Origin of the sequence: Chryseobacterium taichungense (assembly GCF_900109935.1) — a bacterium.
In the GTDB taxonomy this organism is placed as follows: domain Bacteria; phylum Bacteroidota; class Bacteroidia; order Flavobacteriales; family Weeksellaceae; genus Chryseobacterium; species Chryseobacterium taichungense.
The window spans coordinates 1-57,671 of record NZ_FOBV01000008.1 but is presented as its reverse complement, the minus strand read 5'-3'; the positions used below and the strand labels follow the sequence as shown (position 1 = coordinate 57,671).

At 37.9% G+C, this 57,671-nt stretch carries 47 protein-coding genes and 3 tRNA genes (1 of these 50 running past the window's edge); 34 read left to right on the top strand and 16 right to left on the bottom strand.

Going from position 1 to position 57,671, the window contains the following annotated elements; genetic code table 11:
• A protein-coding gene (locus tag BMW64_RS16250) for a glycoside hydrolase family 10-like protein (RefSeq protein WP_090001016.1) crosses the window boundary here: on the top strand, positions 1-348 show its end. 1,248 nt of this gene lie to the left of the window's left edge; the window shows 348 of its 1,596 coding nt (coding positions 1,249-1,596); the start codon falls outside the window, past its left edge; it ends in the stop codon at positions 346-348.
• Between the two features lie 451 nt (positions 349-799).
• Here BMW64_RS16250 and BMW64_RS16245 read toward each other — a convergent pair whose 3' ends face one another.
• On the bottom strand, positions 800-1,126 hold the full coding sequence (locus tag BMW64_RS16245; protein ID WP_090001014.1) for a winged helix-turn-helix transcriptional regulator: 327 nt from the start codon (positions 1,124-1,126) through the stop codon (positions 800-802).
• Positions 1,127-1,239: 113 nt separating this feature from the next.
• Between BMW64_RS16245 and BMW64_RS16240 the strand changes: the two genes are divergently transcribed.
• From BMW64_RS16240 to BMW64_RS16215, 6 genes are all read left to right on the top strand, one after another.
• Complete coding sequence (locus BMW64_RS16240) at positions 1,240-2,013, top strand: SDR family oxidoreductase (RefSeq protein ID WP_090001012.1); 774 nt, start codon at positions 1,240-1,242, stop codon at positions 2,011-2,013.
• Between the two features lie 498 nt (positions 2,014-2,511).
• A complete protein-coding gene (locus tag BMW64_RS16235; RefSeq protein WP_090001010.1) occupies positions 2,512-3,063 on the top strand; it encodes a ferritin in 552 nt (183 codons plus the stop codon).
• 211 nt (positions 3,064-3,274) lie between these two features.
• Positions 3,275-4,366: a redox-regulated ATPase YchF gene (gene ychF, locus BMW64_RS16230; RefSeq protein WP_090001008.1), complete on the top strand. Its 1,092-nt coding sequence runs from the start codon at positions 3,275-3,277 to the stop codon at positions 4,364-4,366.
• A gap of 86 nt (positions 4,367-4,452) precedes the next feature.
• Positions 4,453-5,538 carry a hypothetical protein gene (locus tag BMW64_RS16225; protein ID WP_090001006.1) on the top strand — a complete coding sequence of 362 codons (1,086 nt, stop codon included), beginning with the start codon at positions 4,453-4,455 and terminating at the stop codon, positions 5,536-5,538.
• 47 nt (positions 5,539-5,585) lie between these two features.
• Positions 5,586-6,533 carry a helix-turn-helix domain-containing protein gene (locus tag BMW64_RS16220; RefSeq protein WP_090001004.1) on the top strand — a complete coding sequence of 316 codons (948 nt, stop codon included), beginning with the start codon at positions 5,586-5,588 and terminating at the stop codon, positions 6,531-6,533.
• Positions 6,534-6,620: 87 nt separating this feature from the next.
• Positions 6,621-7,385, top strand: a complete 765-nt coding sequence (locus BMW64_RS16215; protein ID WP_090001002.1) for an SDR family NAD(P)-dependent oxidoreductase — start codon at positions 6,621-6,623, stop codon at positions 7,383-7,385.
• A gap of 87 nt (positions 7,386-7,472) precedes the next feature.
• Here BMW64_RS16215 and BMW64_RS16210 read toward each other — a convergent pair whose 3' ends face one another.
• A complete protein-coding gene (locus tag BMW64_RS16210; protein WP_090001000.1) occupies positions 7,473-8,621 on the bottom strand; it encodes a methionine aminotransferase in 1,149 nt (382 codons plus the stop codon).
• 751 nt (positions 8,622-9,372) lie between these two features.
• On the opposite strand from BMW64_RS16210, the gene BMW64_RS16205 reads away from it, so the two are divergent.
• Genes BMW64_RS16205 through BMW64_RS16190 form a run of 4 tightly spaced genes read left to right on the top strand, consistent with a single transcriptional unit; the run spans position 9,373 to position 15,033 of the window.
• Positions 9,373-11,244, top strand: a complete 1,872-nt coding sequence (locus BMW64_RS16205) for a DNA topoisomerase IV subunit B (RefSeq protein WP_090000999.1) — start codon at positions 9,373-9,375, stop codon at positions 11,242-11,244.
• 54 nt (positions 11,245-11,298) lie between these two features.
• The gene (locus BMW64_RS16200) at positions 11,299-11,781 is read left to right on the top strand and encodes a hypothetical protein (protein ID WP_090000998.1); all 483 of its coding nucleotides are present in this window, start codon (positions 11,299-11,301) and stop codon (positions 11,779-11,781) included.
• A 3-nt stretch (positions 11,782-11,784) separates the two neighbouring features.
• The gene (locus tag BMW64_RS16195; RefSeq protein ID WP_090000997.1) at positions 11,785-14,367 is read left to right on the top strand and encodes a DNA gyrase/topoisomerase IV subunit A; all 2,583 of its coding nucleotides are present in this window, start codon (positions 11,785-11,787) and stop codon (positions 14,365-14,367) included.
• A gap of 12 nt (positions 14,368-14,379) precedes the next feature.
• The gene (locus tag BMW64_RS16190; protein WP_090000996.1) at positions 14,380-15,033 is read left to right on the top strand and encodes a rhomboid family intramembrane serine protease; all 654 of its coding nucleotides are present in this window, start codon (positions 14,380-14,382) and stop codon (positions 15,031-15,033) included.
• 79 nt (positions 15,034-15,112) lie between these two features.
• Here the strand turns inward: BMW64_RS16190 and BMW64_RS16185 are convergent, their stop codons facing one another.
• From BMW64_RS16185 to BMW64_RS16170, 4 genes are all read right to left on the bottom strand, one after another.
• Positions 15,113-15,472 (bottom strand): DUF4180 domain-containing protein, encoded by a 360-nt coding sequence (locus BMW64_RS16185; protein WP_090001244.1) that lies wholly within the window; start codon positions 15,470-15,472, stop codon positions 15,113-15,115.
• A 7-nt stretch (positions 15,473-15,479) separates the two neighbouring features.
• Positions 15,480-16,412, bottom strand: a complete 933-nt coding sequence (locus tag BMW64_RS16180) for a N5-glutamine methyltransferase family protein (protein WP_090000995.1) — start codon at positions 16,410-16,412, stop codon at positions 15,480-15,482.
• Complete coding sequence (yaaA, locus tag BMW64_RS16175; protein WP_090000994.1) at positions 16,413-17,171, bottom strand: peroxide stress protein YaaA; 759 nt, start codon at positions 17,169-17,171, stop codon at positions 16,413-16,415. It abuts the gene before it with no gap.
• 69 nt (positions 17,172-17,240) lie between these two features.
• Entirely contained in the window at positions 17,241-17,852 is a 612-nt protein-coding gene (locus tag BMW64_RS16170; RefSeq protein ID WP_090000993.1) for an L-threonylcarbamoyladenylate synthase, read from the bottom strand.
• 100 nt (positions 17,853-17,952) lie between these two features.
• Here BMW64_RS16170 and BMW64_RS16165 point away from each other — a divergent pair.
• The 4 genes from BMW64_RS16165 to BMW64_RS16150 all read left to right on the top strand — a co-directional run bounded on the left by BMW64_RS16165 (position 17,953) and on the right by BMW64_RS16150 (position 19,127).
• Positions 17,953-18,025: transfer RNA gene (locus BMW64_RS16165), tRNA-Met, on the top strand.
• A 39-nt stretch (positions 18,026-18,064) separates the two neighbouring features.
• Positions 18,065-18,137, top strand: a tRNA-Met gene (locus BMW64_RS16160).
• Between the two features lie 35 nt (positions 18,138-18,172).
• Positions 18,173-18,245: transfer RNA gene (locus BMW64_RS16155), tRNA-Met, on the top strand.
• 471 nt (positions 18,246-18,716) lie between these two features.
• Positions 18,717-19,127, top strand: coding sequence for a hypothetical protein (locus BMW64_RS16150; RefSeq protein ID WP_090000992.1), 411 nt, complete (start codon positions 18,717-18,719; stop codon positions 19,125-19,127).
• 33 nt (positions 19,128-19,160) lie between these two features.
• On the opposite strand, the gene BMW64_RS16145 is transcribed toward BMW64_RS16150, so the two are convergent.
• The 3 genes from BMW64_RS16145 to rpiA form a co-directional block, all read right to left on the bottom strand.
• Positions 19,161-19,367 (bottom strand): hypervirulence associated TUDOR domain-containing protein, encoded by a 207-nt coding sequence (locus tag BMW64_RS16145; RefSeq protein WP_090000991.1) that lies wholly within the window; start codon positions 19,365-19,367, stop codon positions 19,161-19,163.
• 111 nt (positions 19,368-19,478) lie between these two features.
• Entirely contained in the window at positions 19,479-20,060 is a 582-nt protein-coding gene (locus tag BMW64_RS16140; RefSeq protein ID WP_090000990.1) for a hypothetical protein, read from the bottom strand.
• 163 nt (positions 20,061-20,223) lie between these two features.
• Positions 20,224-20,904: a ribose-5-phosphate isomerase RpiA gene (rpiA, locus tag BMW64_RS16135; RefSeq protein WP_090000989.1), complete on the bottom strand. Its 681-nt coding sequence runs from the start codon at positions 20,902-20,904 to the stop codon at positions 20,224-20,226.
• Positions 20,905-21,180: 276 nt separating this feature from the next.
• Here rpiA and BMW64_RS16130 point away from each other — a divergent pair, with 276 nt between their 5' ends.
• The 4 genes from BMW64_RS16130 (at position 21,181) to BMW64_RS16115 (ending at position 24,961) form a co-directional block, all read left to right on the top strand.
• A complete protein-coding gene (locus tag BMW64_RS16130; protein WP_090000988.1) occupies positions 21,181-21,546 on the top strand; it encodes a BlaI/MecI/CopY family transcriptional regulator in 366 nt (121 codons plus the stop codon).
• 4 nt (positions 21,547-21,550) lie between these two features.
• A complete protein-coding gene (locus tag BMW64_RS16125; RefSeq protein WP_090000987.1) occupies positions 21,551-23,344 on the top strand; it encodes a M56 family metallopeptidase in 1,794 nt (597 codons plus the stop codon).
• 62 nt (positions 23,345-23,406) lie between these two features.
• Positions 23,407-24,306 carry a GLPGLI family protein gene (locus BMW64_RS16120; RefSeq protein WP_090000986.1) on the top strand — a complete coding sequence of 300 codons (900 nt, stop codon included), beginning with the start codon at positions 23,407-23,409 and terminating at the stop codon, positions 24,304-24,306.
• Positions 24,307-24,400: 94 nt separating this feature from the next.
• On the top strand, positions 24,401-24,961 hold the full coding sequence (locus BMW64_RS16115; protein ID WP_090000985.1) for a sugar O-acetyltransferase: 561 nt from the start codon (positions 24,401-24,403) through the stop codon (positions 24,959-24,961).
• A 65-nt stretch (positions 24,962-25,026) separates the two neighbouring features.
• Here BMW64_RS16115 and fsa read toward each other — a convergent pair whose 3' ends face one another.
• On the bottom strand, positions 25,027-25,680 hold the full coding sequence (fsa, locus tag BMW64_RS16110; protein WP_090000984.1) for a fructose-6-phosphate aldolase: 654 nt from the start codon (positions 25,678-25,680) through the stop codon (positions 25,027-25,029).
• Positions 25,681-26,104: 424 nt separating this feature from the next.
• Between fsa and BMW64_RS20740 the strand changes: the two genes are divergently transcribed.
• Positions 26,105-26,287 carry a hypothetical protein gene (locus BMW64_RS20740; protein ID WP_090000983.1) on the top strand — a complete coding sequence of 61 codons (183 nt, stop codon included), beginning with the start codon at positions 26,105-26,107 and terminating at the stop codon, positions 26,285-26,287.
• A gap of 11 nt (positions 26,288-26,298) precedes the next feature.
• Here BMW64_RS20740 and BMW64_RS16100 read toward each other — a convergent pair whose 3' ends face one another.
• Positions 26,299-26,868 (bottom strand): tetratricopeptide repeat protein, encoded by a 570-nt coding sequence (locus tag BMW64_RS16100; RefSeq protein ID WP_090000982.1) that lies wholly within the window; start codon positions 26,866-26,868, stop codon positions 26,299-26,301.
• A gap of 184 nt (positions 26,869-27,052) precedes the next feature.
• Between BMW64_RS16100 and pepE the strand changes: the two genes are divergently transcribed.
• The 3 genes from pepE to BMW64_RS16085 all read left to right on the top strand — a co-directional run bounded on the left by pepE (position 27,053) and on the right by BMW64_RS16085 (position 30,387).
• Entirely contained in the window at positions 27,053-27,745 is a 693-nt protein-coding gene (gene pepE / locus BMW64_RS16095) for a dipeptidase PepE (protein WP_090000981.1), read from the top strand.
• Positions 27,746-27,855: 110 nt separating this feature from the next.
• Positions 27,856-29,226 (top strand): D-alanyl-D-alanine carboxypeptidase/D-alanyl-D-alanine endopeptidase, encoded by a 1,371-nt coding sequence (dacB, locus tag BMW64_RS16090; RefSeq protein ID WP_090000980.1) that lies wholly within the window; start codon positions 27,856-27,858, stop codon positions 29,224-29,226.
• Between the two features lie 6 nt (positions 29,227-29,232).
• The gene (locus BMW64_RS16085; RefSeq protein ID WP_394332264.1) at positions 29,233-30,387 is read left to right on the top strand and encodes a sensor histidine kinase; all 1,155 of its coding nucleotides are present in this window, start codon (positions 29,233-29,235) and stop codon (positions 30,385-30,387) included.
• A gap of 594 nt (positions 30,388-30,981) precedes the next feature.
• On the opposite strand, the gene BMW64_RS16080 is transcribed toward BMW64_RS16085, so the two are convergent.
• From BMW64_RS16080 to BMW64_RS16060, 4 genes are all read right to left on the bottom strand, one after another.
• Positions 30,982-32,826, bottom strand: coding sequence for a M61 family metallopeptidase (locus BMW64_RS16080; RefSeq protein ID WP_090000978.1), 1,845 nt, complete (start codon positions 32,824-32,826; stop codon positions 30,982-30,984).
• 126 nt (positions 32,827-32,952) lie between these two features.
• Positions 32,953-34,584 carry a M1 family metallopeptidase gene (locus BMW64_RS16075; protein ID WP_090000977.1) on the bottom strand — a complete coding sequence of 544 codons (1,632 nt, stop codon included), beginning with the start codon at positions 34,582-34,584 and terminating at the stop codon, positions 32,953-32,955.
• Between the two features lie 1,410 nt (positions 34,585-35,994).
• A complete protein-coding gene (gene tatC / locus BMW64_RS16065; RefSeq protein ID WP_177175312.1) occupies positions 35,995-36,822 on the bottom strand; it encodes a twin-arginine translocase subunit TatC in 828 nt (275 codons plus the stop codon).
• 172 nt (positions 36,823-36,994) lie between these two features.
• Positions 36,995-37,954, bottom strand: a complete 960-nt coding sequence (locus BMW64_RS16060) for a KpsF/GutQ family sugar-phosphate isomerase (RefSeq protein ID WP_090000975.1) — start codon at positions 37,952-37,954, stop codon at positions 36,995-36,997.
• Between the two features lie 156 nt (positions 37,955-38,110).
• Here BMW64_RS16060 and recQ point away from each other — a divergent pair, with 156 nt between their 5' ends.
• The 6 genes from recQ (at position 38,111) to BMW64_RS16030 (ending at position 45,709) form a co-directional block, all read left to right on the top strand.
• Complete coding sequence (recQ, locus tag BMW64_RS16055; RefSeq protein WP_090000974.1) at positions 38,111-40,315, top strand: DNA helicase RecQ; 2,205 nt, start codon at positions 38,111-38,113, stop codon at positions 40,313-40,315.
• Positions 40,316-40,565: 250 nt separating this feature from the next.
• A complete protein-coding gene (locus tag BMW64_RS16050; RefSeq protein WP_090000973.1) occupies positions 40,566-41,645 on the top strand; it encodes a glycosyltransferase in 1,080 nt (359 codons plus the stop codon).
• 61 nt (positions 41,646-41,706) lie between these two features.
• A complete protein-coding gene (locus BMW64_RS16045; protein ID WP_090000972.1) occupies positions 41,707-42,054 on the top strand; it encodes a hypothetical protein in 348 nt (115 codons plus the stop codon).
• 211 nt (positions 42,055-42,265) lie between these two features.
• Positions 42,266-43,669, top strand: a complete 1,404-nt coding sequence (gene lpdA, locus BMW64_RS16040; RefSeq protein ID WP_090000971.1) for a dihydrolipoyl dehydrogenase — start codon at positions 42,266-42,268, stop codon at positions 43,667-43,669.
• 265 nt (positions 43,670-43,934) lie between these two features.
• Entirely contained in the window at positions 43,935-44,786 is an 852-nt protein-coding gene (locus tag BMW64_RS16035; protein WP_090000970.1) for a DUF4476 domain-containing protein, read from the top strand.
• 98 nt (positions 44,787-44,884) lie between these two features.
• Positions 44,885-45,709: a CvfB family protein gene (locus BMW64_RS16030; protein WP_090000969.1), complete on the top strand. Its 825-nt coding sequence runs from the start codon at positions 44,885-44,887 to the stop codon at positions 45,707-45,709.
• Positions 45,710-45,740: 31 nt separating this feature from the next.
• Here BMW64_RS16030 and BMW64_RS16025 read toward each other — a convergent pair whose 3' ends face one another.
• Positions 45,741-49,652, bottom strand: coding sequence for a DUF7948 domain-containing protein (locus tag BMW64_RS16025; RefSeq protein WP_090000968.1), 3,912 nt, complete (start codon positions 49,650-49,652; stop codon positions 45,741-45,743).
• Positions 49,653-49,834: 182 nt separating this feature from the next.
• Between BMW64_RS16025 and BMW64_RS16020 the strand changes: the two genes are divergently transcribed.
• The 5 genes from BMW64_RS16020 (at position 49,835) to BMW64_RS16000 (ending at position 57,113) form a co-directional block, all read left to right on the top strand.
• Entirely contained in the window at positions 49,835-50,428 is a 594-nt protein-coding gene (locus BMW64_RS16020) for a TetR/AcrR family transcriptional regulator (protein WP_090000967.1), read from the top strand.
• A gap of 96 nt (positions 50,429-50,524) precedes the next feature.
• Entirely contained in the window at positions 50,525-51,892 is a 1,368-nt protein-coding gene (locus BMW64_RS16015) for a TolC family protein (protein ID WP_090000966.1), read from the top strand.
• A 9-nt stretch (positions 51,893-51,901) separates the two neighbouring features.
• Positions 51,902-52,963: an efflux RND transporter periplasmic adaptor subunit gene (locus BMW64_RS16010; protein WP_090000965.1), complete on the top strand. Its 1,062-nt coding sequence runs from the start codon at positions 51,902-51,904 to the stop codon at positions 52,961-52,963.
• A gap of 7 nt (positions 52,964-52,970) precedes the next feature.
• Entirely contained in the window at positions 52,971-56,156 is a 3,186-nt protein-coding gene (locus BMW64_RS16005) for an efflux RND transporter permease subunit (protein WP_090000964.1), read from the top strand.
• A 405-nt stretch (positions 56,157-56,561) separates the two neighbouring features.
• On the top strand, positions 56,562-57,113 hold the full coding sequence (locus tag BMW64_RS16000; protein ID WP_143052715.1) for a hypothetical protein: 552 nt from the start codon (positions 56,562-56,564) through the stop codon (positions 57,111-57,113).
• Positions 57,114-57,671: the final 558 nt, after the last annotated feature.

The window sequence follows — 57,671 nt, the reverse complement described above, 5'->3', positions numbered from 1 at the left end:
AATGCGGGCATGCTTCCGGGGTTAAAGAACGGTCCTTATAAAGAAAAAGCTTTAGTTCCAAAATCACCTTGGTTAAAGGCTGTTCCTCTCCAGACTCCGACTTTGTTCATCAATGATAACGGAAGTTTTGCACAGGTAAGCTGGAGTACAAGAAACATAAAGGAAGTTTTCCAGTGGGTACTTTTTACACAGTACAACGGTACCTGGGAAACAGAAATCCTGACACTGGATCAGCTTTCAAAGGAAATTCCGAAATCTAAAAACGGAAGGGTTCTCAATGCGGTTGCCATTAAAGCCATCGACCGGCTCGGAAATGAAAGCGATTATATGGCAAAAAAGGTAAAGTAATTAAGGCGGGCAGACTCATCAATCAAAATATTTGATTTTGTTATTGACTGCATCTACCTTTAATTTCTAAGGAACGAAGAGTCTCTTGAAATCAATTTTAAGAGATTCTGCATTCCGTTCAAAATGACAGAGCTACAACACAATCATCCGCAGTATTTAAGAAATTTGTGGGAGAAAGAGATTCTTCATTTCACTTCATTCCATTCAGAATGACAGAGCTCAAGATAATCATCTGCTGCCATCTGATAAATCTGCGTGAGAAAAAAAAATTCTTCATTTCGCTGCATTTCATTCGGAATAACAGAGCTACAAAATAATCATCTGCGGCCATATGAGAAATTTGTGGAAGAAAGAGATTCTTCATTTCATTGCATTTCATTCAGAATGACAGCATTGTAACGCCATCATCAGATAAATTTGTGCGAGAAAAAAAGGATTATTTTCTGAATGATCAGATCACGTATTCAACGCCCCATTTATGCAGTTCGTTAATAATAGGTTCTAGTTTTTCACCCTTTACCGTCAGTGTATACTCAACAGTTGGCGGAACGGTTGCAAAAACTTCTCTCACTACAATACCATTGGCTTCCATATTCTTCAGCTCTTTCACCAGCATTCGCGTGCTGATATTTGGGATAAGGCGTTCTAATTCACTGAAACGCTTCTTCCCCGTAAACAAAGCATAGATGATGGACATTGACCATTTTCCTCCGATAACCCCTAAAATTTCCTGCAGTGCACATTTTTCTGCAACAGGCTGTACATTTTTTTTGTTCATAACGTATTGATTTACTTCAATCCTTTACTTCGTGTTATTACTATACATTGGTGTAACTACTTGCAAAAGTAAAGTATTGTAGTTTTCTTTGCAACAGATTTAAAAGAAAAATTATGAACAATTCATTAAAAGGACAGGTTGCCCTGGTAACAGGCGGAACAAAAGGCATCGGTAAAGCGATCGCCGATACATTAAGCAATGCAGGAGCACAGGTAATCATTACGGCCCGAACTGCTCCGGCTGAAAATACAAATGGACAGCATTTCATTTCGTCAGATTTTTTCCAGCCTGAGAGTGCGGAAGTGATTGCCAAAGAAATTTTGGAGAAATATGGAAGAATCGATATTATCATTAACAATGCAGGCGCTAATTTAAGTCCGGGCGGTGGCTTCAGTACTCTTTCGGATGAAGACTGGAATAATGACTGGCAGCTCAATTTCATGTCGGTTGTTCGTATTAACAAGGCCTTATTGCCAACAATGATCGAACAAAAAAGCGGGGTGGTGATCAATATTTCTACAGGGGCTGCAAAACTGCCAATCTGGGAGATGACGATGTCGTATTCTTCTGCAAAAGCAGCATTGAACGCTTACAGCAAAGCATTGGCCAATGAAGTCGCTAAGCATGGAATACGCGTGAATGTAGTTTCACCCGGCTTGGTGGAAACCCCTCTTATGTTGGAATTCATTGAAAATATGGCGAAGTCATCCTCTGTTACAGCAGAAGAAGCTTATAAATCCGTTATGGAAAAACTGAACGTTCCGCTGGGAAGAATGGCAGAACCTGAAGAAGTTGCAAATCTTGTCGGATTCCTCGCATCTCCTGAAGCCAAATACATCACAGGGGTTAATTACTCAGTTGACGGCGGTGCTTTACCTACGATCTAAATAGGAAATTTTTCACTCCCAGTAGCTTAACGGTAAGAAATTCCCCTCCTTTGGAGGGGTGGATCCGACCATCGGGAGGAGACGGGGTGGTTTATAAAAGTAATTTTTGCTTCGCAAATCAATAGTCAATTGTAAATGATAAGAGCCAAAGATTATAATTTTGTTGATTGGGTGAATGAAAGACTGTCAGCCTAGCCCCGATTGAAGCATTTGTTTGAGCTCATTTTATTAGTTTGGGCTTCGGCGGCGAAGCCGCCGCAGCCCAAACTAATAAAATAGCGAGTGCGGAAAGCGGGAACAGCTTCTAAAAAATTGAAAAGCATTTCTGATGAAAACTGCCGTTTAAAAGGATAGAAGTTTAGAATAACTATAAATTATATTTATAAAACTAAGTATTTCAGACTGTTATAAATACCACATGTTGAATAATAGCTGATCAAATCTTCTCGGAACCATTTTTGCATCCTGTTCATACATAATCACTAAAAAATATGAATTATGAATACTAACAGACTTTCCGAGGCTATGGAAAAAGCGCTTAGTGATCAGATGAACAAAGAGATCCACGCTGCACATGTTTTCTTATCTTATGGAATTTGGGCGGATGATAAAGGATATCAGGGAATCGCCAACTTTTTGTACAGACATGCCCAGGAAGAAAGAAATCATTCAATCAAATTTATGGAATACGTTCTGAACAGAGGCGGTAAACCAAAAGTGGAAGCCATACAGGCGCCACCGGCTGATCCGGAATCTTTAACTGCTTGTTTCGAAGGTGTTTTCAAACATGAAGTTGACAATACGACCTCGATTTACAGGCTGGTAGACCTGGCATTGCAGGAAAAAGACTGGGCAACCTGGAATTTCATGCAGTGGTTCGTTCAGGAACAGATCGAAGAAGAAACCCTTGCGATGAACCTGATGGACAAACTGAAGATTGCCGGTGGTGACAGAGCAACAGACGAGTCGTTATTTACTTTAGATAAAACATTGGAAAAGGCACCGAATGATGTTCCTCTCGCACAGGAAGCAACGGGTGACAATCCATAAAAAAGCCTTTTGGTGAACTAAATTATTAAAAAATCTGTCAGACTACTGGCAGATTTTTTTATTATGAAACTCTGTGTAAAATCACTATCTTTGCACACTCATAATTCAAACATGGTGGTTTCGGGTTTAAGTTAATTATTCAGTATAATATAATCTTACACGCTAAACGCCAAACCTTGAATTTTAAACATTAAACTTTGAATCTTACGTTATGAAATGTGGAATCGTAGGCTTACCGAATGTAGGTAAATCAACTCTTTTTAACTGCCTGAGCAACGCAAAAGCACAGTCGGCCAACTATCCTTTCTGTACCATCGAACCCAATCTGGGAACAGTTTCAGTACCGGACCACAGATTGTTTGAACTGGAAAAAATAGTAAAACCGGAAAGAGTTTTGCCGGCGGTTGTAGAGATTGTAGATATTGCAGGTCTTGTAAAAGGCGCAAGCAAAGGAGAAGGTCTTGGAAACCAGTTCCTGGCCAACATCCGCGAGTGTGAGGCGATCATCCATGTTTTGAGATGTTTTGATAACGGAAACATCGTACACGTAGAAGGTTCTGTAGATCCATTGAGAGATAAAGAAATTATCGATATCGAGCTTCAGCTGAAAGACCTTGAAACAGTAGGAAAGGCTGTTGAAAAAGCGAAAAAATTCATCAAATCCGGGAAAAAGGAAGATATCCTGACGTATGAAACGCTTCAGAGTCTTCAGAAATTCCTGGAAGACGGGAAAAATGCCAGAGAGTTTGCAACGGATGATTTTACAAAATCTATTATAGGAGAAGTTCAGCTCTTGACGAATAAGCCGGTTCTTTATGTTTGTAATGTGGATGAAAACTCCATTAAAAACGGGAACGAGTGGATCGGTAAGATCGAGGAAATGGCAAAAAATGAAGGTGCTGAAGTTGTAGTATTGGCCGCTCAGATCGAAGCAGATATCAATGAACTGGAAACCTATGAGGAAAGAGAAATTTTCCTTGAGGAATTGGGACTTACTGAACCGGGTGTAAACCGTCTGATCAGAAAAGCATATGATTTGTTGAAGCTTCAAACGTATTTTACAGCAGGGGTGAAGGAAGTAAGAGCCTGGACGATCGGACAGGGTTGGACTGCCCCGCAGGCTGCCGGAGTTATTCACACCGACTTTGAGAAAGGTTTCATCCGTGCAGAAGTGATCAAGTACGATGATTATGTTAATTACGGTTCCGAAGCGAAAGTAAAAGAAGCCGGAAAGCTTTCCGTAGAAGGCAAGGAATATGTTGTAAAAGATGGCGACATCATGCACTTCAGATTCAACGTATAAGAAAATATTAAAGTTAGTTATAATAGAAAAACGCTTCCGATTGATTTTGGGAGCGTTTTTTGCATTCTTGTCGGAAACTTTTAATTATGAAATTCATTTATTCTCTTGTATTGGTATTACTTTTCTCCTGTTCGGAAACTGCCGAAGACAGATGTTTTTCTGGCTTGAAAGATAAATTGACTTATTATCAGGAGAAAAAGCCTTTTACTGCAGGTCAGATCCTGGAAAATAAGCCGGATTATCTTGAAATTATAAATCTTGAGAAATACCGGTCTTTTAAACAGGACAGTCTGGAGTCGAGGCAGCGTTATGATTCCGATGAAATCCTGGAGAAAAGATGGAAAACACATCAGGAGGAATATAAGATTTTTAAAGAGAAATTTTCAGATCAATTTTCCTGCTCTCATAAACAGCAGGTTGGAAACAGTCTGTATGCGTTGGGAACTAACGACCTTGGTTTCTGGTTGCTTAAAATTGAGAATAACAAACCTTCTGCTTATTTCTTAGGCCTGTGTTTTAGTCATTATTATGTTAACGGTATTCAGCAAAAGCCAATCATCAATGGCAATTTTCTTGAATTGGAGGGTAGTTTCGTGAAGATCATAAAAGTTCCCGGATTACCCGGCTATGACGATTATTCAGCGATAAGTGATGGTAAATTGTTTAAGATTAATCTGAAAGATCTGACGAAAGATTCTGATCATGATGGCTACAATGATATCTTTGAAAAGAGTTTCGGACTTAATCCTGAAAATAAGGATACCGATGGTGACGGGATCACCGATTTTGATGATCTTAATCCCATGTTCAGATCATCGAAGAATAAATTTACCGAGCTTTATGAATTATTAATGCCTCAATATGCAAAGGGAGAAAGTGATCTAAAGAAGCAACATTATACGTTCATAATTTTTGAAAATGATTGCGATTACTTTCATCAGGTTAGTCCGGATTACAGGATTCTTTTTATTTCGGAAAGTGATAATAAGAAAACGTATTATGTGAAAATGACAGACGTTACAAGAGAAAGTATTTCTAAAATGAAAAAAGATAAGAAAGATCCGGATAAATTTTATATCTCAAAATCAGGCAGCAGTTATGAGCGTGATTATGCAGCCGAATACAAAAACGGAAAATGGGAATTGGAAATAATCGGAGGAATTGATATTTAATTTTAACACACAATATTTCGTACATTTGAATTATACAAATTTTAGGTATGGAAAAAACAGCACATACTTCCTATGCATCACTGGATGATTTTTACCGCGAAATGACTTCCAAGCTCGGAACAGATCTTGAAAACATATTTCCCAAAGGCCTGCACAAAGAAATCGGGCATTTCAATGTATTTGATATTGCACAGACTTTAGAGAAAGTAAAACTGACTTCGGAGATGCCGTACAACAGGCGGAAATATTATAAGATCAGCCTGATCAGAGGGAGAAACAGGGCAGAATATGCAGACAAGATCATTCAGATAAAAAACAATGCGTTGCTGTTTGCAACTCCCAAAGTTCCGTATCACTGGATTCCTGAGGATACTGACCAATCGGGAAGCTTTTGTGTATTTACCGAAGATTTTTTCATTAAAGATAAATCGTACAACACGCTGGAAGACCTTCCAATCTTTCAACCGGGCAATATTCCTTTGTTTGAGATTGACGATGAGCTGGCGGATGAAATAGAGCAGTTGTTCCGAAAAATAAAAAAGGAAATCGACTCAGACTATATTTTTAAATATGATCTGATCCGTAATTATGTGCTGGAACTTATTCACTACGGACAAAAACTGCAGCTGGCTTCCAAATTGTCGACCTCAAATGATGCCTCATTACGCGTGGTTTCCCTGTTTATTGAATTGCTGGAAAGGCAGTTTCCTATTGAGTCTTCCGATCAGAGACTCCAGCTGAAAACAGCAAAGGACTACGCCGACCGGCTGGCGGTTCATGTGAATTATTTAAACAAAAAATTAAAGGAAAGCACTGGTAAGACTACTACTGAAATTATTGCCGAAAGAATCGTTCAGGAGGCAAAAATACTGCTTAAGCAGACAAAATGGAATGTCTCCGAAATATCTTATGCGTTAGGATTTGAAGAGATCGCCCATTTCTCCAACTTTTTCAAGAAAAAGACAACACTGGCGCCACTGGAATTCCGGTCGTGATTTGAATTTTGCAAATTTCAGTTTGATTAAAGCAAACATGAATGTCCTGAAATGAGTGAACTTTGTTTCATCAAAAAATAATAAAAAATGGAAGCAAGAACAAAAATTGCAGTAGTTACCGGCGGAAGCCGTGGTTTGGGAAGAAATTCAGCAATTAAAATTGCCGAGAAGGGTCTTGATGTGATCATTACCTACAACAGCAATAAAGAAGAGGCTGATAAAGTAGTGAGTGAAATTCAGGCATTGGGCAGAAAATCGATCGCTTATCAGCTCAACACAAAAGATACGGGAAGCTTCGATGCTTTCATAAAAACCGTGGGAGATCATCTTGAGGAAAATACAGGAAGCAGAAACATTGATTATTTAGTGAATAATGCAGGAACAGCCCTGTATGCACCGATTCCTGATGTTACGGAAGAGCAGCTTGACGATGTGGTGGATATTCATTTTAAGGGTGTATTTTTCCTGACTCAGAAGTTTTTACCTTTCATCAATGACAATGGCGGAATTATCACCGTTTCTTCAGGGCTTGCGAGATTTGCGCTGCCGGGATCTTCTGTATACGGCTCGATCAAAGCAGGGGTAGAAATGCTTACAAGATATATGGCCAAAGAGCTGGGACCAAGAAAGATCAAAGCGAATGTTGTCGCTCCGGGTGCGATTGAAACAGACTTCGGAGGCGGAAGAACCAGAGATGATAAAAATATCAATGCGATGGTTGCAGGTAATACAGCGTTAGGGAGAGCCGGACTTCCGGATGATATCGGTGGAGTAGTGGCTTTCCTTTGTACCGAAGACGCCGGCTGGATCAACGGACAGAGAATTGAAGCTTCTGGCGGAATGTTTTTATAAATTAAAAATCTGGTGATTGAGGTTCTCGAAATCACCAGATTTTATTTTATAGGGCGGCTGAGCGGAGCCGAAGCCACCGGAATTTCTTTACAACTTAGCCAAATTCTCAATCGCTCTTTCCAGCGTTTCCTGCTTTTTGGCAAAACACAGACGGATTACCTTTTCGTCCCGCTTATTTTTATAAAAAGATGAAAACGGAACACTCGCTACCTTATGCGAAATTGTAAGCTCACGGGCAAAATCAAGATCGTTTTTATCAGAGATCTTATCATATCGTAAAGCCTGGAAATACGTTCCTTCACAATCCAGCAATTCAAAAGACGTATTCGACAGTCCCTGTCGTAAAAAATCCCTTTTTTCCTGAAAAAACTGATTAAGATAATGGTAATGGTCGGGGTTTTTCATGTACTCTGCCAATGCAAGCTGAATCGGTGTATTAACAGAGAAAACATTGAACTGGTGAACCTTTCTGAATTCATGGGTCAGATTTTCGGGAGCAGCACAATATCCAATCTTCCAGCCTGTCACATGAAATAGCTTTCCGAATGATGCGACCATAATACTTCTTTCTTTTAATTCAGGATATTTACAGACGCTTAAATGCTCTTTTCCGTCAAAAACGATATTTTCATACACTTCATCGCTTAAAATAAGTATGGGTGTTTCTTTGACTATTTTAATAAGTTCCAGAATGTCATTTTCCTTTAAAACCTTCCCGGCAGGATTATTCGGATTGTTGATGATGATCATCCTTGTTTTATCAGTAACGAGATTCTTTACGGCATTCCAGTCGATTTCATAATCCGGCGCTTTCATTTCAAAACGTTTTACAATTCCCCCGAAAAGCTCAACGGTAGGCTCGTAACAATCGTAGGCTGGTTCAAAAATAATTACCTCATCATCTTTCTTTATAAAGCTTGCAATCGTAGTAAAAATAGCCTGTGTACCTCCTGCTGTCACGGTGATTTCCGAATCGGGATGATAAACTGCCTGGTGTGAATGTTCAATTTTGGCTGCGATTTGTTCCTTCAGCGCGATCATTCCGGGCATGGGTGCATATTGGTTGAATCCTTTTTTAATGAAATGATCGACATGATTCAGCAATTCGGAGTCGGGCAAAAAATCAGGAAATCCCTGCGAAAGGTTGATCGCCTCATTTTCATTGGCCAGCTGCGTCATCTGACTGAAAATTGTAGTGCCCACATTAGAAAGCTTCGATAAAGGAAGTTGTATCATTGAATTTATTTTAAATATCGAATTTAAATTAAATTTTTCAACTGAAAGGGCAAATTATATAAAAAGCCCTTTAAACTTTTTTAAAACTATATTCTATGAAAAATTATAAAAACGCAAAGTTTATTTTCAATCTAAATTATTTAACCTGAGTTCGGGACAAGAGACATTTTAAATAATTGATTTTCAAAATAAAATTATTTTATCGCAAAGAGAAACAAAGAAATGTTTAATTTTTAGAAACCATGTGATTAAATACTTTTGTTTAGCTTTGCGTTTATATAAACTTATCCCGAACTCAGGTTATTTAAGAAAGCAAAGAGGGCAGATTTCTTTTGCTGTAAAGCGTGCGCTTAGTTATGTCCGTCCGTCTTTGACGGGATTTCATTGCTTATTTATCCCCAAAATTATTCTTTGCATTTAAAAGGATTCTTCATTTAAAACTTTTATAAATGACATTCAAGTTTTTAGTTCTTTTTTTCAATGCTAATGGTAATTTTTGGAAGCTCTTTCTTTAAAAAAGTTTAAACAGATTTAAAAATTATAATTATTACAAGACTTTTACTATAATTCTGTTTTAGTTTGTAATGCTTAAATTCATAAGGTTTAATTATTCAATAAAAGGGGAATAATGCAAATGTTGTTTTTAATAAAATAATCCGGCACTTAAGAGTAAATATTAGCGAAAAATAATCTAAAAATTTCGGATATTTTTTTTCAAATTCGTATTTTTGTATGTTTGCTGAAATAACATATGTCACAAGAAATAAATCCAATCTATTCCGAAGATAATATCAGAACCCTTGATTGGCAGGAACACATCCGCTTACGCCCCGGAATGTACATCGGGAAGCTGGGAGACGGGTCTTCTGCTGATGATGGTATTTATATTTTACTGAAAGAAATTCTGGACAACTCCATCGATGAGTTCAGAATGAAAGCCGGTAAAAGAATCGAAATAAAACTAGACGACGGGAAAGTTACGATTCGTGACTTTGGCCGTGGTATACCGCTCGGAAAAGTGGTTGATGCGGTTTCTAAAATGAATACCGGTGGAAAATACGACAGCAAAGCCTTCAAAAAATCAGTCGGTCTGAACGGTGTCGGTACAAAAGCTGTAAATGCGCTTTCCGAATATTTCCGCGTTCGTTCTTTCCGTGACGGAAGATTGAAAATGGCTGAGTTTTCCAAAGGAATGATCACCGAAAACTATGATGAAAAAGATACTTCAGACCGAAACGGAACTGAAATCTCTTTTATCCCGGATGGTGATATTTTCCTGAATTTTAAGTTCCGTAAAGAGTATATCGAAAGAATGCTCCGAAACTACGCATACCTGAATCCTGGATTAAAAATCTTTTTTAACGGTGAAACGTTTTATTCCGAAAACGGATTAAAAGACTTGCTTGAAGAAGAGCTGGAGAATGAAACCCTGTATCCAATCGTTCATTTGAAGGATAATGATATTGAGGTGGCCATTACCCATACCGATAAATCCCAGACAGAGACGTATTTTTCTTTTGTTAACGGACAGAATACCACGCAGGGAGGAACGCATCTTAATGCCTTCCGTGAGGCGTATGTAAAAACGATCCGTGAATTCTTCAATAAAAATTTTGATGCATCAGACGTCAGAAAATCTATTGTTGCAGCCATTTCCATTAATGTGGAAGAACCGGTTTTCGAGTCCCAGACCAAAACAAAGCTCGGATCCAATGATATCGGGCCTAACGGACCAACGGTGAGAACTTTTGTGATCGATTTCCTGAAAAGCAAATTAGATAATTTTTTACATAAAAATCCTGAAGTTGCGGAAGCGATTCAGAGAAAGATTTTAATTTCCGAAAGAGAAAGAAAGGAACTTTCCGGAATCCAGAAGCTGGCAAGGGAAAGAGCAAAAAAAGTTTCCCTTCACAACAAAAAACTTCGTGACTGCAGACAGCACTACAACGATCAGAAAAATGAAAGAAAGGGCGAAACCCAGATCTTTATCACGGAGGGAGATTCTGCATCAGGGTCTATTACAAAATCCAGGGATGTAGAAACACAGGCTGTATTTTCGTTGAAGGGTAAGCCTTTGAACTGCTACGGCTTAACGAAAAAGGTCGTGTACGAAAATGAAGAATTCAACTTATTGCAGGCTGCACTGAATATTGAAGAAAGTCTGGAAGATCTCAGGTATAACCAGGTGATTATAGCCACCGATGCCGATGTCGACGGAATGCACATCCGACTGCTGATGATCACATTCTTTTTACAGTTTTTCCCTGATCTTATTAAAAACGGACATTTGTATATTCTTCAGACTCCTTTGTTCAGGGTAAGAAATAAAAAAGAAACCAGATACTGCTATTCTGAAGCGGAACGGGTAAAAGCATTGAATGAACTTGGAAAAAATCCTGAGATCACACGATTCAAAGGATTAGGAGAGATCTCCCCAGATGAATTCAAGCATTTTATCGGTAAGGATATCCGGCTGGAGCCGGTGGTTGTCGGGAAAGACCAGACGATCGATCAGTTGCTGGAATTTTACATGGGTAAAAATACCCCCGACCGGCAGGTCTTTATCCTTGAAAATCTTGTCGTGGAAGATCCTGATATTGACAAGAAGGAAGTTTTGGCATAAAAAGCATGATGAAAAAAAATAATTAGATTTAACAAAAAAACACAAACGACAGATATGAGATTAAGTAACCGTAACAAAACTTCGGTATACAGCTTTATCAATACATTGCTGCTAATATTCCTGGCAGCGGGTATCGGAGCTTATTTTTTAGAGGAATACAGATTTAATATTTTAGGAAAAAAGAGCTTTCTGCTTATCGTAATACCAATTCTAACCATATTTTTGTTTTACCTCAACGGAAGACAGATTTTTGAGTATGATAGCGATGGTGAGGCCCTGCATTTCAGAAACAGAAATGTTATCCCCTTTTTGCAGAAACCTTTGAATGATGAATTCCCAAAATACAAGCTGCTGAAATTTGAGATTATTAATATGTTTTTTATGAAAAGACTTTACATTACGATCTCCAGTAAAAATAATGGCAGCACCTTATTAAAATATGAAATTTCATATCTTACCAAAAAAGAGATCACCGATTTAAGATTTTCCTTACATAAAGTGATTAAGATAAATAAAGAGAAAAGAGCTAATATATAAATAATGACAGAAGAACATCCGCATGAAGGTGAGAGCTTAAAAAAAGTTTCCGGTCTGTATAAAGACTGGTTTCTGGATTATGCTTCTTATGTAATTTTAGACCGGGCAATTCCGTCGGTGTATGATGGTTTTAAACCTGTTCAGCGAAGAATCATGCACTCGATGCGTGAGCTGGAAGACGGACGTTACAACAAAGTAGCCAATATCGTAGGAAATACGATGAAATATCACCCTCACGGTGATGCCTCGATTACCGATGCCATGGTGGGAATCGGCCAGAGAGAACTGCTGATCGACACTCAGGGAAACTGGGGGAATATCTATACCGGTGATTCTGCGGCTGCGGCAAGATATATCGAAGCACGGCTGACACCCTTTGCGCTTGAGGTGGTTTTTAATCCTAAAACAACAGAATGGGCGAAGTCCTACGACGGGAGAAATAATGAACCCATTGATCTTCCTGTAAAGTTTCCGTTGCTGCTTGCCCAGGGAGTAGAAGGTATCGGCGTTGGTCTTTCCACAAAAATTCTTCCTCACAATTTTAATGAGTTGATCAGTGCTTCCGTAGCATATTTAAAGGGGAAAAAGTTTGAGCTGTTCCCCGATTTTCTTACGGCAGGATACCTGGATGTCTCTGAATATAACGATGGACAAAGAGGCGGAAAGGTAAGGGCGAGAGCTAAAATTTCACCGCTGGATAAACATACGCTGATTATTACAGAACTTCCGTATTCCAAGACTACAAGCGATCTTATTGATTCTATTTTAAAAGCCAATGAGAAAGGAAAGATCAAGATTAAAAAAATTGAAGATAATACATCAGATAAAGTTGAGATCTTAATTCATCTTCACAATGATGTCTCTCCGGACAAAACCATCGATGCTTTGTATGCATTTACGGACTGTCAGGTGACGATCTCTCCGAATGCCTGTGTCATTGTCGGCGACAAGCCGATGTTCATGAACGTCTCCGATATTTTAAGGATGAATACGGATCACACGGTGTCATTGCTTAAAAAAGAGCTTGAAATCGAACTTCATGAATTACAGGAAAGCTGGCATTTCTCTTCATTGGAAAGAATTTTTATAGAGAATAGAATTTACCACGACATTGAAGAGGTGAAAACCTGGGAAGATGTTTTGAAAACTATTGATAAAGGATTAAAACCTCATACCGGACATCTTTTAAGAGCCGTTACCGAAGAAGATATTTTAAAATTAACGGAGATCAGGATCAAGAGAATTTCAAGATTCGATTTAGATAAATTTAAAGAAAATATTGCCGCTCTTGAAGGTAAGATCGAGCAGGTAAAACATCATTTGGAAAATCTTGTTCAGTATGCCATCGATTATTACCTGAATATTCAGAAAAAATACGGAAAAGACCGCCAGAGAAGAACGGAATTAAGAATTTTCGATACGATTGATGCGACCAAAGTGGCAGTGGCCAATGAAAAATTCTATGCCAACTTTGAAGAAGGTTTCATCGGAACTTCTCTCAAGAAAGATCAGTATTTATTCGATTGCTCGGATATTGATGATATTATCACATTCAGGAAAGACGGAAGCATGAAGGTGGTAAAGGTAGAAGCAAAAACATTTATCGGAAAAGACATTCTGCACGTCGCCATATGGAAGAAAAATGATAAGAGAACGGTTTACAATATGATTTACCGTGAAGGACGGGACGGGCCTTATTATATGAAACGATTCTCTGTGACGGGTGTTACAAGAAATACGGATTACCCTTTAGCTTCAGATAAAAAAGGTTCGGAAGTACTTTATTTTTCAGCAAATCCTAACGGTGAAGCGGAAACGGTAAGCGTTCTTTTAAAGCCGAATCCAAGGATCAGAAAGAATAAAATGGATGTTGATTTTTCTGAGCTGGGCATTAAGGGACGGGATTCCAAGGGAAATCTGGTAACTAAATATTCGATAAAGAAAGTTGACCTGAAAGAAGAAGGTGTTTCTACTCTTGCGCCGAGGAAAATCTGGTTTGATGACACAGTACGAAGATTAAATGCTGATGGAAGAGGAACGTTGCTGGGAAGCTTTAAAGGAGATGATAAAATATTGACCATTAATACCAATGGTGAGGCAAAGCTCATTTCATTTGATCTAGGAAACCGTTTTGATGATGAATATCTGGTGCTGGAAAAATGGCGTCCGAATCAGCCGGTAACCTGCATTTATTTTGATGGTGAAAAGGATATTTATTTCATTAAGAGATTCTTATTTGAGAATACTCCGAATCTGCAGACTTTTATGCCTTCGGAACATCCTAAGTCATTCATTGAAAATGTTATTGTTTCAAACGGCGCTACTGCTGAAATTATTTTCGCTAAAGATAAAGGCAAAGAAAGAGATCCGGAAACGGTCAATATCGATGAATTTATTGCTGTAAAAGGAATTAAAGCAATCGGAAATCAGTTTACCAAGTTTAAAGTAAAAACAATCAATATCACCATTCCGGAACCTGAAGAAGAAGAGGAGGAAGTATACGAAGATCCGGAACCAACAGCAGGTGCAGATGAAGATGGCATGATTGGTGATCTGTTTCAGAGTGAAAACAATTCTGATCATTAAAGTTAGTAAAGTATGAATATTTTAATACTCGTTATAGCAATTACCGCCATTATAAGCTTTATAGCACCGAATGGCAGCAGCAATTTTGAAAAATATAAGTTCAATGTAGGAGCGATCCGCAACAGAAACGAATACATTCGTCTGCTTTCTTCCGGATTTCTGCATGCAGACATTTTCCACTTGGTGTTCAACATGCTGACGCTTTATTTTTTTGGTCCGGTCGTGATCCAGGGTTTCGGTAGTTTTGGATTTATTTTGATTTATTTCGGATCCATCTTACTTGGGAATATATTTTCTCTTTTTGTGTATCAGAGACAGCCTTGGTATTCCGCAATCGGCGCCAGCGGTGGGGTTTCAGGGATTCTATTTGCTTCTATTGCAATGATCCCTCATCTTGAAATTTATATGTTCTTTATTCCGGTAGGCATTCCGGGATTTATATTCGGACTTATTTATTTCAGTTATTCTGTTTATATGATGCTGAATCCGAATCAGCACGACAATATAGGGCACGCTGCCCATTTGGGAGGTGCTTTTTTCGGACTGGTATACGCGGTTGCCACCCAGCCGCAAGCGGCCATCGCTAATTCTGTATATCTTGGAATTATGGCATTACCGCTGATTTACCTGGCTTACGAAATATTCGTGAGGAAGAGGATAGGATAAAATTCAATTAAATGATAACAAAAAACCAATGAATTGTTTCATTGGTTTTTTGTTTATATTTTTTGAATCGACAAATAGATCAGTCCGAAAGTTTGTTCACAGCTTCTTCTATGCTGTCAACAAGAACAACCTGCCTTCCTTTATTGCTTTCCAAAATAAATTCCTGCAGGCTATTGCCAGGATATTTACTGAAATCGCCTACAATAGCCAATCTTACGCGATAATTAGAAAATTTCTGAAGAATTTCACCGGCTATCTTCGTTTTTAAATCAAAAAAAGCAGGAGTTATGTTTTTTTCATGAACAATAACCTTATCGAAATCCTGGTAATATACATTCCCCAAAAGATCAAGCCCATCCTGAGAGGAGCTGATGATTATCAGATCAGAAATTATTTCTGCTATTTTGGAGGTACCTGTATCATGTATTTTAAGTTCCATGCTGTTATTACTTTTTTCCGAAAATAAACCTGTCATTTTCCGATAAATCCTTTATTAATTGAGCTTCCGATAAATCTTTAGAATATAATTCCAAAGTTTCCGGTCCTAATTTCTGATTGATTTCAAGAAACAATAATCCATTGTCTGATAAGTATTTTTGACCATCTGCAGCAATTTTGCGATAGAAAATCAGGGCATCTGAAGTAGGAGAGAAGAGTGCCATTGTCGGCTCAAAACCTTTTACTGACTCTTCAATTTCATCCTGTTCATCAATTCCAATGTAGGGCGGATTGGAAATAATGACATCATACTGTTCTTTTAGCTCAAAATTCAGGTAATCTGCATGAATAAAATTGATAGGTAACTGATGAAAGTCCGCATTTCTTTGGGCTACTTCCAGGGCTTTTTCGGAATAATCTATTGAAGAAACTTCAGCATCCGGAAAATGTTTTTTTAAAACTAGAGGAATGATTCCGCTTCCGGTTCCGATGTCAAGGATTTTTAATGTCTTTTTAGTTATTTCGACAGAAATTGCTTCTAAAGATTCTTCAATACGCTTATGAACTTCGTTCGTAAACCTTCGGTTTATATTCAGAATGACAAAATGCTGTTTTATTTTTTTTATGGCAAATTCCAGTAGTTCTTCCGTTTCCGGTCGGGGAATCAATACATTTTCATTTACGAAAAAAGTCATTCCGTAGAATTCTGTTTCACCCAGAATATGCTGATAAGGCCTGTTCTTTTTTAATTCAAGGATGATATCAAAAAGTTTTCTTTCATCATCATGCAACAATTCCTGATCAGAAAATCTCCGCTGGTAAAATGAATTAAATCCTACAATTTTTTCAATAAAGACAGCGCTTAAGAAAGCACTTTCAGAGTCGTTGTAAAGCCCGGAAAGTTCTGTTTTAAAATACTTTTTATATTCAGAAATCGTCATTTATCTTGTAAAAACCAGTTTGGTGTCGGTTGATTTATCTTCATCGATTCTGTAGCCTTCATAATTAAAAGCTTTCACATCATTCAGCGTTTTGGCATTGGTTTCGGCGCAGAACCTTACGACTAAACCTCTGGCGTGCTTCGTATAAACCACAATTGTTTTAGGCTTTCCGTCTTTAAGTTCATAAAAATCAAAGTCTATAACATGATGATTAAGTTTTTTACGGTCAACAACTTTAAAATATTCGTTACTTGCAAGATTAAGAAGAATTTCATTCTTTTTGAGCTCAGAATTCAGTTGTTCCGTCACCTTTTCTTTCCAAAATTCATAAAGATTTTTATAGTGCTCAAATTCGAAAGGACGTCCCATCTCCAGACGATAAAGCATCACTTTATCGGACGGTTTAAGCAAGCCGTACAATCCCGAAAGAATCCTGTGGTTTTTCTGCAGATAATCTACTGCGTTTTTGTCAAGCGTTTTTGCGTCAAGGCCTCTGTAGACTTCACCTGTAAAAGCAAATAATGCCGGCGCAGACTCCTTTGCTGAAGGTTTTGCTTTCCACTTTTGGTTTCTTTCCCAGTTTTCATCTGCCAATTTGGTTGAAATTTCCATCAGATCAGAAAGATATTTGGGCGATTTTTCTTTTAAATAAGATTGTATGAGAGCTGCTTCATCAATGAACTTCGGAGCTGTTGTTTTCAGCAGATCCGTGGTATTTTCGGTATTCATCAATTTAGCAGGCGAGGTAAGTATTTTCATAATGTTAAAATACAGATAAGTAAATATCAGTAAATAGTGTATCGAATGTTTAAACTTAGGTAAATATTCTTAAATTATTCCTTTTCCCTGACGGATTACTTCCGGTTCGCCTGAAGTAAGATCGACAATCGTGGAAGCGACATTATCTCCATATCCGGAATCAATGACAATGTCTACAAGGTGGTCATATTTTTCTGCGATTAGCTCAGGATCGGTAGAATATTCAATGATTTCGTCATCATCTTTGATGGAAGTTGATGCAATCGGGTGACCTAGTTTTTCAACAATCAGCTGCGGAATCGGATGATCCGGAACACGGATACCAATTGTTTTATGTCCTTTATAAGCCAGAGGCAAACTTTTATTGGCATCCAGAATGAAGGTAAACGGTCCGGGAAGATGACTTTTAAGGAACCTGAACACAGAAGTATCAATAGGCCTGGTAAAGTCCGACAGATGGCTAAGATCGTTACAGATAATGGAGAACTGCGATTTTTCGAGCTTTATCTTTTTAAGCTGTGCGAGCTTCTCCATTGCTTTAACATCAAAAATATTACAGCCTAAAGCATACACCGTATCGGAGGGATAAATAATTAATCCGCCATTGTTTAATGTTTTAATAACCTCATTGATAAGATTTTCCTGAGGGTTTTCGGGATATATTCTTAATATTTTTGCCATATTCAAAGATACAAATATTACAATAGTTTTCGTAAAAGTCCTTTATTTAAAAGAAAAATTAGGATTTTAAAAAAAATGTCGTATATTTGCAATCCAATATCGCGGGATGGAGCAGTAGGTAGCTCGTCGGGCTCATAACCCGAAGGTCATCGGTTCGAGTCCGGTTCCCGCTACTAAGTTTAACGTCAGCGGTGACGTTACAAAAAATACACCGCGGGGTGGAGCAGTAGGTAGCTCGTCGGGCTCATAACCCGAAGGTCGCACGTTCGAGTCGTGTCCCCGCTACTAAGAACGCTGTGGTGGCGTTTTAAAAAATACACCGCGGGATGGAGCAGTAGGTAGCTCGTCGGGCTCATAACCCGAAGGTCATCGGTTCGAGTCCGGTTCCCGCTACTACAGAGAGTATTGTCAAAAGGCAATACTCTTTTTTTATTTGTATGTTACTTACTGTTTTGAATAGATAATGAAACAATCTGAATTAAGCTCAAATTAGAGGATAATTTCATTACATAAAATTTGAGCTCAATTATATTTGAGGAAACAAAAGTTTTTGACGCTATAGACGCTATGAGTTATTTATCCCCTGGCCGTATATTTTTCGGTCGCAAAGGCATTTCATTCAGCAAATGATAGCTGTGTATATATGTTCTTATTTATTAAGTCCTAAATAAATAACTTTTATCTTGCGTTTAATCTTAATTTTATTTTCCCAAGAAATAATTGAGTAAATATCTTTTTCTAACTAGAAAATTCTTTTACTAATTACCCAAATTTTGCGATTGACCCAGCTTAACCTAAGCCTCAACCTTACTTAATGGCTTAATTTGTGCAGATAGATTAATAACACCTTTAAATTACAATATTATGTACAAAAAAATCCTAGCAGGTTTGGGTGGTGCTGTAGCACTTAGCCTTCTGCATGAAGCTATCAGAAAGAATTTCGATAATGTTCCCGAAATTAATAAAGTGGGAGAGGAAGCTTTAAACAAAGCACTGGATAAGGTAGATGCGAAAGTTACCAATCATGATCAGCTGTATGCTGCAACATTGGCGGGAGATGTCATTGGAAACGGAATGTATTACGCTGCAACGGCGACTACCGGTTTTAATATGGCATCCGGAGTCCTAATGGGGCTTGGAGCTGTTGCACTTCCTGAAAAACTAGGTCTTGATGACACGCCGGTTGCTGAGAATAATCAGAAAAAAATAATGACGGTTGCCTATTATCTTTTTGGTGCTATTGTCACCAAATTTATTTATGATAAGATAAAATAATAATAGGTCTAAAGGCTGCAAATTTGCGGCCTTTTACATTTTCTTTAAGGCTGATGCCTTATGAACAGCCGATTTTCCTGTTTTTTCGCTCATAACTTCATATTGCGGATTTTCTTCGGAGGCTCTTCTCTGCCTGTTCATAAATACAAAATCTTTCGTATGTACTTTGGTAATAATTCCGTGGGTTTCTCCATTGCTGAATTGCCATTTTACCATATCTCCTTTTTTTAATGTGCTCATTTATTTAATTTTAATAATGATACTATAATTATTATGCCACAAATTTGGAATATGTTCATAAAAAAATCCCGCCTGGAAAAGCGGGATTGATATAAGTGGTTGTGTGAGTATTTACTGTACCAATTGATTAAAAGGCTTAAGTGCATTATCATCAGCCATTGTCTGGCCTAAAAACTCTTTTTTCTGCATTCCTTTCATTCGGTTTGCAGCATCGTTTCCGTTAAAGTACGATTCATTCAGCTTTGTAGTAATTTCAGAAGGGTTAAAATCGAATTTTGTATCGCCTTCTACTCCAAGATATCCATTTTTTCTGGTAAGGTTCGTGATATAATTGTTGTAGTTGATAAGCGTACCTCTAAACATAGAATTATGATATTCCATGCATTTTTTTGCTTTTTTGGAAGAGTTGTTCAGGATACAGTTGTTCATATTTCCTCTGTAAAGACGCCATTCAAGCTCCACTTTCCCATATTCTTTCGATAATGCGGTGGTTCCGTTGGAAAGAATATTAGGATCATTTTCTTTTTCACTGATCTCTTTTAAATTTTTAATAACTAGGGGAACGGTATTTTCAATTTTGGTTTTAGCTTCACCTATTGCACTGAAATCCGCTGCGGGAGAGCCTTTTTTCTGAGCGGTTGTCACGTTAAAAATCAGTAGTAATAGTACAATTAACAAATTATATCTTTTCATGAGAAATTTTTAAAGCACTAAAATAAATATATTTTCTGAGTTAAGACAAATTCATTTTAATTTTATTTAATAAATTTTAACAAATCTTTAATATTAATTGTTCATTGTTGCAAAAATGATGGTTTTATACATTTTTTTGGAAGGTATATAACAGGCAATTAAATTATTTTTCAAATACAATGATATCATCATTATTTACCATGATCACTTTTTGGGCAAGATCGATAAATAAACCATGTCCCACAACGCCTTCAATTCCAGTTAGAGCATGGGACAATTCCGGAGGGTTGGTAATGAAACCAAAATCTACATCAATAATATAGTTGCCTTCATCAGTTAAAAATGGTCGATTTTGAATAAACCGAATATTCCCTTCTCCTTGTAAGTCGCGAATTTTTGAGTGGACATACTTTGATGCAAAAGGAATTACTTCAATCGGCAGCTTGAATTTACCAAGCTTTTCCACATATTTAGATGAATCAGCAATAATTATTTCTTCTTTCGTCATCGATGCAACGATCTTTTCCCGAAGCAAGGCACCACCACCACCCTTGATTAATGTTAAATCTTTAGTAAATTCATCTGCGCCATCAATTGTTATATCAATTGTATCGATAGTATTAATGTCAATAATGGGAATTTCCAGGGAAATGGCTAATTCCTCTGTTTTATCTGATGTTGGAACAGCTTGGATCTGAAGCCCGTTTTTCACAAGTTCCGCAATTTCCTTAATAGCATAATATATGGTTGAACCGGTTCCGAGACCTATAATTTTATTGTCACTTAAATATTTTACGGCTTCTTTTGCTGCAAGTTGTTTTTCCTTTTCTAGATCTTTTTTCATTGTGATGAGGATAGCAATATTTTGCTTTTCAATTTAATAATTTCAGAAAGAATTTTACTTTCTTTCCCGAATTAAATAGGCAATAACTTTATAGTTTAAAAATTTAACAAATTTTAATAAAAATTATCAGATTGATTTTCAGATGGTTATATTATAGTTCTTTTTATCACTAGAAAAATAGTTGTTTGGTTCGTTTTTATTTCTACATTTGTATAACTAATTTCTTAGTGATATTAATCGTGAATATATATCACTACTAATGATAAATGAAAAAGTATGAAGATTCAGACATTAACAAAAGCAGAGGAGCAGGTGATGCAATATCTATGGAAACTGGAAAAAGGATTTCTGAAAGATGTCCTTGATTTATTTCCTGAACCAAAACCTCATACCAATACGGTGTCAACCATTCTTAAGGTATTGAAGGAAAAGGAGTTTGTAGATTACAATGTTTACGGAAGACAGCATGAATATTTTCCCTTGGTATCAAAGGAGCAATATTCCGGGAAGACAATGAAAAGTCTGGTGAAAAATTATTTCAAAGGTTCATATAAAAGTGCAGTTTCATTTCTAGTGGAAAAAAATGAAATGACGGTGGAAGACCTTGAAATGCTTCTGAACGAACTTAAAAAGAAAAACTAATACTATGGAAACTGTACTTCTATACTTCGGAAAAGTTATTTTGTGTTCCGGTGTAATGTTTTTGTATTATAAGTTGTCTTTAAAAGACAAGACATTTCATCACTACAACAGATTTTATCTTTTGTCTGCGATGCTGATATCATTGCTGCTTCCTTTGATAAAAATTGAAGATTTCACCATTGAAGTAAGCAATGACATCTATAAATTAATAGATACGGTACAGAATTTTAACAATAAAAACTCAACGCATGATTACCCTTATTTTAGAATTATTCTTTCAGCTCTGGGAGTGGTTTCTTTCTATTTTTTAGGAAGATTTATCTACGGGATTTTCAGGATCCAGCAGCTTAAAAGACAGTTTCAGAGAGAAAGCTTCGATGGTATCAATTTTTACCGCACCAATCTTACAGAAGCGCCATTTTCTTACTTTAAAAACCTTTTCTGGAAGAATTCCATCACCTTGAATTCAGACATTGGAAAGCAGATTTTAAAGCATGAGATGGTACATATTGAGCAGAAACATTCCTTCGATAAAATTTTTATTGAGATCATTACTTCTGTTTTCTGGTTCAATCCTTTTTTTCACATCATTAAAAAAGAAATCAGTTTAATTCACGAATACCTGGCTGATAAAAAGGCCGTAAAACAGTCGGACACCAAAGCATTTGCGCAGATGCTTTTAGCAAGCCACTTTTCCGGAAATCAGTTGCCTGCCACCAGTCCGTTTTTAAGTTCCAATTTAAAAAAACGATTAAAAATGTTACAAAAACCTAAAACCAAATTCGGGTATGCGCGTAGAATTTTTGCATTACCGGTTGTATTTTCAGTAGCTTTTGCTTATTTGGTGAACGCTAAAAACCAGGAAATTAAGGCTACCAATTTAGAGATTGAGAAAGCTGTTTCCCAAATCAAAAAAGAAGATAAAGCGATCATTAAGAAAGATACGATTGCTCCAAATTTAAAAAATGATAATGTAGTCCCTCCACGAGATTTAAAAGATACTCAGAAAAGAATCTCTGCCTTAAATAAAAATATTGCTGAAAAGAGTAAAGGGTTAGAAAAGCTTAAACCTGAAAGTGAAGAATTTCAGACCAGAGTTAAAGAAATTGCTGCATTGGCTGCTGAAGCTGTGAAAATCAATGATAATGAAGTGATGCAGAGATTAGGGAAGGATTCTAGAATTGATAAATTAAAGAGAGAGGTCGATTGGGAAATTATTACTGAAGGTGAACCCAGATTTAAAGAAATGTCAGATTTTAACTTTGATTCGCCACCACCGCCCAATGCTCAAGACGTAAAAGTCTATGCGTTCAGAGGTACGGGAGATATGAAATGGTCGCCTGATATGGAAAAATCTTTCGGGCTAGCAGAACCAAATGCTAAAGAATCTGCTGCAACAGCTAAAAAAAGAGCTAAGCTGGAAAAAGAAAGAGCGCGCCTGGAAGAGAAAAGAGCCAAGCTTGAAGGTGAAAGAGCAAAGCTTGAAGCCGAAAGAAGAGCGCTTGAAGGTAACAGAAGGGCTTATTTTTATGGTAGCAATTTCAAAAGTTTTCCAGAGTTAAGTACAGTCAGGGTAAAGACTGATGATCTGAAAATAGGTAAAGGAAGATCTCTGATGATTTCAGGACTTAACAATGCAAGGAGTATGGGCGATATTAAAATCTTGATCAACGGAAAAGAATCGACCAAAAAAGAGATGGATGATCTCAATCCTGATACAATTAAGAGAATAGATATCACCAATAAAAAAATAGACGGTGAAAAAATGACTGGTGAAATCAGAATCCAATTAAAATAAAAAAATAGCTCTGTAGACCGACATCAGGTTTAAGCAGGGCTTTTTTTTAAAGCTTAATAATTATGAAAAATTATATTCTACTTTTTTTATTCTTTACGATCTCTGCCCATGCACAGATTAACCGATTTTTCTACGAGTACAAATTCATTCCGGATTCCAATAATAAAACTGATGTTAAAAATGAAATGATGTATCTTGACATTAATAAAAACGGCTCAAACTACTACAGCCGTGACAAGTATGTATCAGATTCTACCAATCTTGTAGAGATGAATAAACAGATCAGGTCATTTTCCGGAAGTATCAATGTGAACAGAAAAGAAAAACCCGGTACGGTTTCTTTTAAAGTAACTAAAACATATCCGGATTTTACAACTTATCTTTTCAGAAATATTTCTTCAGACAGGTATAAGATCAAAGAAGATCAGAAGCCTGAATGGAAAATATTGCCCGAAAAACAAAAGATCGGGGAATACAACGCCCAAAAGGCAACCACCAGCTTTGGAGGAAGAGAATGGGTAGCCTGGTTTTCAACCGATATTCCGTTTCAGGACGGTCCGTATAAATTCTACGGATTGCCGGGACTGATCGTAAAGATTGAAGATACTACAGGTTCTCACATTATGACTTTGGTCGGTAACAAAACATTGCCGGAATCTGCAGAAGAAAAAGAGCTGGAGCTCCCACAAAACATAAGGGTTTTCGGAGTAGGCGGAAAAGAACTTGAAGTCACAGAAGATCAGTTCAGAAAAGCATGGAAAGCCTATGTTAACGATCCTACCAAAAACATGAGGGAAATGATGATGGGAAATACCGATAACAATAAAATAACTTTTAAAGTAAAAACTCAGGACGGTAAGGAAATCTCAGATCCGAATCAGGCATTCAGGGAAATGGAGAAAAGAATGAAGGAATCTTTAGCAAAAAATAATAATCCTATCGAACCAGATTTAGTAAAATAAATTATAAATTGTTTTTAATAGCAGGATGAATTAGCTTTCATCCTGTTTCTTTTTTATTATCTTTAAATTTGAATCAACCACTCACAATAAAAATATGACAGAAAAAGAAAAATGTGCGCAAGGACTTTTATACAATGCCAATCATGATCAGGAGCTGATTAACGAAAGAATTTCTGCTAAAGATCTCTGCCATGAATACAATCATCTCAAAAATTCAGATGTTGCAGGACGGGAAACTCTTTTAAAGAAAATGTTGAGAAAAACAGGACAGAATATTTGCATCGAACCCAGCTTTTGGTGTGATTACGGCTACAATATTGAAGTAGGAGAAAATTTCTATTCCAATCATAATCTCGTGATTTTGGACTGTGCAAAAGTGATTTTTGGAAACAACGTATTTATTGGCCCCAATTGCGGGTTCTATACGGCAAATCATCCCATTGATGTAAAACAACGAAACGAAGGCCTGGAAACAGCACACCCGATAACAGTCGGAGATAATGTCTGGTTTGGCGGAAACGTCGTTGTGCTTCCCGGAGTTTCCATAGGAAACAATGCTGTAATAGGTGCCGGAAGCGTAGTGACCAGAGATATCCCGGAAAATGTGGTAGCAGTCGGAAATCCCTGTAAAGTTGTAAAGAATATTGATCAGTAAACTTTATCGGCGCGGAAACTTCGTTTCCGCGCCGATAAAGTTTAATATTAAAAACGCAAGTCAGCTTAAGCCAGTTTCTGAGAATCTGCAATAAACTGAGCCAGTCCGTTATCTGTCAATGGATGCTTAAGAAGGCTCAAGATTGGAGGAAGCGGTGAAGTGATCACATCAGCACCAATCTTTGCACAATCGATAATATGCATAGAATGACGGATAGAAGCTGCTAAAATTTCAGTTTCATACATATAATTATCAAAGATCAGTCTGATCTCCTGGATTAAGTTTAATCCGTCAGTTGAGATATCATCAAGTCTTCCCAAGAAAGGAGAAACATACGTTGCACCTGCCTTAGCTGCCAAAAGAGCCTGCCCTGGAGAGAAGATCAACGTACAGTTGGTTCTGATTCCTTTATCTGAAAAATATTTTAATGCTTTGATTCCGTCTTTGATCATTGGGATTTTCACGACAATATTCGGGTGGATGGCTGCCAATTCGTCTCCTTCTTTGATCATTTCCTCATACGTTGTTGAAAGAACTTCAGCAGAAATATCTCCGTCTACAATCTCGCAAATAGCCTTATAGTGATTTTTGATCGCTTCAGCTCCCTGAATTCCTTCCTTCGCCATTAATGATGGATTGGTGGTTACCCCATCAAGAATTCCAAGATCTTTGGCTTCTTTAATTTGCTCTAAATTAGCAGTGTCAATAAAAAATTTCATGTTTTACAGATTTATGTACTACAAAGATAAACATTCCTTTTTGAGTGGGAAATATTAATTGGGGTAAGATTGAGAGGAAGTTGAGTTTGAGAGAAAGTTGAGGTTAAGGTTGAGGTTGAGGTTGAGGAGGTGAGCTTAATCGAAAATGTATTTTGCGAGAATTTTGGAACAGCTTTATCAATAGGGGCGGACTTTAGTCCGCCTGTCGCTGGCAGAATCAAATGCGCTGCCAACGGCCTTAGCCAAAACATATATTAATTATCTGTTAAATAAGCAAAATCTGCGAGTATATAAAAATAACCAGTTAATCAATGTAACAGGCTTTGAGTATTTCATTCAAATCTTGACCAATTATTATCCGAAAGTCTGTCGCACCCTCGCAACAAGTTTTCGGGAACATCCGAAAAGCCGTTACACCCTTGCAATGAACTTTCGGGTGTTCCCGAAAACCTCCTGCACACTGCAGCAAACTTTCTGGAAGACCGGAAAACCTCCTGCAAGCTGCAGCGAACTTTCCGCAATCCTTGAAATCTTCCCGCAATGTGCGGCCGGCTTTCTGGTAACTATACACAAAAAAGATCCGGAATTTCCGGATCTTTTAAAATAAATTCACGTTATCTACGAATTCAATGCTTGGCTCAGTTTTACAGCATCCTGGTTGCTCGGGTCATACTGCAATGATTTTGCAATATGTTCTTTTGCCTTGTCAGGATTAGACTGTTGCTCTGAGAAAGCAATATAAAAATAGGCATACGCCAGGTTTTTCTTATTCTGCTCTACCTCTTCAGGTTTTACAGTCGCTATATATTTCTCGTAAGCCAATTTGGCATTTGCATCATCTTTAGCGTTTTGATAGGCATAGGCCTGACTATAATATGACGGTGCCCAATCGGGTAATAGTACGGATATTTTCTTCCATGTATCGATAGCGTTCGTCCAGTCTGAAGCTTCCTGGTAAGCTCCGGCTAGTTTAGCCAATGCTTCTGTATGTTTAGGATTAGTTTCTACCTGTTTCTTTAAAGCATCAATAGCAGGATTTGCTGATTGAGTGGCTGTAGCCGTTGCAGCTGTATTGGCTGTACCGGCAGCACTATCGGTTTGTGTATTTTGTGCGCTCACAAAACTTACTCCTCCTACTAACATTAGACCTAAAAATAGGTTTCTGATATTCATTTTAGTCATTTTCATAATTCTAATATTTTTCAATTGTGTAGAATAAAATTCAATAATAGTTCCATAAACGCTAATATTTTAGAACCTTTAAGCTTTTTTTGAAAATATTAACGGCTTCTTTGTCACTTTTATATAAATTTTAGATTCATTGGGAGATGCGTTATATTTGTCAGTAATAATTTTAATGACATTTATACCGATGAATATCATATTAGCATCTACATCCACGCTTTTCGGCGGAGAATATCTGGAATATTTAAAAGAAGAATTAATCACCCTTTACCAGGAAATTGATGAAATTATATTTATTCCTTTTGCAAGGCCGGGCGGTATTTCATATGATGAATACACTGAAAAAGCACGTTCTTTCTTTGAAAAGATTAATATAAAAGTAAAAGGTCTCCACGAATTTGAGGATAAGAAAGCAGCATTGAACAACGCAAAAGGATACTTTACAGGAGGTGGAAATACCTTTTTACTGGTTAAAACCTTACACGAAGAAAATCTGATGACGGTTTTAAAAAGCAATGTCGAAAGTGGAAAACCATACCTTGGATGCAGTGCCGGAAGTAATATTGGCGGACAGAACATGAAAACCACCAATGATATGCCGATTGTATATCCTCCGAGCTTCGACTGTATGGGGTTGGTGCCATTCAACATTAATCCGCATTACCTGGATCCGAATCCGGACTTAAAGCATAATGGAGAGACCCGCGAAACCAGAATTAAAGAATTTTTAACACAAAATGACCTGAAAGTAATCGGACTTCGCGAAGGAAACTGGATCCGAAGAAAAGGGGATCGGATTACTGTGGAAGGAACAGAGCTGACGAGGATTTTTGAAAAAGATAAACTGCCTTACGAGATTAAACCCGGAACTGAACTGTAATTTTATTTTTAATTATATTTGAATGGAAGAATGATAAAAGTGCAATGCTAAGCCTGTCGAAGCATCATTTATTATTATATTTTTCACAGATTTAAAAATACGCTTAAAGAATGAGAAAAACCTTAGCAGCCCTTGCTTTATCAACCCAGATTATTTATGCCCAGAATATATCACAGCAACTGGATGGTGCAACCAAAAATCTAATGAATTCCCCGGCAGCCATCTCGTCAAACCTGTCATTTTATGTTTCGGATGAAAGCGGGAATTTGGTGTACGAATATCAGGGAAACAAAGGTTTTTCCACTGCTTCCACACAAAAGATATTCACGGCGGCTGCAGCTTTGGAAGTTTTAGGTAAAAATTATACGTACAAAACCAATTCCGGCTATTCAGGGACGATTTCTTCAGGTACTCTAAAGGGAAATTTAATAATAAATTCTACCGGTGATCCTACTTTAGGAAGCTGGCGGTATGATGCGTACAAACCGGAAAACTTTAAAAAGAAATTAACGGAAGCGATTAAGAAAGCAGGAATCAATAAAATTTCAGGAGATCTTATTATCGACGATTCTTACTTTGATCATCAGACCATTCCCGGAGGATGGCCGTGGGATGATCTCGGCAATTATTACGGAGCAGGAGTGTGGGGTGTCAACTGGCGCGAAAATCAGTTTGATATTAACATCAGCGGTAATGAATTTAAAAGTTTCTCGTATCCGCTGGAAGGTGTACGCTGGCTCAATGATGTAAAGGTTGGTGGTAATTCAGACCAGAGCCTTATCTTCACGGCACCACATTCAAATGTTGCTTTAATCAACGGAACTTTACCTGCAAAAACTGTTACGGTGTCCGGTGCAACGCCAAATCCGCCTTTACAGCTGGGTGTTGAAGTCAAACAATGGCTAAAGGATGCAGGAATTGATTTTTCAGGAAAAGTGATGACCAATTCCCAACTGGAAATTGAAGGTAAAAGTCCTCAGCGATTATCCGACGATAAGGTGATCTTTACCTACGAATCTCCGACACTGGATAAGATTGTATACTGGTTTCTGAGAAAAAGTGTTAATCTATATGGTGAAACACTGATCAAGACATTAGCAAAAGAAAAAAAAGGAAATCCAAGCTTTAAAACCGGAGTCGCTTTCTTAAAAGAATTCTGGAAGTCGAAAGGCATTAACCCGAATATGATCAATTTTGCCGACGGAAGCGGTCTTTCTCCCCAAAATTATGTTTCTGCCAAAGCTGAAGTGCAGGCGTTGCTGTATGCAAAGAAACAGTCGTGGTTCGAATCATATTACGATGGTTTCCCTACTCAGGACAATGGTATGAAAATGAAAAGCGGAACTATGAGAGACACCAAATCCTTTGCAGGTTTTCATACTTCCAAAGACGGAAAAAAATATGTGTTTTCAATCATCATCAACAATTACCAGGGAAGCGGAAGCACTGAGCTGCAGAAAATCCTGAGTGTTTTAAAATAATTTACTTTGAGAAAATCAATATTTGCAAGGCTGAATAACTGGATCATATTTGTTCTGATGACAATTGTTGTCCTCACTATTGTGATTGCCTCTACCATCCTGATTAATTTTCTCCGTAAGGAAGAAATTAAACGCGTTGATATTTTGGTAAGTGCCTTGAAATTTCAGCAGGAAGTAGCTAACCCGAATCTTGAAGTTCAGGCATTGCTTTTACAGATTTACAGCTCAAATACTACCGTTCCGGTCATCATATTAGACGAAAATGATAACGTGATTGAATACAAAAACCTTCCGAAGGATATAGAAAATAATTCCGGTCAAATTGTTGACTTAGCCAAAAAAATGGCTAAAAGCTATACTCCGATTGAGATTGAAATTACAAAAGGAGACAAACAGATCGTTTTTTATGACAACTCTCCATTGCTGAATAACCTTAGATATTCGCCGTACATCCTCGGTTTTTTCATTCTGTGTTATTTCCTGTTTTCATTCTGGTTTTTCCGAACTATTAAGAAAACGGATGAAGGTTATCTTTGGGCCGGACTTGCCAAAGAAACAGCTCACCAGATTGGCACTCCTTTATCTTCCATGATCGGATGGATGGAAATCATGAAGCTTGATGATCCCGAATCTGAAGGCATTCATGAAATTGAAAAGGATATTGACCGCTTAAAAACCATTTCAGAAAGATTTTCCAAAATCGGCTCTGTCCCGGAATTGAATGATACTGATTTTAATGCAACGATTCAGGAGAATTATGATTATTTAAAAACAAGAATTTCCCGGAAAATTAATTTTGGCTTACATCTTTCCAATGAGATGATTTCCGTTCCGCACAACAGGATTCTGATGAGCTGGGTAATTGAAAATCTGGTGAAGAATGCAGTTGATGCCATGAAAGGAGAAGGGTCGCTCTCCATTTCGGTAATCGAGAGAAATAAAAGTATCGTGGTAGAAGTTCAGGATACTGGAAGCGGCATGACAAAACAGCAGGCACGAAATGCTTTTAAACCGGGATATTCTACCAAAAAAAGGGGCTGGGGACTGGGGTTGTCGCTTGCCAAAAGGGTAGTGCAGGAATATCACAACGGCGATATTAAAATTGCTCAGACAGAAGTAGGAAAGGGAACAACTTTTAGAATTACCATAAGAAAAGCATAGATGATGATGTTGCTTTGTTTTGTTTGAGTGTTTTAGAGTTGTAGAGTGTATTAGAGTCATAGTATTAGAGCGTTTTAGAGTTCGTGAGTATTGCTGTCATTCTGAATGAAACGCAGTGGAGTGAAGAATCTTTATTTTTATAAATTGTAGAGCTTGTCATTCTGAAGTTTTTACCCTTGACTTTAATCTGGCATTAGAATCTGATAATTTATATTTGGTTGAGATGCTTTATCATGGCAAGTTGCTGCGGCTTTATTGCTATTCATAATTCCCTTCCTCTGGAGGGGTGGCGAAAATTTCAAAGAAATTTTTGACGGGGTGGTTTCGAATGTGAAAATTCACCATTGACTCATAGAAATTGACTCTTCACCTCCCATAGCCCCGATTGCAGAGGAAATCCTTTTGCGGGCTTCGACAGGCTTAGCCTGACAGCGGCTGGAAGCAAAAGATTGCAACGAAAAGCGGGAAATTGCTCCTTAAAAAAACAATACAATTCAACGAAGTCAAAAAGTTTCTAAAAATATTTATTAAAATTTATTATCAAAACAAAAGCGGAGAAAAATTCCCCGCTCTATTATTTATTCTTCGTTAAAACTATTTCTTTCCCGTCAGCCACTGATCCTGAAGTTTCTTTTCTTCCGGCGTAGGATTAGCTTTAAACTGTAGCGTTTCTATTGTCATTTTATCGAGAACAGCTTTTCCTTTAAGTTCCATCTTTGCATTGTCTCTTAAAATAGTCACTGTTACATTCTGTCCTTCCTTGATGGTTTTGGAATAATTAATGAAATCCTGAATGTTCTGGATATTAATTGTTTTGCCATCCAAAGCAACGATCTTATCCGTGATCTTGAATCCGATGCTTTTTGCAAAAGGCGACAAGGCAGAGCTTTCATCAAATATAAAGGCGTTCGCTTTTTCATCATATCCTGTTTGGTTTGGATCTTTAATAAACCAGAAAATTGGCGGAGTCTCCTGCTTTTTCAGTTCCACACCCACCATATTGAGATATTGTGCGTAAGGGGTAGGCTGACTTCCTGCAATATATTTATTGTAAAAATCTTTTACCTGAGGATAGCCTGTTACAGTAACCAGTTCATCAATCAGTTTATCATCTTTGAACGGTTTATTCTCACCGAATCTCTGAGACAGTTTTCTGATCATATCGCGGTAACCCATTTCACCATTGGAAAGTTTTCTGAGTTCGATATCCAGACACATGGCGAGAAGAGCACCTTTTTCATAAACATTTCTGTACTGGTCTTTATATTCGTCAAGAAGTACGTTTTTACTCATCACCGTGAACGGCATAGTATCATTGTAGTTCTTTGAGTTGGTGATCTTTTCATTCATTCTCTGAAGGAATTCCTCTTTGGTAATCAAACCTTCCTGGATCTGGAACAGATTGGCAAAGTATTCTGTACCGCCTTCATACATCCAGAGATGCTGAGACATTTTCGGATCTGCATAATCAAAATAATGGATCTCTTCAGAATGCGTCTTCAACGGATTTACCGTATGGAAAAACTCATGGGAAACAACATCGGTTATGGTTTTGTCGATCGCTTCTTTAGGCATCATTTCAGGAAGCACCACGCTCGTTGACTCATGATGTTCCAGCGCACCAAATCCTTTGATCTGCGGTCCGTCACCTCCTGCGAGATAAAGCATGATCGCATATTTTTTGTTGGTATTCATGTCACCAAGAAATTTCTTTTGAGCTACGACCATTTTTTCGAGATTATCTTTAAAATCTGCCGCTTTATATTTTCCTGAAGGTGAATAAACGCCGAGCACAAGATCCATTCCTCCTGCATTGAAGGTGATATAATCCGGTTTGGTATACATCAGCGGAGAATCTGTCACTTTTGCATAATTAGCAAGTGTGAAAGTATCTGTTGCTTCCGATTTGTCCTGATCTACCAGAGCAGTAGTTCCGTAGAAATCTGCCGGCTTCTGGATCACCAGCTGATAAGGAACATCCTGCATATTGTCTATATATCCTACAAATCCGTGGGTATTGATAAGATATATTTTACCGGCTTCGATATCCGTTCCGGACGGTGAGAATACGGCTTTATGCTTTGAAGTATCCATCTCATCATCAAAACTGTCGTTGACCAGATAAGTAACTTTAGACAAATCCTTGGCATTCTTCAAAGAATAGGTATTGTCATTCACCTTCGTAAAAGCAAGCTCTTTTCCTTTGTTATCTAAAAATTTAATGCCTTCCACAAATCTTCCGTAGTCATCTACAGAATACGTTCCCGGAACAGTTTTGGGGAAATGGAATTTCACATCACCGGATTTCATCTTAGGAAATTCCATAGTGACAGCTACTTTATCGTCTTTTACATTGACAAGATCAATAGTTGTTTTAATAGATTGGGCATTCACCAGGAACGTGGCCAGAATACCTAAGCTAAGTGCTATTTTTTTCATTGAGTTTAAGATTATAGTTAAATAGTTGTTGAAAATCTTATTTTGTTACGGATTGCTGTATTAAATTTTTCATAAAAAAGACAAACCTTTTCATGTAAAGATTTGTCTTCGGTTTATTTTGAATGCTTATTGCACATTTCGGTAATTAATGTAGTAGTTTTTATTGAACTGCACCGGAGTTCTGTTTTTTAATTTTACAGCCTGCCATTGTTCGGTAGGATTGATCGTTTGTTCACCGTCAATTCTTACCGGAAGTTTCAGGTCTTTTATAGCATTGGTGTACCGGAACCTGAGCTCTTCTCCTTTTTGAGCATATTCCAGCGTCGGAACTTTTGTGGATCTTAAATATTGATCAAACACACTTGAGAAATCAATTCCCGATTTTTTCGAAATATAATCTTCAATCTGTTGAGTTGTGACCGTTTGATGATAAAAATCTTTGTTAATGCCTCTCAGAATTTCCCTGAATTTATCATCATTATTGATTATCTGGCGAATGGTGTGAAGCATGCTGGCACCTTTAAAGTACATATCACCGCTTCCTTCATTTCTTACCCCATATTTTCCGATGATCGGAATATCGTTGCTTATCATTTTATGAATTCCCTGAATATAAACGTCAGCCGATTTTTTATCCATGAATTTTTCTGTGAACAATACTTCGGAATACATTGTAAATCCTTCATGAACCCACATATCCGCCTGGTCTTTTGCTGTAATATTATTGGCAAACCATTCGTGTCCGCTCTCGTGAATGATAATGTAATCCCAGTTGAGGCCGACACCCGTTCCTGAAAGATCATTTCCCAGATATCCGTTCTGATACCCGTTTCCATACGCAACATTACTTTGGTGTTCCATTCCAAGGTAAGGAGATTCTACCAATTTGTATGAATCTTCATAAAAAGGATACGGACCAAACCAATATTCAAAGGCAGAAAGCATTGGCTTTACCTGCTGAAACTGTTTTTTAGCTTTGTCAAGATTGTAGTCAATTACCCAGTAATCGAGATCCAGCTTACCTTTTTCTCCTTTGAAAGTATCTTTGAAATTCACATATTTACCAACGTTCGGAATGATGGAGTAGGCATTGATAGGATTTTTGACTTCCCAGGTATAGGCTGTTTTGGAGCCTTCGTCCTTTTTGCTGATCAGCCTTCCGTTCCCTACGCCCACAAGATCTTTTGGAGTGATGATTTTCATAACGATACCATTGTCGGGTTCATCGCTCCAGATGTCTTTGGTTGGCAGCCAGATAGAAGCGCCAATGCCTTCGTCGGCAACGCTCATCCAGGGATTTCCCTTTTCATCTTTGGTGAAAACCCAGCCTCCATCCCATGGGGCGTGTTTTGCAATCGTCGGGTTTCCGGAATACGCTACGTTAATGATATATTTTTCTCCCTTCTTAAAAAAATTATTGGTTTTGATCCAGATAAAATCACCATCCTGCTTATAGTCTGCCACCGGAAAGCTTGCTTCCACCTTATCAGCTTTCATGGGCTGCTGGAGATCAATCTGGAATGTAGGATTGGTAACGTCCTTAATGATTTCAAAGCTGATTTTGTTATTTCCTTTGATGCTTTTTGCTGCAAAATCCGGCTCTACGGAAAGATCATATTTCTTCACATCCCAGAAGTTTCTGAATGCTGTATTAGAGCCTTTTAAAGTATCCTGTTTCGTGAAGGCTTTGTCTTTTTCAAAGAACTGACCGAATACCAGCCCCGAAGCCAATAAAACAGTATATGAAAGTTTTTTCATCTGAATTAAATTAATCTTCCAAAAATAGAAAATAAATTGATTCCAAAAACGGAAAACTAAGATTGTTTGTATGATCCGTGATTAAATAATCACCTATAATACTGTTTCTTTACAGATCGTGTACAGATAGTTTCTAGAAGCGAGATTCCTTGAGAACGAGTAAGAAAAAAGTAATCTCACTTAGAATACTTTGTAACCAATAATCCTTCGGAGCTTATGATTTACTGAATTGGGCGGGAACGTATCATCTGGAAGTGGTGACGCAGTTTTCCAAGAATGATGCTTTTCTAAAGGAACCAAGAGTAGCGCTTTTAGATAAATTATTAACCGTTAAATAGAAAATCAATGGCATCGTCCGACGACTACCTTGTCCCTAGCCCGAAGGAAGGTGTTTCCCTCGCTCGAGGGATGGCGTGTCCTCAGTGCGTAGGTAATATTGTCCTGTAGTAATGCTCCTATCAACACAAGCAATCATCATTAGAATGGGGATTTTCATCAGTGTGTTCCTCTGGTTTGGGAAATCTTTCTCAGCCGGAGTTTTGGCTTCGACTTCGCTCAGCCACCATTGAGTTAGAGGGTTTGAGAATGGGAATGCTGAAGGGTTTTAAGCGGTACAAGATTCCCCTCAATGGAGGAGTGGCAAAAATTCAAAGAATTTTTGACGGGGTGGTTTAAGAAAGATTCTGAGATTGGTGGCTGAGCAGAGCCGAAGCTACCATTGAACGGATGTCATTATTTGTATTGCTATGATAATCGATAAAACTACCAGAAGCAAACCATATTTAAAGAACATATTTTGCACTCTGATAGTTTAACAGACCACCCCGTAGGAAATTCCATTGGAATTTTCGCCACCCCTCCGGAGGAGGGGAATTTAGAAGCGATCGGCTGGCGGCGCCTCTCGAAGGCCCGCGTATACTTGAAGGACTGGTGGCTTCGAGAACCTCAGCCGCCATTGAACGGATGTCATTATTTCCATCGTCATGGCAACTACAAAGTTCAGCGTAAGAAAACAGTAGGAAAATTCCCCTCAATGGAGGGTGCGGAAATTCAAAGAATTTTTGATGGGGTGTTCAAGAAAGATTCCGAGATTGGTGGCTGAGCGGAGCCGAAGCCACCATTGGAGTTGTAGTGTTTGAGAGTGGGAGTGAGTGTCTTTACAGCATAGAAGTATGAATATATTTCTGAGGAGCGATAGAGAGTTGTTGACTGATGGCGCCTGAAATTACTCGAAGGCCCGGTATGAAAGAATGATTAATTGCTTTAGAAATAGTTTCGGCGAGCCTTTGGCTCGCCGAAACTATTCAATGTATTGTTGTTTAATCGTTGACAGGATTTTATCCTGTCCTGATTTAGGTTGTCCTTTCAGGACTCCTTATTGTTTTTTTTGATTGCTTTTATGAATTAAGATTATTCCTGAACTGCCGGTAAATTATTTGCTGCTTTCTGTACTTTTTTATAGGTGTACGAACACATGATGATACTGAATTCATAAAGCAACAGCAGCGGAAATGCAGCCATTAGCATACTCAGGACGTCCGCCGGAGTAATGATTGCAGCAACGACCATGATCAGAACGATCGCATGACGTCGGTATGTTTTCATGAATTTTGGCGTAAGAATTCCGATGGTCGTCAGGAAATAAATGAGAACAGGGAAGAGAAAAATAACCCCCATCCCGAGAACTACCTGTAAAAACAGGGTGGTATAATCACTCAGGTCATACAGTGGAATGATGATATCTGAGATCTTGAAAATAACACCGAAATTAACGGCAAAAGGAAGAATAAGGAAATATCCGCATAAAACACCTGTCATAAAAAGAATCCAGACCGAATTGATAATAAAGATGGAGTTTTTCCTTTCTTTAGGATGCAGCGCAGGGCTGATGAATCGCCATAATTCCCATACGATATATGGAAAAGCGAGCACGATACCTCCAAAAATGGAAACGGCCATCATCACATTAAACTGCTGATACAGTTTGCTGGCACGTACCGGAAAATCTTTCGGAAGATGGATGCTGTCTTCACCCAAAATCATTTTAGAAAAATGGTTAACGATCTCAAAGGTGGCAAAATCGTTTCTGGTAGGACCGAAAAAGATATGGTCCATAATCCAGTTGATATTAAAACCAATAATAACCGCTGCAATGATGATTGCAAGAATACAACGGATGAGGTGACCTCTTAATTCCCCAATATGCCCAAGGAAAGACATGTCTTTAACATCACTCACAGGATAATTTTTTTTAAGATTCCAAATTTATGAAAAAAGTTTCAGTAAAGCAGAAGTTAGTTAAGAGGGGAAGATTGAAGTTTAAAATTTGCCGGTTATTTTTGTTCCTGCTTATTTATATTAGTCAAATATTAGTACTTTGAGAATAATCTTCCAGCTTCTAACATCCAACCTAAATAATCCCTTCATCCAGCAATTTATGCAGATCGATAATACCGAAGTATTTACCGTTTTCGGTGACTACCAGCTGTCCGATATTATTATCTTTTAAAATCTTCATCGCTTCTTTTGCCAGGGCGTTTCTTTCTATTGTTTTAGGATGGGCAGACATGATATCTTTAGCCAGGACTTTTGAAATATCATCGCCTTTCAGCAACATTCTTCGTAAATCGCCGTCAGTGATCACACCACAAATCTCATCGTTATTGGTGACTACCGTAATACCGTGTCTGGAGCCACTTATGGAAATAATGACATCTTTCACAGTATCGTTTTCCGTTACTTCAGGTTTCTGGGAAGAAAGAAAATCATCAACCTTTGAAATTAAGTTTTTACCCAGACTTCCACCCGGATGGAACTTAGCAAAATCATTAGCCTTAAAATCATTCATCTCCATTAAAGCAATAGCTAAAGCATCTCCCAACGCCATCTGTAAAGTTGTAGAACTTGTCGGGGCCAGCTTATTGGGACAGGCTTCCATATCGACATGGGTGTCCAGTATCATTTCAGAAAATTCTGCCAGTTTGCTGGTTTTATTGCCCGTCATCCCGATGAGCGCAGAAGAATAATCTTTAAGGTAAGGAACCAGATTTACGATTTCCGGTGAGTTTCCCGAGTTGGAAATACACAAAACGATATCCTGCTTCTGAATTACGCCAAGATCTCCATGAATTGCTTCCGAAGCATGTAAAAACTGGGATGGCGTTCCGGTGGAATTTAAAGTTGCTACGATTTTATTGCCCACATGTGCCGATTTACCGATTCCGACTACGATCAGCTTTCCTTTTGCAGAATGAATAATCTCTACTGCCTTGGCAAAGTCGTCATTTAATCTGTCTCGGAGTTTTTCAAGTTCTGAAATTTCTATTTCTAAAGTGCTTTTCGCTATTGAAATGATATCGGCTCTTTCCATTTTACTTACATGAGGCATATAAAAATCACTAAAAAAAACGTTATATTTTTGATAGAATCTTTATTATAAACTTTATTTTTTATAAATTCGTTCGCTTTTATTTTAAGCGAAAAATTCATAACTTTGGATTAGATGCAAATTTAGCAATAAAATTAGATGAGCGCAAAAAAAGCCAATTTATCGGGCGAATTGAAAAGATATTTCGGATTTTCTACTTTTAAAGGGCAGCAGGAACAAATTATAGACAATCTTCTGAACGGAAAGGATATATTTGTTTTAATGCCAACAGGAGGTGGTAAATCCTTATGCTACCAGCTTCCGGCACTTATTTCCGAAGGTACTGCTATCGTGGTTTCACCTTTGATAGCGTTAATGAAAAATCAGGTGGATGCGGTGAACGGACTTTCATCTGATAATGGGGTGGCCCATGTTTTAAATTCATCATTAAACAAAACCCAGACCAAGCAGGTATTTGACGATATAAAAAGCGGTAAGACAAAACTTCTTTATGTCGCTCCGGAATCTCTTATTAAAGAAGATTATCTTGATTTTCTGAAAGATGTAAAAATATCATTTTTCGCGATTGACGAAGCCCACTGTATTTCAGAATGGGGCCATGATTTCAGACCGGAATACCGAAACCTGAAGTCGATTATCGATAAGATTGCCGATGTTCCGGTGATCGCTCTTACAGCAACGGCAACCCCTAAAGTGCAGGATGATATCCAGAAGACATTGGGAATGACGAATGCACTGGTCTTTAAGGAAAGCTTCAACAGACCAAACCTTTATTATGAAGTGCGTCCGAAAGTAAATGTTGATAAGGAAATTGTAAAATTTATCAATCAGAATAAGGGTAAATCAGGGATTGTGTATTGCCTCAGCCGGCGTAAAGTTGAGGAGTTTGCCCAGCTTCTTCAGGTAAATGGAATCAACGCATTACCTTATCACGCGGGTCTTGACCAAAAGGTAAGGGTGGCCAACCAGGATAAGTTCCTGATGGAAGAGGTAGACGTTATTGTTGCTACGATTGCTTTTGGGATGGGAATTGATAAGCCGGATGTACGCTTCGTGATTCATTACGATTTCCCGAAATCTCTGGAAAGCTATTATCAGGAAACCGGAAGAGCGGGAAGAGATGGCGGAGAAGGGTATTGTCTTGCATTTTATGATCCTAAAGACATTGAAAAACTGGAGAAATTCCTGGCTCAGAAGCCTGTTTCCGAAAGAGAAATCGGATTGCAGCTGTTAAATGAAGTTGTAGGTTATGCCGAAACTTCCATGAGCCGGAGACAATATATTCTGTATTATTTTGGTGAAAATTTTGATCCGGTGAACGGAGATGGCGCCAAAATGTGCGATAATTCATCAAACCCTCCAAAATTAAAGGATGCGACTGATGATCTGAAAAAAGTTCTTGAATTAATCAGGGATACGGGAGAAAAATTCAAGGCAAAAGACCTTATTTCCATTATCGTCGGGAAAGAAACGGCGGTTACCAAATCTTACAAGCTTGAGCAGACTTCTTATTTCGGTTTTGGAAAAGAAGAAAAAGATAATCACTGGAAAACGATCCTTAGACAGGCTACGGTTCAGAATTTTTTACAAAAAGATATTGAAACATATGGTGTCTTAAAGATTGCAGAAAAAGGCAGACTTGTTTTGGACGGAAAACTGGAACATTCATTTCTCATTGCGGAAGACAGGGAATTTGATCTTACGCAGACAAAAGCAGAAAGTGATCAAGTTCAGATGCAGTCGGCAGGAGGTTTAGATCAGAATCTTTTCAATCAGCTGAAGGAACTAAGAAAGAAAGTGGCCAAAAAGCATGGCATTCCGCCTTACACGGTTTTTATGGATCCGAGCCTTGAAGATATGACGGTTCAATACCCTATAACTGTTGAAGAAATTGGTAAAATCTACGGTGTCGGTGAAGGGAAAGCCAGAAAATATGGTAAAGAATTTGCCGATTTTATCAGTAAATATGTAGAAGACAACAATATCGAGCGTACTCAGGATATGGTGCTGAAGCAAGTGGCCAATAAATCCAGCCACAAGGTATTTATCATCCAGAGCACCGATAAGAAAATCGATCTTGAAGATATTGCGAGAGCGAAGAATCTTTCAATGGATGAACTGCTGAAAGAAATGGAACGTATCGTTTATCAGGGAACCAAGCTGAATATTGATTATTATATTGAAGATAATTTTGATGAAGATATCGTGGATGGTTTCATGGAATTCATGAACGAATCCGAAAGTGATAGTATGAAGGTTCTGCTTGATGAATTCGGGGATGAACTATCTGATGAGGAAGTGAGAATGCTGAGGATAAAATTCATCAGTGACGTTGCCAATTAAAATAAATTTAAATTAAACAAAATATTTTAAAAGAAATTCTTCTGCCGGAGAGTTTCTTTTTTTATAAGTATCACTCTCAACTTGTCATTCCGTAGGAATCCAGACATAGTATTAGAATAGTAGGATAGAAAATTCGTACTTAGATTCTTCCAGAATGGCAAATTACATGCGGAAATTTTTAATTAATTTAAATATTATTAATTCTCAGCTGGGAATGAGGTTACCAAAACTTTTTACTAAATTTACATAGATGAAAAAGATTTCTGTCATATTTATTCTGCCGGATCTGGAAACAGGCGGCGCTGAGAGAATTATTACCACCATTGCAAATCATCTTTCAAGGGATCGGTTTGAGCCTAAGATTTTGCTTTTGCGTAAACAGGGAGGCTATCTCAATTTTCTCAATGAAGATGTAGAAATAATCGATATTAACACAGAAAGAATACGTCACTCCCTGAAACCAATTTTAGCAGAAATCTACCGTAGAAAGCCGGATATCGTATTTTCGGGGTACGGTGAAGTGAATGCTTACCTGTCTCTTTTTATTAAGCTTTTCCCAAGAACAAAATTCATCGCAAGGGAAACGAATGTGGTTACCAAGCATGTGACAAGAAAAGAGATCAAATTCTTCTATAACTTTTATAACAATTATCACAGAATCATTGCTCAAAGCGATGATATGATGAAAGATCTCATTAAAAATTTCAGGATAAAATCAGATAAGATTGTTAAGATTAATAATCCTGTTGATTTCGATTTTATTGAAGATAAAATGGCCTCTTCTCAAAAGCCTGAAAGCTTTAAATACAATTATAAAAATGTGGTGGCCATTGGGAATTTGTCTCCCAGAAAAGGATTTGACAATCTGCTTAAAGTATTTTCAAGACTTAAGAATGAAAATATTTTACTTCATATTTTAGGAGATGGAAAAGATCGCGAAATGCTGCATCAGATGAAAGATTTTTTAGGTCTTAAAAATGTTATTTTTCATGGCAGGCAGGAAAATCCGTATGAGTTTCTGAAATATGCAGATCTGTTTATTCTTTCCTCCAGATACGAAGGTTTTCCCAACGTTTTGCTGGAAGCAGGAGCATGCGGAACATATTCTCTGGCTAATAACTGCCCGGGAGGAATTAATGAAATCATTCAGAACACGATCAACGGGGAAATTTCAGATATTGAAGATCATGAAAGATTTTCGCAGGAGATTCTGAGGATCCTTCATCAGAACTATGACAAAGAAGTTATCAAAAGTTCCATAAAATCGAGATTTTCCAAAAATATGATCATGGATAAATATGAAAAAGTCTTGCTGGATCTGGTGAAATAGTTGTCCGATGCCGTCTTATTTCTCTATTTTTGGCAGCGTTAATCAATTACAATTTTTATCCATGATTAAAATTCAGAAAATAGGATGCAGCTGTGAAAAACCTGCCTCAAACTATACGGAATACAGAAGTTCCGAACTTGGTATAGATCATACCAACGGAAGATATGCGGAAGTGAGCATTCAGCAGTGCAAGCTTTGTCAAAGGATATGGATTCATTATTTGGTTGAATTTGAACATTATTCCAAGTCGGGAAGATGGTACAAAGGAATTGTTTCGAAAAAAGACCGTCCGAATATCACCCCTGAAAACGCCGTAGCATATCTTGAAAGCCTTGAATGGTATGTTTACGGAGGTTCTTATTTTGAGAGTACAGGAACGTTCGGGCAGGGAAAACTGCAGGTGGATTAACTTAGAGCAAATAATATGCGGGAAGCATGAAGCATGAAGCTGGAAGACAATACAGCGTTTTATTTGAGGGAATGAAAAGAATCGCAATACTTTAAACTTCCATCACCCATCTTCCTTCTAAATTTTGACAAATCTCACTTTCTCACGTGGTAATAAATCGTTAAATTTGTAAGCATAAGAAAGTTATTAATAAACAAATTCATAAAATAACATGAGTCAATTCGATGTTACCGTAATCGGTTCCGGTCCTGGTGGTTATGTTGCTGCAATCCGTGCTGCACAATTAGGTTTCACAACAGCAATTATTGAAAAATATCCGACTTTGGGAGGAACTTGTCTTAACGTGGGTTGTATTCCGTCAAAAGCGCTTTTAGACAGTTCAGAGCATTTTGAGAATGCAAAGCACAATTTTGCAGGACATGGAATCATTATCAACGAACCTCAAGCCGATATTGCAAGAATGATCGAGCGTAAAAACGAGGTGGTAAAGCAAAATACAGATGGAATCAACTATCTGATGAACAAAAATAAGATCACTGTTTTTGAAGGTGTTGGAAGCTTCGAATCTGCAACTCAGATCAAAGTAACAAAAAATGACGGTTCCACAGAAACTATCGAATCTAAATATACGATTATCGCTACCGGTTCAAAGCCATCTTCTCTGCCTTTCATCACGATTGATAAAGAAAGAGTAATTACTTCTACGGAGGCTTTAAATCTTAAAGAAATTCCTAAGCATCTTGTTGTCATCGGTGGTGGTGTCATCGGTCTTGAGCTAGGTTCAGTGTATTTAAGACTGGGTGCTCAGGTGACTGTGGTTGAATTTATGGATAAAATCATTCCTGGAATGGATGGAGCTTTAAGTAAGGAATTAACTAAAGTTCTTAAAAAACAAGGAATGAAATTCATGCTTTCTACGGCAGTTTCTGCGGTTGAAAGAAATGGAGATACTGTAAAAATCACAGCTAAAGATAAAAAAGGAGAAGAAGTAACTGTTGAAGGAGATTATTGTCTTGTTTCTGTAGGAAGAAGACCTTATACAGACGGTCTCGGACTTGAAAAAGCAGGGGTAGAGCTTGACGAAAGAGGAAGAGTGAAAGTAAACGACCACCTACAGACGAATGTTGCCAACATCTATGCGATCGGAGACGTTATCAAAGGAGCAATGCTTGCCCACAAAGCAGAGGAAGAAGGTGTTTTTGTTGCTGAAACTTTAGCCGGTCAGAAGCCTCATATCAATTATAACTTAATTCCCGGAGTTGTTTACACATGGCCTGAAGTTGCCGGAGTCGGTAAAACTGAAGAGCAATTGAAAGAGGAAGGAGTTGCTTACAAAGTGGGATTGTTCCCGATGAGAGCTTTAGGAAGAAGCCGTGCAAGTGGTGATGTTGATGGTTTGGTTAAAATCATTGCAGATGAAAAAACAGATGAAGTCTTGGGAATGCACATTGTTGGAGCAAGAGCTGCAGACCTTATCGCAGAAGGTGTCATTGCTATGGAATTCCGTGCAAGTGCTGAAGATATCGCCAGAAGTTCTCACGCGCACCCTACTTATGCAGAAGCGATCAAAGAAGCAGCGTTGGATGCTACGGCGAAAAGACCAATTCATATGTAATACTTGATTAGAATATCATCATTTATAAGAAAAGGGAGACATTGGTCTCTCTTTTTTATTTTATCTATTTTAAAATGATTAAGCTTTTTTTGTGATGAAATTTTATGATTGACAATTAATGAGTTAAAATTATTGTTGTGCTGTTATTTTTATGCTGATTAACTTTTAATTAAAACAAATATCTAAATGTTGCTATTTTATCCTGTCGAAATTAAATTTTGCAGTTAAATTAATTTAAGATCAAATCAAACTCAAATAATAAATTATGAAAAGTATATTAGTAAGCGTACTGTTTCTCTTTGCAGCAAATTTATTAGCGCAAGAAGCAGGAAAATCGGGTGAACTTCTGAAAAATGAAGCTTCCAAAACAGAAATAGGATCTGTTAATACTAAAAGATCAGATAGTAAGAAAAACAACAATAGCTCAGGTTTTAGAAATCAGGACAATAATGGTTTCAGAACAAACAATTCGCAATATCAGTGGAACAAGGAATATGGTTATTCCGAAGTTTTTCTTAGAATTCCAGAGCAGGGATTTTTCAGTGTCGAAATAGGAGATCAGTTTATATCAAATAATTCAGGGAAATTCAGGTTCTTTGATTTGCCGGCAGGAAGAATTCCGGTCTCTATTTATGAAAGTGGCTATTTATTGTACAGAACCACTTTAAATGTTCGAAACAACAGCAGGCTTGTCCTTGATTTTTTCACTGATAAAGGTTTATTTTTATTGGATTCTTATCCCGTTCAGGGCCAATCTTATGGTTTCGATAGCTGGAATGATGTCTGGAATAATCCGTACGGAAACAATGGAGGCTTAAATTATCCTAATGTTATGGATAATCAGACTTTTCAACAGTTTATGGATACAATGAAAAACAGGGCTTGGTTCGATGATAAAAAAATGGAGTTTATTAATCAGCAAGGTCGTCATGCGATGTTTACTTCAAAGCAGATTAGTATTTTGGTAAAAGATCTGAGCTTTGATAAAAATAAACTTGCCTTGGCCAAATTGTTATTTTCTAAGTGTGTTGATAAGCAAAATTATTTTCTTGTTTATGATTCTTTTGATTTTGAAAGCAGTAGAAAAGAACTGATGGAGTATATTTCTAAATTATAATAGCGAGAGGAAAAAGACATTCTCTTTTTACGCTTATAATTTACGTTTTGCAAGTTCGTATTATATTTCCGTACCTTTACCGACTAATTTTATCATTAATGCAACTCGGAAAAACTCAGATTTTAAAAATTTCAGATAAAAACAACTCAGGATGGATCTTAACGGATGAATCGGGTGAAAAAGCATTTTTACCTAAGATTTTTATTCAGGAAGACAAAGAAATAGATGAAGAAATTGAAGTTTTTGTATATCAGGATGATAATAAGCTAAAAGCGACAACAGAAATCCCATTGGCTGAAGTCGGCGAATTTGCCGTGATGAGCTGTGTACAGAGCCTTCCTAGCGGTGCCTTTATGGACTGGGGAATTATCAAAGACCTGTTTATCCCCTACAAACAGCAGAAAACAAATATTGTTGAAGGAAAAAGATATCTCGTTCATATTTATGTTGATGAAGATCTTGAGCTGATAACGGGGACGACTAAGTTTAAAAGAAATCCACAATATCAGGATCTTCCGTTTAAAAAGGGCGATAGAGTTGATCTTATTATGATGAACGAAAGCGAATTGGGCTGGAATGTAGTTATCAATAAAAAATATATCGGACTGATCTACAGTTCTGATGTCTTCAAAAAATTATATCCGCTGTCCGAAGAAACCGGTTATATCAAAGCAATTCGAGAAGATGGTAAAATTGATGTTTCTTTACAGCCGGAAGGATTTGAGAATATCGATGAATTTAAGCAAAAAGTTCTGGATAAGCTCGAAGAAAACTATGGATTGCTCTACCTTTCAGATAAATCTTCGCCTGAAGAAATCAAAGACGAGCTACAGATGAGCAAGAAAAATTTCAAGAAAGCTATTGGTGGGCTGTACAAGGATAAAATTATTGATATTTCAGAGGATAAAATCAAATTGTTATAAATGAAAAAGAGCAGAAAATTCTGCTCTTTTTTTATTCCCTGTTTTTGATCATTAACCATCCGGTATAGACTCTGCCATCAGATACTTTAATGGTATACCAGTAATTTCCTGTAGGAACTTGGCTTCCATTCAGCTTACCGTCCCATTCAAGTGGTTTTTTGGTGATCACTTCCTTGAAGACAGGTAATCCTCTTCTATCATAAACATTCACTTCAGTTCCCAGATAATTTTCCAATCCTGCAATTTTCCATCTGTCATTGTATCCGTCACCATTAGGGGTAAATGCATTTGGAATATTAAAGATTGAAAAAGGCTTTTGACCAATGATACATCCTTCTTTTGTTCTGACATAGACAATGTATTCGCCGATATTTAAATTCGTAAAAATATTAGAATCCTGCCATGTTATATTATCTAAAGAATATTCAAAATTTCCTGTTGCAGAAAGAATTATCGTAGCTGAATTGTTGTTTATATTGACAGCAGTTATTTCCGGTAGTATTGTGTAGCTTACCTCAACATGATCTGTATTTTGACACCCGAAACTGTTGGTTACCGTTACAGAATAATTCCCCGGAGTCGAAACTGTGATGGTTTGAGTGGTGGCTCCGGTACTCCAGAGATAGGATGAATAGCCGTTTCCGGCGTCCAGTGTTGTATTTTTACCTTTACAGAAATCAATCTTTTCGGGAAGATTGAGATTTGGTTTTGGATTTATGGTAAGGCTTAATCGTACAACTATAAAACAACCGTCCGTCGTGGAAACTTTTACATGAATAACCGTTGAGCCAACATTCATTGTATAATTGGATGGGTTGGCGATAGGACTCCCAAGATTGTCATTATATGTAAACGTATAGATTCCGGGATTTGTAATAAGATTTGCCTGATAAGAAGTAAGATCTATGACTGTTGAATTTCCTGTTGAGCTATTGCATACCGTGGCAGAAAAGTCATTTGCCGGAACATTATTCGTTGATAAAGTTACTGAAATGGGCAGCTTTTCAGATTCGCAATTGTTTAAAGTTTGTGTTACGAAATAAGTTACTCCATGAATAAGAGGAGTTGTAAGAGGCAAAATATTTCCGGCAGCATCATAAAACTTTATTGCGGTTCCACTGACAATCAGGCTTGCCAGGGTAGGATTTGAAGAGGCGCAGAAATCTTGTACAGAATTTCCGGCGGGTTCAGGGGTTTCATTTATTGTAACCTGAACAGCAGTTTTATTACTTTCGCAACCGTTAATGGTTTGGGAAGCGTAATAGGTTTGTCCGTTTACTAAAGTTGTTGTAGATGGTAAAATATTCCCGGCTGCATCATACCATTTAATATTCTGACCTGTAATCTGAAGGTTAGCAATCGTAGGATGGCTGCTTGCACAGAAAGTTTGTTGGACGCTGGTAGTTATTGGCAATGCAGGTGAAGTAACCGTTACATTTTGATTTTGTGTTGAAATATTTCCGTTTCCGTCATTATAGGTCCAGTGAATTACATATGTTCCCGGAATAGAGTAGGAAAGCGGATCTGTTGTCGTAGCTGTAATGGTTCCGGCACAATTATCCGTAGCAGTGGGAATAGTTGAAATTACCGTGTGGCAATCGCCGGTAATGTCTGCAAGAGTTGCTGTGTTTGGAATAGGCGCGATATTGTCTCCCACAATCACATTTACGGTGAAAATTCCGTCGCAACTTCCTGATCCAGATACCTGGCAGCTGTATACTCCGGAATGAGATGCTGTTGCATTCGCAATAGTAGGGTTCTGGAGTGTTGATGTAAATCCGTTTGGTCCGGTCCAGTTGTAGGAAGTTCCCCCTGAAGCGTTTAATTGAAGGGTAGAATTAATGCAGACCGGGGAGTTGGAAGTTACCATACTTGCAGATGTACAATCCTGAAACTTTGCAATAAAAATATCATTTCCTCCGCCGGGAGATTGTTGGAATGTTCCTGGAGTTGCAATCCCGGAAGTGTTTCCACTGGACATTCCGGTTAAGTAAATTGCACCTTCATTATCTTTTATAACTTCACCCAGCTGAGTTGCTCCATTTCCTCTGTAATAAGTTCCCCATTCTTTAATGTCATTTTGATTATATTTAATTAAAAAAGTAGATGTCATAAGTCCCGGAAATCCCATATATGCTCCTGGTGTTGAAATATCAGGCTGTCCGCTTGAGTGTAATCCTGTGAAAAAAACATTTCCAGTCGAGTCTGGATAGCCTAATAATTGCGGATCACCATCAAAATTAAAGTAATTTTTTGTAATAGTATTGTTTGCCAAATTCACTCTCCATATTCCTGGTTGTCCCAGAGGAAAAGCTGCTGTTGAATATTTTCCAGGGAGTACCAAGACATTGTTTATAATTCCTCCTTTTATAATAAATTCATGACCTGTATTTCCGTAATAACTTGATTTAATAATAGTGTTTCCCGTTTTTGAAAGCTTTACATAAATACCATCAACACCACCGGCTTTAACTGCTTGGAAAGCATTTACCATTGGAATGGTTGATGATTGTGTTGCTCCAATCATTTCAAGATTAGTAGTGGAAGAAATTATTTGGAAAATAGAAGTAGAACCATCGCTTTGCCCAAAATATGTTGCCCAATTTACATTTCCTGTAGCAGCATCTAAGGATGCTAAAATGCCATCTGTATAGCCAGAAGGACTGGCTTTTGTGTTTTGCATCGCATTGACAGTAGGAAAATCAAAACTAAAAGTGTCACCACCAATAAAAACTTCATTCTGGTTATAGGATATTGAATAAAGTTTATCTCGGCTGTTAGTAACAAATTCTTTTAAATATATTAAGCCACCGTTATTATTGAATTTTACGACAGCTATATTATTATTTAATGGACCTCTCTCGATAGTTCCGCCTGCATAAATATTAAAATTTTCATCAAAATCCAGATCTTCGAATACATCATTATTTCCAAAGCCATAATATGTTCCCCAAAGCCTTTGACCTTGTTTGGTCAATTTAATTATAAAACAATCAAGATTTCCTACAATATTTTGTTGATAAGTTCCTGAAGTAGCAAAATTATTATTACTATTAGTTGTTCCATATAAATATCCTGTGTTTTGAATATCAGTTTTAATGCGCCCGTAATCATCTCCAAAACCTCCCGCATAACTTCCCCAAACTCTGGTGGGAACCGGATCAATTACAATGGTCTTATTCGAAGTATTAATAGGAGCATTAAACCCGAAAGTCTGATCACCGAGATCTTTAAAAGCAACATCAATATTTTCTTTTTTATTTCCGGCAATCCAGCTATTAGGAATGTTTTCGTACATTTCACCAAAACGGACTTTCATCGAAAGTTTATGATCTTTAATAACTGTCGGCGCTCCATTAAATTTCATTTTAATATCAGAAATTCTACCTCCGGGATTGATAATAAAATTATATTCTACAGGTTTTAAAGTATCATTTGGTTTAAAAAAAACTAAATCAATATTCGGGTAAATATTTTTATATAGAACTTTTTTAAAGCGATGAACATTTGTTACTCCTTTTGGTTGATTAGGAATGTTGAAATAATTATTGTAATCTAGAGATTTTCCTTCTGCAATAATAGATGCATTTTTATTTGAATTTAAAAGTTCAATATCAATTCTGTGGTATAAATTTTCATACAAAAATTCATCTTCGTAATAAGTTTTGCCTTCTAATGATTTATCTTTTTTGAATTTTGAAGAATTAGGATTTACAGTTTTCTTTACCTCATAAACATCATATGAAAACCCATTTTGCTTCAGCTGAACATTCAATCCGTTAGAAAGGAATAAATACTTTACACTTGAATTTTCTTTTCCGTCCTGATCTACAATCTGGCCTTTGTTTTCATAAAAGAAATAATCATTGTTTGCAGGAGTTTTTTTCTGTGAAAAGATAGAAATACAAGAGAAAAAAGTCAGCAGAAATAAAATTTTTCGCATCGGTTATTAATTTTCCGGCAAATATAATAAATCCGCCTATTCTAAAAGATTAAAAATGATTAATACGATTTCATTATGTTAAAACATGATGCATATCATATTTTTTTCTTTTAATTATTTTGTTTAACAATTTTGTCAAAACATTTGATTGATTTATATTTGCACAAATTTGTTTAACAAAAATGTCAAATCAAGCAAAAAAAGACCAAACACAGGAATTAATCAAAGAAACCGCGAAGAATCTATTCTTTGTGAAAGGGAAGTTTGATGCCACTACACAGGAAATCGCCGATGCAGCAGGGGTCAACAGAACGCTGATCAATTATTATTTCCGTTCAAGAGATAATCTGATCCAGATCATTTTTGACGAGGCCCAGAGAGTAGAACACGAAAAATCTGAAATTATAATGAATTCCGATTTGCCATTTAAAGAAAAGATCGGGCAGTTCATTGAAGGGAGCTTATCTACAAGTCTGCAGTACCCGTATTTGGAAACTTATATCGTATCACAGATCAATAAAGGAAACTGTCATCAGAAAGATATTGAAGAAGATGAGCTGAAAAAGCTTTACAAAGATATAGAAGCAGAAATGGAATTGGGAAATATTGAAAAAATGGCACCGATACAGTTTGTCCTTAATATGATTTCCTTATTGGTTTTTCCAAGCGCCGTAAGACCTTTATTGATGGAAAATTTAATGATCGATGAGGTGGAATTTGATAAGATTATTTCGGAAAGAAAAGAGATTATTTTGAATATGTTGTTTAAAAATTAATTAAATGTTAAAGTATTTTAAAAAATGAATCGTCTTTTAGCAATAAAAACTACAGCAACAGCAATTACATTAAAAAAATAAACGAAGTATAAAATTATGAAAAGAAAACGTATAACTGCACAAAAGCTAAAAATTGGGATAGCGGCTGCATTTATGATTTTCGGCTTTTCATCAATTTCTGCACAGCAACAGGTTTCGCTGCAGGAGGCCATCAAACAGGCACTCCAGAATAAGGCGGAAGCTAAAAAAGCAGCTTTGCAGGTGAAAAAGGCTGAATACAAAATTGATGAGGCAAGAGCGGGAGCACTTCCGCAGATCAGCGCCAACATCAGCAATACCTTTAATCCTATTCTTCAGAAGTCGGTACTTCCCGGTGAGATTATCGGAATGCCGGGACAGCTTGTTCCCGTTACATTCGGAACAAAATGGCAATCGGTAAACTCGGTATCGCTGTACCAGAATATTTTTGACCAGAGAGTATTTACAGGATTAAAAGCGGCTAAATCTACCAGAGAATTTTACCTGCTTAATTCGGAACTTACCAACGAACAGATCATTGAAAACGTAGCTACTGCTTACTACCAGGTATTTGTTCAGGAAGAAAATCTGAAAACCGTACAGGCAAGCTATGCCAATACGGAAAAAGTAAGAAACGTAATCAAAAGCCTTGTGGATAACGGACTGGCAAAGTCCATCGATCTTGACCGTACCAACGTTCAGCTTACCAACATCGGTTCAAACAGACAGCAACTGGTAAACGCCGTGGAAGTTTCCAAGAATGCACTGAAGTTCTACATGGGTGTTCCGATCAGTACTCCGATCGAGCTGGAAGAAAAAACCATTGAACCCAATTCAGCGCTCTTGAATACGGAAGCAAATCTGGAACAGCGTTCAGAACTGAAAGTATTGAACAAACAGAAGGAACTTTTGCAGTACAATAAAAAAGCCACCGAAGCTTTACTTTATCCTACTGTAGGTCTACAGGCCAATTACGGATGGCAGGGACTGGGTAATAAGTTTCCTTATTTTACCGGAAGTGCACAGGGGACCAACTGGAGTGACTATGCTTCCATAGGTTTGGCTATTAAAATTCCGATCTTCTCAGGAGGATCTACAAAAGCACAGATTCAGCAGGCGGAGATTGATATTCAGGATCTGGATCAGGATATCAACAATACTAAAGAAAGCTTGGATCTTGATTATAAAAATGCCATCAGCAATATGGAGAATGCGATCATCAATATCGAAAGCATGAAAGACAATGTAGGATTGGCAGAAAGAGTTCAGCAAAATACACAATCCAATTACCAGTACGGTTTGGCTACGCTTACGGAGGTTCTGGATGCGGAAAATGCCCTCACTCAGGCCAAGCAGAATTATGCAAATGCCCTATTGGATTACAAGCAAGCTGAAATCAAGTTAATCAAAGCAAAAGGACAATTAAACACATTACAAAACCCATAATAAACTACAATGAAAAAAACTCTAATATATATCATCGTGGCGGCTGTACTGGTCGGTTTGGCAGCCTATAAAATTGCTGGCAATAAAGAAAAACAGACGCAGGAAGTAAAAGAAGTAGCCAAGCAGGTAGACAAGATCAATGTAAACGTGGTAACCGTTTCCAGAGAAAATATAAATACAGATTATTCAGCTAATGGTACCTTTATTCCAAAGCAGGAATCTAACCAGTCTTCTGAAATCTCCGGAAGAATTGTTAGCGTTTTGGTAAAAGAAGGATCTAGAGTTGGTGCCGGACAGGTGTTGGCAACCATTAAAAAAGATGCGATCGAGGTAGATGTTACCCAGGCGCAGAACAATTTGCAGAATGCCATTATCGACAATCAGCGATATGAAAACGCTTTCAAGACAGGAGGTGTTACAAAGCAACAGCTTGATAACTCAAGATTACAGCTTAAAAACGCTCAGGCAGCCGTAAAAGCGCAGGGCGTAAGAGTAAACGACACCAGCGTACGTGCGGGGATCAGTGGTACCATCAACAAAAAAATGGTAGAGCCGGGAATGGTCGTAGCTCCCGGAACCGCTTTATTTGAAATCGTAAACATCAACTCTTTAAAGCTTTCCGTTTTGGTGGATGAAAGCCAGATCGGGAAAATCCAGATCGGACAGGAAGTTCCGATTAAAGTAAATGTATTGCCGGAAGAATCTTTCGCCGGAAGAATTACCTTTATCGCGCCGAAAAGTGACGCATCTTTAAATTTCCCGGTGGAGATCGAAGTTCAGAACAGAGGAAACCTGAAAGCGGGGATGTATGCTACGGCTACCTTTAAAACCAATAACGGTGCGGAAACCCAGAATATGCTGACCGTGCCTGCAGAGGCTTTCGTAAACGGGGTAAGCTCGGGACAGTTATTTGTTGTTCAGAATGGTGTGGCTAAACTTATTAAAGTAACCGTAGGAAAAGTATACGGCGACAAAGTTCAGGTACTGAGCGGGCTGAATGGCGGTGAGCAGGTGGTAACCAGCGGGCAGATCAACTTAGACAACGGATCTAAAGTGAATATTATAAAGTAGAAGGACGATGAAGTTAGCAGAAATATCCATTAAAAGACCATCCCTTGTGATCGTATTGTTTACGATCCTTACCCTGGGAGGGATCTTAAGCTACTCCATGATGGGGTATGAATTGATTCCGAAGTTTGAAACCAATATGGTAACCATTTCTACGGTATATCCCGGAGCTTCACCCGCTGAGGTGGAAACATCCGTCACCCGTAAGATTGAGGATGCCGTGGGATCTTTGGAGAACGTAAAGAAAGTAGAATCGTCTTCCTATGAAAGCTTATCCGTCATCATGGTACAGCTGAACGACGGAGCCGATGTCGACTATGCACTGAACGATGCACAACGAAAGGTAAACGCCATTCTGGCAGACCTTCCCGATGATGTGGATGCACCGTCCCTGAATAAATTCTCCCTTGATGATTTACCGATCATCACGATGAGTATTTCTTCGGATAAATTGAACAGCAAAGACCTGTATGACCTTTTAGATAAAAAGATCGAGCCGATCTTCTCCCGTGTGAATGGGGTAGCGCAGGTAGATCTTGTGGGTGGACAGGAAAGAGAAATCCAGGTGAATCTGGATGAGAAAAAACTGCAGGGATACGGCCTCTCGATTGCTGATGTGCAGAATGCCATTCTTTCATCAAACCTTGATTTCCCGACAGGAAGCATTAAAACAAGAACAACGAAATCAACCATCCGTTTATCCGGAAAATACAGATCGATTGACGAAATGAACAACCTCGTCGTTTCCAACAAAAATGGAGCTCAGGTTCGTTTGTCTGATATCGCAACGGTTTTCGATTCTCAGAAAGATGCAGAAAAAGTGGCGCGTTTCAACCAGTTTCCGACGATCTTGATGCAGGTGAAAAAGCAGTCTGATGCCAACGCGGTAGCCGTTTCGGAAAGTGTTCAGAAAACGATTGCAACGGTGGAGGAAGCTTATAAGGTGCAGGGCGTAAAGGTAAAAGTGGTAAATGATACTACAGATTTTACCCTTGAATCGGCCAACCACGTCATCTTCGATTTATTCCTGGCGATTATCCTGGTAGCGATTGTGATGTTATTATTCCTTCACAGCATCAGAAACGCATTTATCGTAATGGTTTCCATCCCGGCTTCATTGGTGGCTACGTTCATCGGAATGAACCTGATGGGATATACCTTAAACCTCATGAGCTTACTGGGACTATCCCTTGTGGTAGGGATCCTGGTGGATGACGCGATCGTAGTGCTGGAGAACATTTACCGTCACATGGAAATGGGTAAAAGCAAAATCCGTGCGGCCTATGACGGTGCTTCGGAGATCGGATTCACGGTAGCAGCCATTACCTTAGTAATCGTGGTGGTGTTCCTTCCTATTGCGATGAGTTCCGGTCTGGTAGCCAACATTCTGGCGCAGTTCTGCGTCACGGTGGTTATTGCAACATTATTATCATTGCTTGCCTCCTTTACCATTATCCCATGGTTATCATCAAGATTTGGTAAACTGGAACATTTAACAGGTAAAAACTGGTTCCAGAAATTCATCCTTTGGTTTGAAAGCATGATAGATAAATTTACCCACTGGATCACCGGAATTCTGGAATGGTGTTTAAAAACCACTTTGAGAAGAGTAATGACCGTGGTCATCACCTTCCTTGTCCTGATCTCTTCTTTCATGTTGGTGGCATTCGGATTTATCGGAGGAGAATTCTTCCCGCCGATCGATAGAGGGCAGTTCCTTGTTCAGATGGAGCTTTCCAAAGATGCGACGGTAGAAAAGACAAACCAGCTGACGTTAGATGTTGAGAAGTTTTTAAGAAATGATAAAGATGTTGTGGATCTTATTACTACTGTTGGTCAGCAGTCTACCGGTTTCGGTGGAGCACAGGCGACAACGTACCAGTCGGAGGTTCAGGTAAATCTTACAGATAAATCCGAACGCTCTGAAAGTACCAACATAAAAGCTGCGAAAGTAAAAAGAGCATTAGAAGAAAAATTCACCGGCGTAGAGTTTAAAACCGCACCGATCGGGATCATGGGGGCAGAAAATGCACCGATTGAAATGGTCGTTACCGCTCCGGATAATGCAACAGCCGTAAAAGAAGCTACCCGAATTTTAGCGTTACTTAAGAAAGTACCGGGAGCTGTAGATGCGGAGTTATCCACTGACACCGGAAATCCGGAAGTTCAGGTGAATATCGACCGTGATAAAATGGCTTCTTTAGGCTTAAATCTTTCCAGCGTAGGACAGACGATGCAGACCGCATTCAATGGAAATACCGACGGGAAGTTCAGAGCCGGAGAATATGAATACGACATCAACATCCGTTTCGGAGATGCCAACAGACAGTCGATCGATGACGTGAAAAACCTGATGTTCACCAATCCTCAGGGACAGCAGATCAGATTAAGCCAGTTTGCGGATGTAAAAATGGGTTCAGGACCGAGCTTGCTGGAACGTAGAGACAAATCGCCTTCTGTAAAAGTAAGAGCAAAAGCCGTAGGAAGACCGGTAGGGGACGTGGCCAACGAATGGGCGGCACAGTTCATGGATAAACCGACCAAACCTGTGGGCGTAGATTACATCTGGAGCGGAGATATGGAGAACCAGCAGGAAGGTTTCGGTACCCTGGGTATCGCCTTGTTAGCAGCTATTGTATTGGTATACCTCGTAATGGTTTCCCTGTATGACAGTTTTGTATATCCGTTTGTGGTATTATTTTCCATTCCGCTGGCGATGATTGGGGTAATGGTGATTCTTGCCCTTACAGCCAATTCATTGAACATTTTTACCATGCTGGGGATGATCATGCTGATCGGTCTCGTAGCGAAGAACGCGATCCTGATCGTCGACTTTACCAACGCGAGAAAAGCAGCAGGTTCCAATACCCATGACGCACTGATCCAGGCCAACCATGCCCGTCTCCGTCCGATCCTGATGACCACGATCGCGATGATCTTCGGGATGTTGCCAATCGCATTGGCAACGGGAGCAGGAGCCGAAATGAATAAAGGTCTCGCATGGGTAGTTATCGGTGGTTTAACATCGTCCCTATTCCTTACATTGATCATTGTACCGGTGGTATACTCTTTATTTGACTCCATCCTAAGAAGAATGGGCAAACATGAAAAAGTAGACTATGAAGCTGAAATGAAAGCCGAGTATAAGCACAGAGAACTAAGTGAAGACGGATATACTCCGAAGCATTTAGATTAAATTTATATATAAACCTTAATTAACCAAAAAAACCGTCTTGTTGTATTACAAGACGGTTTTTGTTTTTATCTGATTTAATAAAATTAATTATATAATCTTCTCAATTGGCAGTATAATATTTAAGAAGAAAACTCCATATAACCTAACGAAAAAAGTAGTCACACTTAGACTACTTTTTCTATGACAAATGTAGAAAAATTATCGTTACTTCCAAATAATAATCTGTTGTTTTTTAATATGTTAATTAATTAGCTACTATAATTTCCATTAAAAAATGGCCGGTCCAGAGCTAAAAGAATTGCTCTCGTTTTTACACTGAAAAAAGCAATTTGTATTGATTCTTAATTCATTGGACTTAAAAGTAGTCTAAGTGTGACTACTTTTTTATACACAATGAAACTACAAATGATGACCCTTATACAGCTCCCTCTTTTCCTGCGTTTTAGCGTAAGGATGCTGTGTTTTCAAGTGTTTTTCATTTCCATTTTCATCAGTTCCCAGACTCCTTTTTCCTACGCAGATTCAACAATTTTTATCTCTGAAGATTCTTATCTCTATGTTGAATCACCGATTGAAAGATCGTCTTCACAGTCTCTTTCGGAAAAAAATAAGATCGTAAAACAGTTTAACGCAAACAAGCGTAAAGCTCTCTTCAAGCTAAAATCGATGTCCGTTAGCAAAAATGATATCAACCAAATAAATCAAGCCTGCTTTACAATTCCAAAGAGTTCCCATTATGTTGGAAACTCAAGCAATCCTTCATCAATTGCCATTTTGGGAAATACTTTTCCGATAAAGCTAAATCATAAAATAACAGGCTTTGACTTTTGTGTTTTGTCAAATGTGATTGTCTCAGAAAAGAAACTTCTATATAAACATATTAACCATTTCAACCTTTTAGAGATTATCACCAACCACTTCAGCCGCCCTCCACCTATATTTGCGATATTTTATTAAACACAAATAACACGAATTATTAAACACAAATAAGCACAAATATCTATGCACAAATGACACAAATGCTTTTAATACAACAGGACACTTTCCACTCTGTTTGTCATCCCGTAGGGATCTAAGCAAAGATTTTCACACAACATTAGTGAAATTAGTGTCCAACCATTAGTGCCATTCGTGTTAATAACAGCTTATCTAACATAACTATTAAACACAAATAAGCACAAATATCTATACACAAATGACACAAATGCTTTTAATACAACAGGACACTTCCCAATCCCTTTGTCATCCCGTAGGGATTTCAGCAAAGATTTTCACACAACCTTTGTGAAATTAGTGTCCAACTATTAGTGCCATTCGTGTTAATAACAGCTTATCTAACATAACTATTAAACACAAATAAGCACAAATATCTACGCACAAATAGCACAAATGCTTTTAATACAACAGGACACTTCCCACTCCGTTTGTCATCCCGTAGGGATCTCAGCAAAGATTTTCACACAACATTTGTGAAATTAGTGCCTAACCATTAGTGTCATTCGTGTTTAAAAAACC

Excerpts from the sequence above, each read along its gene's own strand:
- BMW64_RS16245 (WP_090001014.1), bottom strand. The coding sequence starts at position 1,126 with ATGAACAAAAAAAATGTACAGCCTGTTGCAGAAAAATGTGCACTGCAG.
- BMW64_RS16240 (WP_090001012.1), top strand. The coding sequence starts at position 1,240 with ATGAACAATTCATTAAAAGGACAGGTTGCCCTGGTAACAGGCGGAACA.
- BMW64_RS16235 (WP_090001010.1), top strand. The coding sequence starts at position 2,512 with ATGAATACTAACAGACTTTCCGAGGCTATGGAAAAAGCGCTTAGTGAT.
- ychF (WP_090001008.1), top strand. The coding sequence starts at position 3,275 with ATGAAATGTGGAATCGTAGGCTTACCGAATGTAGGTAAATCAACTCTT.
- BMW64_RS16225 (WP_090001006.1), top strand. The coding sequence starts at position 4,453 with ATGAAATTCATTTATTCTCTTGTATTGGTATTACTTTTCTCCTGTTCG.
- BMW64_RS16220 (WP_090001004.1), top strand. The coding sequence starts at position 5,586 with ATGGAAAAAACAGCACATACTTCCTATGCATCACTGGATGATTTTTAC.
- BMW64_RS16215 (WP_090001002.1), top strand. The coding sequence starts at position 6,621 with ATGGAAGCAAGAACAAAAATTGCAGTAGTTACCGGCGGAAGCCGTGGT.
- BMW64_RS16210 (WP_090001000.1), bottom strand. The coding sequence starts at position 8,621 with ATGATACAACTTCCTTTATCGAAGCTTTCTAATGTGGGCACTACAATT.
- BMW64_RS16205 (WP_090000999.1), top strand. The coding sequence starts at position 9,373 with ATGTCACAAGAAATAAATCCAATCTATTCCGAAGATAATATCAGAACC.
- BMW64_RS16200 (WP_090000998.1), top strand. The coding sequence starts at position 11,299 with ATGAGATTAAGTAACCGTAACAAAACTTCGGTATACAGCTTTATCAAT.
- BMW64_RS16195 (WP_090000997.1), top strand. The coding sequence starts at position 11,785 with ATGACAGAAGAACATCCGCATGAAGGTGAGAGCTTAAAAAAAGTTTCC.
- BMW64_RS16190 (WP_090000996.1), top strand. The coding sequence starts at position 14,380 with ATGAATATTTTAATACTCGTTATAGCAATTACCGCCATTATAAGCTTT.
- BMW64_RS16185 (WP_090001244.1), bottom strand. The coding sequence starts at position 15,472 with ATGGAACTTAAAATACATGATACAGGTACCTCCAAAATAGCAGAAATA.
- BMW64_RS16180 (WP_090000995.1), bottom strand. The coding sequence starts at position 16,412 with ATGACGATTTCTGAATATAAAAAGTATTTTAAAACAGAACTTTCCGGG.
- yaaA (WP_090000994.1), bottom strand. The coding sequence starts at position 17,171 with ATGAAAATACTTACCTCGCCTGCTAAATTGATGAATACCGAAAATACC.
- BMW64_RS16170 (WP_090000993.1), bottom strand. The coding sequence starts at position 17,852 with ATGGCAAAAATATTAAGAATATATCCCGAAAACCCTCAGGAAAATCTT.
- BMW64_RS16150 (WP_090000992.1), top strand. The coding sequence starts at position 18,717 with ATGTACAAAAAAATCCTAGCAGGTTTGGGTGGTGCTGTAGCACTTAGC.
- BMW64_RS16145 (WP_090000991.1), bottom strand. The coding sequence starts at position 19,367 with ATGAGCACATTAAAAAAAGGAGATATGGTAAAATGGCAATTCAGCAAT.
- BMW64_RS16140 (WP_090000990.1), bottom strand. The coding sequence starts at position 20,060 with ATGAAAAGATATAATTTGTTAATTGTACTATTACTACTGATTTTTAAC.
- rpiA (WP_090000989.1), bottom strand. The coding sequence starts at position 20,904 with ATGAAAAAAGATCTAGAAAAGGAAAAACAACTTGCAGCAAAAGAAGCC.
- BMW64_RS16130 (WP_090000988.1), top strand. The coding sequence starts at position 21,181 with ATGAAGATTCAGACATTAACAAAAGCAGAGGAGCAGGTGATGCAATAT.
- BMW64_RS16125 (WP_090000987.1), top strand. The coding sequence starts at position 21,551 with ATGGAAACTGTACTTCTATACTTCGGAAAAGTTATTTTGTGTTCCGGT.
- BMW64_RS16120 (WP_090000986.1), top strand. The coding sequence starts at position 23,407 with ATGAAAAATTATATTCTACTTTTTTTATTCTTTACGATCTCTGCCCAT.
- BMW64_RS16115 (WP_090000985.1), top strand. The coding sequence starts at position 24,401 with ATGACAGAAAAAGAAAAATGTGCGCAAGGACTTTTATACAATGCCAAT.
- fsa (WP_090000984.1), bottom strand. The coding sequence starts at position 25,680 with ATGAAATTTTTTATTGACACTGCTAATTTAGAGCAAATTAAAGAAGCC.
- BMW64_RS20740 (WP_090000983.1), top strand. The coding sequence starts at position 26,105 with ATGAACTTTCGGGTGTTCCCGAAAACCTCCTGCACACTGCAGCAAACT.
- BMW64_RS16100 (WP_090000982.1), bottom strand. The coding sequence starts at position 26,868 with ATGAAAATGACTAAAATGAATATCAGAAACCTATTTTTAGGTCTAATG.
- pepE (WP_090000981.1), top strand. The coding sequence starts at position 27,053 with ATGAATATCATATTAGCATCTACATCCACGCTTTTCGGCGGAGAATAT.
- dacB (WP_090000980.1), top strand. The coding sequence starts at position 27,856 with ATGAGAAAAACCTTAGCAGCCCTTGCTTTATCAACCCAGATTATTTAT.
- BMW64_RS16080 (WP_090000978.1), bottom strand. The coding sequence starts at position 32,826 with ATGAAAAAAATAGCACTTAGCTTAGGTATTCTGGCCACGTTCCTGGTG.
- BMW64_RS16075 (WP_090000977.1), bottom strand. The coding sequence starts at position 34,584 with ATGAAAAAACTTTCATATACTGTTTTATTGGCTTCGGGGCTGGTATTC.
- BMW64_RS16060 (WP_090000975.1), bottom strand. The coding sequence starts at position 37,954 with ATGGAAAGAGCCGATATCATTTCAATAGCGAAAAGCACTTTAGAAATA.
- recQ (WP_090000974.1), top strand. The coding sequence starts at position 38,111 with ATGAGCGCAAAAAAAGCCAATTTATCGGGCGAATTGAAAAGATATTTC.
- BMW64_RS16050 (WP_090000973.1), top strand. The coding sequence starts at position 40,566 with ATGAAAAAGATTTCTGTCATATTTATTCTGCCGGATCTGGAAACAGGC.
- BMW64_RS16045 (WP_090000972.1), top strand. The coding sequence starts at position 41,707 with ATGATTAAAATTCAGAAAATAGGATGCAGCTGTGAAAAACCTGCCTCA.
- lpdA (WP_090000971.1), top strand. The coding sequence starts at position 42,266 with ATGAGTCAATTCGATGTTACCGTAATCGGTTCCGGTCCTGGTGGTTAT.
- BMW64_RS16035 (WP_090000970.1), top strand. The coding sequence starts at position 43,935 with ATGAAAAGTATATTAGTAAGCGTACTGTTTCTCTTTGCAGCAAATTTA.
- BMW64_RS16030 (WP_090000969.1), top strand. The coding sequence starts at position 44,885 with ATGCAACTCGGAAAAACTCAGATTTTAAAAATTTCAGATAAAAACAAC.
- BMW64_RS16025 (WP_090000968.1), bottom strand. The coding sequence starts at position 49,652 with ATGCGAAAAATTTTATTTCTGCTGACTTTTTTCTCTTGTATTTCTATC.
- BMW64_RS16020 (WP_090000967.1), top strand. The coding sequence starts at position 49,835 with ATGTCAAATCAAGCAAAAAAAGACCAAACACAGGAATTAATCAAAGAA.
- BMW64_RS16015 (WP_090000966.1), top strand. The coding sequence starts at position 50,525 with ATGAAAAGAAAACGTATAACTGCACAAAAGCTAAAAATTGGGATAGCG.
- BMW64_RS16010 (WP_090000965.1), top strand. The coding sequence starts at position 51,902 with ATGAAAAAAACTCTAATATATATCATCGTGGCGGCTGTACTGGTCGGT.
- BMW64_RS16005 (WP_090000964.1), top strand. The coding sequence starts at position 52,971 with ATGAAGTTAGCAGAAATATCCATTAAAAGACCATCCCTTGTGATCGTA.
- BMW64_RS16000 (WP_143052715.1), top strand. The coding sequence starts at position 56,562 with ATGATGACCCTTATACAGCTCCCTCTTTTCCTGCGTTTTAGCGTAAGG.